Here is a 40,855-nt window from a genome sequence, read left to right as displayed (position 1 = left end):
CCCCAGCGGTGTCCGCCGCCTCCGTCGTTGTGCGGGATCAGGCGGGCGGGACGGTGCTGCCGTCGTGGAGGTCCACGACCTTCCGGTCGCCGAGCGGCCGGTCGAGCGGGACCGTGCGGGTGAACTTCTTGGCGATCAAGATGCACGCCGAGCCGGGGTTCTTCTCCACCGAGGTGACGCGTACCTCCACCACCCGGCCCGAGTCGTCGGCGGTCGCCGCGTAGCTGCTGCAGACGCCGCCCCAGAAGACCAGGGTCAGCTTCGAGTCCTCGACGGCGTACGACTCCACCTTCGCCGTCCCCGTCTCCGTGCCCGTTCCCGTCCGCGGCGTCGTGCCCGGGCCGGGAAGGCCGGAGGAGCCGGGCGAGCCGGGCAAGCCGGGTGAGCCGGGTGAGCCGGGGACCGTCTGCGAGGGGGCCGGAACCCGCCCGCGCGGACCGCTGCGCACGTACGCCGGGTCCACGGCGGGCTGCGCCAGCACCCAGGTGCCCCGCACGCCCGGCTGCGCCAGCGTGAACAGCCATGACGGGACCAGCGCCCGCCGCCCGGCCACGAACTGCGCCGACAGCCCGAACTCGGCCCCGCGCGCCTCCTGGCCCCGCGGGCCGGACGGCACGCACGGCAGCTGCCTCGGCAGCGCCGGGTCCTCGCCCGGTGCGCGCGACTTCTGGGGGATTACCGTCGGGCAGTTGCGGAGCCCCAGGTCGCCGCCGGTGCCGGAATGCCGCAGCTGCTCCAGCGACTCCTTGGCCGACACCACGGGGTAGGTGTCGCCCCGGGTCAGCGGCGCCATCATCCCGTGGGCCGCGACCACGCCGTCGTGGCCAACGGTCAGCGCCGTGAGCCACCCGTGCGTCGGCAGGCCCGCCACCTTCGGGTCCGCGGTGACCTTGCGAAGGGCGCCGGCGGACTCGCTCGCGTCGGTGCGGGCGTCCTTCAAGCCGAGCGCCGCGAGCACCGGGGCGGCCTCGCGCAGCGCCCGCTCCTCGGACACCGCGTCGCCGCCGGGGGCCAGGAAGCGCTTCTTCTGCGGGGAGGCGGCGTAGCGGGAGTACGCCCAGTCGCCGGGCGCCTGCCGGCTCACCCGCAGCGCGGGCCCGCCGCCGTCCGGAGTGCCGCCGGCCCTCCACACCCCGTGGTCGGACCTCACCGTCCCGGGCACCCCCAGGGCGCGCGCCAGCTTCTCCACCGCGGCGCGGGACACCGTGCCGGGGCGCTGTACGGCGGCGGAGGACGGACCGGCGGGGAGGGCGGCCTTGAGGGCCGGCTCGCCGACCGGGCCGTGTACCGTCCCGTCGAGCTCCAGCGGGGGCGGGGACGCGGTGGCCCCGCCGCCGTTCACGCCGCCACCCGCGGCACGGGGCGTGCCGCCCTGGGCGTCGGACGCGGCCCAATAGGCGCCGCCGCCCCCGGCGGCCAGCACGGCCGCGGCGACCACGGTGACGGCCCAGGGCGACCTTCGCCGAGGGTGCGGTGACGGGCTCTCGCTCTCCACGATGGCTCCTTCGGCTCCGCGTACCACGGGCGTACCACGGGGCACAGCAGGTGACGCCCCTGTGACTCAGGAGCGGGACGTCACTTGGACGGGCCGGAGCGCGTCGCGGTTCCGATCAGTCCCCGTATTCGGCCATGCCCTCGACGACGTGCGCGGACGCCTCGGGCACCGTGATGCCGTGCAGTTTCGAGGGGGCGACCCGTGAGACCTCCGGCGTGGCCGGGGTCTCCCAGTGCTGGGCCATCTTGCGGCAGTCGCCGAGCAGCTCGGCGAGCGTCTCAGGTTCGCCGAGCGGAGCGGCGGGCAGGGAAGGGGTCATAAGCCGACCCTAGGCATCCTGAATCACATGAGAAAGACCTACTATCGGGTAGTTTCTCCGTGTCGGCGTTCATCGGCCCAGCCGGTAGCGTTGGCAGGTCAGGTCCTCGTCCGTCCTCCGCAGGAGCAGCCCAGCCGTGCGTATCGCAGTCACCGGCTCCATCGCCACCGACCATCTGATGACCTTCCCCGGCCGATTCGCCGACCAGCTCGTCGCGGATCAGCTGCACACGGTCTCCCTCTCCTTCCTGGTCGACACCCTCGACGTGCGCCGCGGAGGCGTCGGCGCGAACATCTGCTTCGGAATGGGCCAACTGGGTGTACGGCCCGTGCTCGTCGGCGCCGCCGGCTCCGACTTCGACGACTACCGGGCGTGGCTGGACCGGCACGGCGTGGACACCGCGTCCGTGCGGATCTCCGAGGTCCTGCACACCGCGCGCTTCGTCTGCACCACCGACGCCGACCACAACCAGATCGGCTCCTTCTACACCGGTGCCATGAGCGAGGCCCGCCTCATCGAGCTGCACTCCGTCGCCGCCCGGGTCGGCGGCCTCGACCTGGTCCTCATCGGCGCCGACGACCCCGAGGCGATGCTCCGCCACACCGAGGAGTGCCGTACCCGGGGCATCCCGTGGGCCGCCGACTTCTCGCAGCAGATCGCCCGCATGAACGGCGACGAGATCCGGATACTGCTGGACGGCGCGGCCTTCCTCTTCTCCAACGAGTACGAGAAGGGCCTCATCGAGTCCAAGACCGGCTGGACGGAGGAGGAGATCCTCGGCCGTGTGGGCACCCGGGTCACCACTCTGGGGTCCCGCGGCGTGCGCATCGACCGCGTCGGCGAGGCGCCGATCGTCGTCGGCTGCGCCGAGGAGGAGGCCAAGGTCGATCCCACGGGCGTGGGCGACGCCTTCCGCGCCGGCTTCCTGTCCGGCCTGGCCTGGGGTGTCGGGCACGAGCGCGCCGCGCAGGTCGGCTGCATGCTCGCCACCCTGGTCATCGAGACCCTCGGCACCCAGGAGTACCAGCTGAGCCGGGCGCACTTCATGGACCGCTTCACCAAGGCCTACGGCGACGAGGCCGCCGACGAGGTCCGCACGCACCTGCGCTGACGTTTCCGCGCCGGTCCTCCGCGCCCCGCCGCCCTCTGGGCGGCGGGGCGCCGCGCGTGGCGGGTCAGGACAGGCGGCGCACCCAGTAGGCGACGCCTCGCGGCGCCTCGTGCGCACCGGCGTACTCCTGGCCGCGCATCTCGCACCAGGCCGGGATGTCGAGCCGGGCGGCCTCGTCGTCGGACAGGACGGAGACGATCCCGCCGACCGGCACGTCCTCGATGACCTTCGCCAGCTCGATGACCGGGATCGGGCACCGCTTGCCGAGGGAGTCCACCACCAGTTCGGGGAGGTCCCCCCGCGACGTCCCGGTCGGCCGGGCCGCCGGCTCGGGGGCGCCGAGCCGTTCGCGGACCGTCCGCACCACGCCGGGCAGGACCTCCAGGAAGCCCTCGACGTCGTCGGCCACCGCGCCCGACGGGAGCGAGACGCGCACGTTCCCCTCCGACAGCACGCCCATGGCCTTGAGGACATGGCTGGGCGTCAGGGTGCTCGATGTGCACGACGACCCGGAGGACACGGAGTAGCCCGCGCGGTCGAGTTCGTGCAGCAGGGCCTCGCCGTCGACGTAAAGGCAGGAGAACGTCACGACGTTGGGCAGCCGCAGCGAAGGGTGCCCGACCACCTCGACGTCCGCCACCAGTTCGGGCACCCGGGCGCGGATACGGTCGACCAGCGCCGACAGACGCGCCGCCTCCGCGACCGCCTCCGCGCGCACCGCGCGCAGCGAGGCGGCCGCCGCGACGATCGCCGGGAGGTTCTCGAAGCCGGGGGCGCGGCCGGACTCCCTTTCGTCCGCGGGCCCCTGGGGGGCGAAGCGGGTGCCCTTGCGCACCGCGAGCAGCCCGACCCCGGACGGCCCGCCCCACTTGTGCGCGCTCGCCGCCAGCAGTGACCAGGGGCCCTCGACCGGCCCCCAGCCCAGCGACTGCGCGGCGTCCACCAGCAGCGGCACCCCGACCGCCCGGCACAGCTCGGCCACCTCCGCCACCGGCTGCGCCGTGCCCACCTCGTGGTTGGCGGACTGCAGGCAGGCCAGCGCGGTGTCCGCCCGCAGGGCGGCGCCGAAGGCGGCGGCGTCGACCAGGCCGGTGCGGTCCACCTCCACCTCCGTCACCGTGCCGCCCTCCACCGCGTGCAGGACGGAGGAGTGCTCGACCGCCGAGACGACCGCGTGCCGGCCCACCCGCCGCCGTCCGGCCAACGTCCCGGAGACCGCCGCGTGGACCGCGCGTGTCCCCGAAGGAGTGAAAACCAGTTCGTCCGGCCGGCACTCCACGGCTTCCGCCGCGGCCTCGCGCGCCGCGTCGAGCAGCAGCCGGGCCCGGCGCCCCTCCCGGTACAGCCGGGCGGGGTCGGCCCAGCCCTCGTCGAGAGCGGCGAGAAGGGCCTGACGGGCGACGGGATGCAGCGGGGCGGCGGATGCGGCGTCGAAATAGGGCACGTCCCGCACGGTACGCCCCGGCGGCCGGGCCGGCGTCTGGGCCTGCGTCAGAAGGCCCCGGAACGGGGCGTTCCGCGGGTGCGGGAGAGCGTCCGACACCCCTTCGGGGGCCGCCCCGGCGCGTTGGCACCCCTCCCCGCGCGGCCCAAAAACGAGTCCAGTAGGGTTTGGTCCGCATAAACATCCACACCACTGCCCGCGCCAGGGCGACCGACCAGCACAGGCCGGGAATCCCGACGCGCGGGCGAGACTCTCGGGAAGGCGCTACGTGAGTCCCTACGGCTCCGACCGCTCGTCGCGGCGCCCGATGCGGCGGATTCTGCCGCAGGCGCTGGCCGCGGGCCTGGTCCTTGCGACCGCCACCGGTTGCACATACGAGGACTTCCCCCGCCTGGGCATGCCCAGCCCCGCCACGGCCGAGGCACCGCGGATCCTGTCGCTCTGGCAGGGTTCCTGGGCGGCCGCGCTCGCGGTCGGCGTGCTCGTCTGGGGGCTGATCCTCTGGAGCATCATCTTCCACCGCCGCAGCCGCACCAAGGTGGAGGTGCCGCCCCAGATCCGCTACAACATGCCGATCGAGGCGCTCTTCACCACGGTCCCGCTGGTCATCATCTCGGTGCTCTTCTACTTCACCGCGCGTGACGAGTCCAAGCTCCTGGAGACCTCCAAGCGGCCCGACCACGTCATCAACGTGGTCGGCTTCCAGTGGAGCTGGGCGTTCAACTACGTCGAGGACGTGGACGGCAACCCGTCGACGCCCGCGGCGGGCAAGGTGCCTGCGGAGCTCTCCACGATCTCGGCGAAGAAGCTGGACGCGCCCGCCGGCGCGGACGGCGTCTACGACTTCGGGACCCCTGCCTCCAAGGACCCGGACACCGGCAATCCGGGCCCGACCCTGTGGCTGCCCAAGGGCGAGACGGTCCGGTTCGTGCTCACCTCGCGTGACGTCATCCACGACTTCTGGGTGGTCCCCTTCCTGATGAAGATGGACGTCATCCCCGGCCACACCAACGTCTTCCAGGTGACCCCCAACAAGGAGGGCACCTTCATGGGCAAGTGCGCCGAGCTGTGCGGCGTGGACCACTCCCGGATGCTCTTCAACGTCAAGGTCGTCTCTCCGGCGCAGTACCAGCAGCACCTGAAGGACCTGGCGAAGAAGGGCCAGACCGGTTACGTCCCGGCAGGCATTGCCACCACCGGCAACGCCAAGAACGCGGAGACCAAGACCCAGTGAGCATTCTCAACGAACCCCACGGCGCGGCCGCGGCGCACGAAGACACGTACGAGGACGAGCTGCCGCTCCGCACGAAGCAGCCCGGCGCGGCGGTCGTGAAGTGGCTGACCACGACCGACCACAAGACGATCGGTTCGCTCTACCTCGCGACCTCGTTCTTCTTCTTCATCATCGGCGGCATCATGGCGCTCATCATGCGCGCCGAGCTCGCCCGCCCCGGCACCCAGGTGGTGTCGAACGAGCAGTTCAACCAGCTCTTCACGATGCACGGCACCGTGATGCTGCTGATGTTCGCGACGCCGCTGTTCGCCGGCTTCGCGAACTGGATCATGCCGCTGCAGATCGGCGCCCCCGACGTCGCCTTCCCGCGGCTGAACATGTTCGCCTACTGGCTCTACCTGTTCGGCTCGCTCATCGCGGTCGCCGGCTTCCTGACCCCGAACGGCGCCGCCGACTTCGGCTGGTTCGCCTACTCCCCGCTCACCGACGCGGTCCGCTCGCCGGGCATCGGCGGCGACCTGTGGATCATGGGTCTGGCCTTCTCCGGCTTCGGTACGATCCTCGGCTCGGTCAACTTCATCACCACGATCATCTGCATGCGCGCCCCCGGCATGACGATGTTCCGGATGCCGATCTTCGTCTGGAACGTGCTGCTCACCGGTGTGCTGGTGCTCTTCGCCTTCCCGGTGCTGGCCGCCGCGCTGCTCGCCCTGGAGGCGGACCGCAAGTTCGGTGCCCATGTCTTCGACGCCGCCAACGGCGGCGCCTTGCTATGGCAACACCTGTTCTGGTTCTTCGGGCACCCAGAGGTCTACATCATCGCGCTGCCGTTCTTCGGCATCATCAGTGAGGTCATTCCGGTCTTCTCCCGGAAACCGATGTTCGGTTATGTCAGCCTCATCGCGGCGACGATCTCCATCGCCGGCCTCTCGGCGACCGTGTGGGCGCACCACATGTACGTCACCGGCGGTGTGCTGCTGCCGTTCTTCTCCTTCATGACCTTCCTGATCGCGGTACCGACCGGTGTGAAGTTCTTCAACTGGATCGGCACGATGTGGAAGGGCTCACTGAGTTTCGAGACACCGATGCTATGGGCGATCGGCTTCCTGATCACCTTCGCCTTCGGTGGTCTGACCGGTGTCATCCTGGCCTCGCCGCCGCTGGACTTCCACGTCTCCGACACGTACTTCGTGGTGGCGCACTTCCACTACGTCGTCTTCGGAACCGTCGTCTTCGCGATGTTCTCCGGATTCCACTTCTGGTGGCCGAAGTTCACGGGCAAGATGCTGGACGAGCGGCTGGGCAAGATCACCTTCTGGACGCTGTTCTTCGGCTTCCACGGCACGTTCCTCGTCCAGCACTGGCTGGGCACCGAGGGCATGCCGCGCCGCTACGCGGACTACCTGGCCGCGGACGGCTTCACCACGCTGAACACCATCTCGACCATCAGCTCCTTCCTGCTGGGCCTGTCGATGCTGCCGTTCTTCTACAACGTGTGGAAGACGGCCAAGTACGGCAAGCCGGTCGAGGTCGACGACCCGTGGGGCTACGGCCGCTCCCTGGAGTGGGCGACCTCCTGCCCGCCTCCGCGGCACAACTTCCTCACGCTGCCGCGCATCCGGTCCGAATCCCCGGCGTTCGACCTCCACCACCCGGAGATCGCCGCTCAGGACCAGCTGGAGAACGTCGGCCCGGCCCCCAAGGCCGTCTCCGGCGGCGATGAGAAGGAGACCGGCAAGTGAAGTTCCAGGGCAGGCTGTTCCTGTGGCTCTCCTTCTTCTTCCTGGCCATGGCCATCCTCTACGGCCTGTGGTCCAAGGAGCCGGTGGGCACCACGGCGCTCTTCCTCTCCTTCGGCCTGGCCGTGATGATCGGGTTCTACCTGGCCTTCACCGCTCGCCGGGCGGACACCGGGGCGCAGGACCGCGAGGACGCGGATGTCTCGGACGACGCCGGCGAGCTGGGCTTCTTCAGCCCGCACAGCTGGCAGCCGCTGCTGCTGGCCTTCGGTGGTGCCACCGCCTTCCTGGGCATCATCTTCGGCTGGTGGCTGATCTACTTCGGCGCGCCCTTCATCCTCTTCGGACTGTGGGGCTGGGTCTTCGAGTACTACCGGGGCGAGAACCGCACCCAGTGAGCTCGTAGCGCACACGGGCGAGGCCCGGACACCCGAATGGGGTCCGGGCCTCGCCCGTTCGCACGCGCCCGACGCGCGCGGACGGGCTCTTATGCATACCGTGTGATCATGGGTCTCTTTTCTCCCCGCCGAATGGCGATCGCACTCGTGACAGCGGTTGTGGCAGCCCCGCTGGCCGCCTGTTCGGGTGACGGCGATCCGTTGGCCAAGGCTCCTTACGACGCCTCGGGCGACGTGGTGTGGGCCGCGGGCACGGGCACGAAGAAGGCCGATCCCCGGAAGCCGCTGCAAATCACCGTCAAGGGTGACAGCAAACGCATCACGGATGTGACGGCCACCGACGGCGCGGGCCGATTCATCCGCGGGCGGCTCTCCGAGGACGGCAGGCACTGGCAGAGCACCTCCGCACTGGGGGCGGGGGCCCACTACACCGTCCGGGTGAGTACCGAGGACAAGGACGGCCGCCAGGGCCGCAAGACGCTGGCGCTCGACACCCGCGCCCCCGACAAGCTGCTCCGGGTCACGTTCGGCCCCGAGAGCGGCACCTACGGCGTCGGACAGCCCGTCACCGCCGAACTCAGCGCCCCGGTCAAGGACATCAACGCCCGTATCGCCGTCGAGCGCAGTCTGCACGTCGACTCCGCGCCCTCGGCCGGCCAGGGCGCCTGGTACTGGGTGGACGACCGCACCCTGCACTACCGCCCGCACGCCTACTGGCCCGCACACGCCCGCATCGAGGTGCGCAGCACCCTCGACGGCCTGCACATCAAGGGCGGCATGTACGGCGGCCCGGCCAAACCCCTGACGCTGCGCACCGGCGACCGCGTGGAGGCGCTCACGGACGCCGAGACGCACACCATGACCTTCAAGCGCAACGGCCGTGTCGTGCGCACCATCCCGGTCACCACCGGCAAGCCCGGGTTCTCCACCCGCAACGGCATCAAGGTCGTGCTGGGCCAGGAGGCCAACGTACGGATGCGCAGCGAGACCGTGGGCATCGCGTCCGGCAGTTCGGACGCCTACGACCTGCCCGTGCAATGGGCCACCCGGGTGACCTGGAGCGGTGAGTACGTGCACGCCGCGCCCTGGTCGGTGGGCTCGCAGGGCGTGGCCAACGTCAGCCACGGCTGCACTGGCATGAGCACGGAGAACGCCCGCTGGTTCTACGACAACGTCCGGCGTGGGGACATCGTGGTGGTCACGCACAGCCTGGGTGAGGAGATGGCGCCGTTCGGGAACGGATTCGGCGACTGGAACCTCAGCTGGGCCGACTGGCGCAAGGGCAGCGCGGCCGGGGCGCGGGCCGGCGTCGACCCGGCCGCGGCGGACGACACGGATGACCCGCAGGCCCGCCTGCGGCCGGTGCTGTGACCGCCGCGCCGCCGCCTACACGCCGATGGACAGACGCTGCCTGAGCAGCCCCGCCAGGGCGGCGCTCAGCTCGACCGGGTCGACGGGGTGGCTCACCGCCGCGTCGGCCCGGCTCCAACTGGCCAGCCAGGCGTCCTGAGGGCGCCCGATCAGCACCAGCACCGGCGGGCAGCGGAAGATCTCGTCCTTGACCTGCCGGCACACACCCATGCCGCCCGCCGGTACGGACTCGCCGTCCAGCACACAGGCGTCGATGCCGCCGCTCTCCAGGGCGCTCAGCACCGCCGGAAGGGTCGCGCACTCCAGGTACTCCACCGGCGGCAGGTCGCTCGCGGGGCGGCGGCCGACGGCCAGACGGACCTGCTCCCGGGTGTTCCTGTCGTCGCTGTAGACCAGCACCGTCGCGGTCGTCTGCATCCGTGCCTCCTCGCCTTCGTGGAGTCGCCTGCCTGTGGCCGAACCTTACTCCTGAGCAGGGTCCTTCGAGGAGTGTTAGCTCCTTCGGGCGATCTCCACCGCCGTCCCAAGTGCCTTGACACACCGAATGGCACCCCCCGGAGTGAGCGCGAGATAAGGGACCGACATAATGTCGGTCGTGGCGACAGCAACAGCAGTAGAAACCGGGCACGCGCACCCGTCGGTCAACCGGCCGAACCTCACCAGCGTCGGAACCATCATCTGGCTGAGTTCCGAGCTGATGTTCTTCGCGGCCCTCTTCGCGATGTACTTCACCCTCCGCTCGGTGACGGGTGCCGAGTACTGGAAGGCCCACGCCGATCTCCTGAACGTTCCGTTCTCGGCGGCGAACACCACGATCCTCGTGCTCTCTTCCTTCACCTGCCAGATGGGTGTCTTCGCCGCCGAGCGCGGCGACGTGAAGAAGCTGCGCGCGTGGTTCACGGTGACCTTCATCATGGGCGCGATCTTCATCGGCGGTCAGATCTTCGAATACACCAACCTGGTCAAGGAGGACGGCCTTTCGCTCTCCTCGGACCCGTACGGTTCGGTGTTCTACCTGACCACCGGCTTCCACGGTCTGCACGTGACGGGCGGTCTCATCGCCTTCCTGCTGGTCCTGGGACGGACCTACGCGGCCAGGCGGTTCACGCACGAACAGGCCACCGCCGCCATCGTCGTCTCCTACTACTGGCACTTCGTCGATGTCGTCTGGATCGGCCTCTTCGCCACGATCTACCTGATCAAGTAAGCGGACCGCCGCGGCAGCCGCGGCCACCTGTCCGTCTCCCAGACCCATCGACGCAAGAGATCCTGACACCGGGGTAATCCGTGAAAAAGCTCTCCGCACGACGGCGCCACCCGATGGCGGCGCTTGTCGTCCTACTTCTCGCGCTCACGGCCATCGGGGGGCTGTACGCGGCGCTCGCGCCCGCGCCCAAGGCGCAGGCCGACGACAGCTCCCAGTCCCTCGCCATCGAAGAGGGCAAGAAGCTGTACTCCGTCGGTTGCTCCAGCTGCCACGGTAGGTCGGGCCAGGGAAGCAGTGACGGCCCGAGCCTGGTGGGCGTCGGCTCCGCGGCCGTGGACTTCCAGGTCGGCACCGGCCGCATGCCGGCCCAGCAGCCCGGCGCGCAGGTTCCGAGCAAGAGGAACATCTACTCGCAGAAGCAGATCGACCAGCTCGCCGCGTACATCGCCTCGCTGGGCCCCGGCCCGGCCACGCCCGGCGAGGAGCAGACCAACCCCAGCGGCGCGGACATGGCGCGGGGCGGGGAGCTGTTCCGTACCAACTGCGCGCAGTGCCACAACTACCAGGGCAAGGGTGGCGCCCTGACGAACGGCAAGTACGCCCCGTCGCTCTCGGGTGTGAGCAACAAGCACCTGTACGAGGCCATGCTCACCGGCCCGCAGAACATGCCGTCGTTCCCCAACAGCACGATGCCCGAGCAGAACAAGCGCGACATCATCGCCTACCTGAACGCCGTCAACGGCGACAAGGCGCCGAGCCCCGGCGGCATGTCGCTGGGCAGCCTCGGCCCGGTCACCGAGGGTCTGTTCGGCTGGATCTTCGGCCTCGGCGCTCTGATCGTCTGTGCGTGCTGGATCGGCGCCCACACCACCAAGGCCAAGAAGTCATGAGTCAGGACATGTCAGAAGAGAACCTGCCGGAGCGTTCGGCTCACGACCACGGCGAGGTCGGCCGCGCGGATGAGCACCCGTTCGCCGACCCGGGCCTGCCCGCGCACCTGCCGCGACGCCAGGACATCGACGAGAAGGCCGCGAAGTCCTCCGAGCGCACGGTGGCGCTGCTGTTCGCCGCCTCGATGGTCGCCACGCTCGGCTTCATCGCGAGCTTCGTCGTCATCCCCATCGACAAGATCGTCTACGTCTGGCCGCTGGGCCACGTCAGCGCGCTCAACTTCGCGCTGGGCATGACGCTGGGCGTCTCGCTCTTCGCCATCGGCGCCGGCGCGGTCCACTGGGCCCGCACCCTGATGGACGACACCGAGCGCCCGGCCGAGCGGCACCCGATCTCCGCCGACCCGGAGACCCGTGCCCAGGTGATGCGCGACTTCGGCGACGGCGCGAGGGAGAGCCAGCTCGGCCGCCGCAAGCTGATCCGCAACACCATGCTCGGCGCGCTCACCCTGGTCCCGCTGTCCGGCGTCATGCTGCTGCGCGACCTCGGCCCGCTGCCGGAGCAGAAGCTCCGGCACACCCTGTGGGCCAAGGGCAAGCTGCTGGTCAACCAGAACACGAACCAGCCGCTGCGTCCCGAGGACGTCGCCGTCGGTTCCCTGACCTTCGCCGTGCCCGAGGGGCTGGAGGAGGACCAGGAGGACTTCCAGGAGCAGATCGCCAAGGCGGCCCTGATGATCGTGCGCATCGCGCCGGACGACATCAAGGACAAGCGGGCGCGCGAGTGGGCGCACCAGGGCATCCTCGCCTACTCCAAGATCTGCACCCACGTCGGCTGCCCGATCAGCCTGTACGAGCAGCAGACGCACCACGTGCTCTGCCCCTGCCACCAGTCGACGTTCGACCTGTCCGACGGTGCGCGGGTGATCTTCGGCCCGGCGGGTCACGCCCTGCCGCAGCTGCGGATCAGCGTGAACGACGAGGGCTACCTCGAGGCGCTCGGCGACTTCGAAGAGCCCGTGGGCCCTGCCTTCTGGGAGCGTGGATGACTACCAACGAGAGCGCGAGCGGCAAGCCGCGCGGCAAGGCGCCCGCCGGTGAGCGTGTCGCCGACTGGGCCGACGGCCGGCTGGGCATCTACAGCCTGGCCAAGGCCAACATGCGGAAGATCTTCCCGGACCACTGGTCCTTCATGCTGGGCGAGATCTCCCTCTACAGCTTCATCATCGTCATCCTGACCGGTGTCTACCTGACGCTGTTCTTCCACCCGGCGATGAACGAGGTCGTCTACGACGGCTCCTACACGCCGCTGCAGGGCATCAGGATGTCCGAGGCGTACGCGTCGACGCTGCACATCAGCTTCGACGTGCGCGGCGGTCTGCTGGTCCGCCAGATCCACCACTGGGCGGCCATCGTCTTCGTGGCCGCGATGCTCGTGCACATGATGCGCGTCTTCTTCACCGGCGCCTTCCGCAAGCCGCGCGAGATCAACTGGCTCTTCGGCTTCCTGCTGCTGTTCCTCGGCATGTTCGACGGCTTCATGGGCTACTCGCTGCCGGACGACCTGCTGTCGGGTACCGGTATCCGCTTCATGGAGGGCGCGGTCCTGTCCGTGCCCATCGTCGGCACGTACCTGTCGTTCTTCCTCTTCGGCGGGGAGTTCCCAGGGCACGACATCGTGCCGCGGTTCTACACGATCCACGTGCTGCTGATCCCGGGCATCATGGCGGGCCTGCTGGTGGCCCACCTGATCCTGGTCTTCTACCACAAGCACACGCAGTTCCCCGGCCCCGGCAAGACCGAGAAGAACGTGGTCGGCATGCCGCTGCTGCCGGTCTACACCGCCAAGGCGGGCGGCTTCTTCTTCCTGGTCTTCGGCGTCATCGCGGCCATGTCCGCGCTGGTGTCCGTCAACCCGGTCTGGTCCTACGGCCCCTATCGGCCGGACCAGGTGTCGACCGACGCGCAGCCCGACTGGTACATGGGCTTCTCCGAGGGCCTGATCCGCATCATGCCGGGCTGGGAGATCAGCCTGTGGGGCCACACGCTCGTGCTGGGTGTGTTCATCCCGCTGGTGGTCTTCCCGCTGGTCCTGGGCTTCATGGGCGCCTACCCGTTCCTGGAGTCGTGGGTCACCGGTGACAAGCGCGAGCACCACCTGCTCGACCGCCCGCGCAACCGCCCGGTCCGCACCGGCATCGGCGCGGCCTGGATCAGCCTCTACCTGATCCTGCTGGTCGGTGGCGGCAACGACCTCTTCGCCACCCGCTTCCATCTGTCGATCAACGCGATCACCTGGGTGGTCCGGATCTCCTTCTTCGTCCTGCCGGTCCTGGTCTTCTTCATCACGAAGCGGATCTGCCTGGGCCTGCAGCGGCGCGACCGCGACAACGTGCTGCACGGCCGCGAGACCGGCATCATCAAGCGGCTGCCGCACGGCGAGTTCATCGAGATCCACGAGCCGCTCGAGCAGTCCAGGCTGTTCACGCTCACCTCGCACGAGCAGCCCAAGCCGCTGGACATCGGCCCGGAGACGGACGAGAACGGCGTGGAGAAGAAGGTCGGCCTCACCACGCGACTGCGCGCGAAGCTGTCGCGCGGCTACTACGGCGAGGGGACCCAGATCCCCAAGCCGTCGGCCGAGGAGTACGAGGAGATCACGAGCGGCCACGGCCACCACTGATCCCCGACGCTGTGCCACCGGGCAGGGCCCTGTTCGCCGGAGTTCATCCGGTGGACGGGGCCCTTTCCCGTTCCCCCGCGCCGATAGGCTGGGGCCGAAGGACCATCCATTGCACGTCAGACCACCCGGAGTGTGGACCATGAGCGTTGTGAACCCCGCTGGAGGCGACACCGCGGCGGATCGCTCCTGGCCCGAGATACTGGCGACGCTGCTGGCGGGGAAGGACCTGAGCAGCGCGGAGACGGCGTGGGCGATGGACCGCATCATGAGCGGCGGGGCCTCCGACGCCCAGATCGCCGGTTTCATGGTGGCCCTGCGGGCCAAGGGCGAGACCGTCGAAGAGGTCACCGGCCTCGTCGAGGCGATGTACGCGCACGCGCTGCCGCTCGACATCCCCGGGCCCGCAGTCGACATCGTGGGCACCGGCGGCGACCGGGCCAGGACCGTCAACATCTCGACGATGTCCGCCATCGTCATCGCCGGTACCGGGACCAAGGTCGTCAAGCACGGCAACCGCGCGGCCAGCAGCGCCAGCGGCGCCTCCGACGTGCTGGAGAAGCTGGGCATCAACCTGGACCTGTCGCCCGACCGCGTCGCCCGGGTGGCCGAGGAGACCGGCATCACCTTCTGCTTCGCGGCCAAGTTCCACCCCGCGATGCGCTACGTCGCCTCGGCACGGCGCGACCTGGGGATCCCGACCTCCTTCAACATGCTCGGCCCGCTGACCAACCCGGCCCGGGTCGGGGCGTCGGCGGTCGGCTGCTTCGACACCCGGATGGCCGGGCTGATCGCGGGTGTGCTGGCGCGGCGGGGCACCTCCGCGCTGGTGTTCCGCGGTGACGACGGACTGGACGAGCTGACGGTCACGGCCACCTCCCAGGTGTGGATCGTGCGGGACGGGGCCGTGGAACAGGTCTCCTTCGACCCGCGCGACGTCGGCATCGAGCTGGTCCCGGTCGAGGCGCTGCGGGGCGCCGACGCGGCCTACAACGCCGACGTGGCGCGCCGGCTGCTGGCCGGCGAGACGGGCCCGGTGCGGGACGCCGTCCTGCTCAACTCCGCTGCCGCACTGGTGGCGCTGGAGCCCGCGGAGGGCACCTTGACCGACCGCATCGCCGCCGGGATGACGCGGGCGGCGGAGTCCATCGACTCGGGCGCGGCCGCGAAGACGCTGGAGCGGTGGGCGGCGGCCACCAACTCCTAGTCGCGCGGACGTTCACACGGAAGGGCCGGGGCCGGGCGCCCCGGCCCTTCCGTGTCCCCGCCGTACCCGGGGCCGCCGGTGCGCGATGTCCGGGATGCGGACCGCGACTTGCGGCGCCGGAGGTCTGTGGCAGGATGCTGCGCAGGTCACGAGTGACAGCGACACGGCCCCGGCCCGCTGTCCGGCAACCCTCCTTCCGTGGCGGGGTGCCCCGGGTGATGACCAGGCCGCAGGCAGCGAGGTCTGCGGCAAGCGCGGTCATGAGGAGTTCTTCCATGAGCAAGCGAATGCGCTAGGGCCCGAAGGCCCCTTTCCACCCTCCCCGGGCGTGCCTTGTGTGCCGCCCGGTGTCCCGAGGGCTTTCCCGTCATCCCTGACGCCCCGTCGCTTCCCCCTGCCCACAGGAGACTTCGCCATGTCCGTGCACCCCGCTGCCACCGTCCGCGCCACTCCGCTCCCCGTCCTCGGCCGCGACGTCCTCGTCCCGCTCGTCACCGGCGGCGAGGTCGCCTACGCCGCGCTCGACTACGCCGCGAGCGCGCCCGCGCTCCAGCGGGTGTGGGACGACGTGGCCGCCTACGCGCCCTACTACGGCAGCGTGCACCGGGGCGCGGGGTACCTGTCGCAGCTGTCGACGGACCTGTTCGAGCAGAGCCGCGCGGAGGTGGCCGCGTTCCTCGGCTGCCGGGCGGACGACCAGGTGGTCTTCACCCGGTCGACCACGGACTCGCTCAACCTGCTGGCCTCCGTCGTGCCGGACGGGACCCGGGTCTTCGTCTTCGAGACCGAGCACCACGCCTCGCTGCTGCCCTGGCGGGACGGCGATGTCACCTACCTGAGCGCGCCCCGGACCCCCGCGGAGGCCGTGGCCGTGCTGGAACGGGCGCTGGCCGCGCGCGAGACGGAAGGGCCGGCGCTGGTCTGTGTGACGGGTGCGTCCAATGTGACCGGAGAGCTCTGGCCGGTCCGCGAGCTGGCGGCGGCCGCCCACGCGCACGGCGCGCGCATCGTCCTCGACGCGGCGCAGCTCGCGCCGCACCACCCGGTCGACGTGGCCGGACTCGACGTGGACTGGGTGGCCTTCTCCGGGCACAAGCTCTACGCGCCCTTCGGGTCCGGCGTCCTGGCCGGCCGCGCCGACTGGCTCCGCGAGGCCGAGCCCTACCTCGCGGGAGGCGGCGCCTCCCGGCGCGTGGCCCGCCGCGAGGACGGCGGCGTCGAGGTGGACTGGCACACCACGGAGGCCCGCCACGAGGCCGGCTCGCCCAACGTCATCGGGGTCTACGCCATCGCCTCCGCCTGCCGGGCCCTGCGCGAGGCGGGTTTCGACGGCCTCGTCGAGCGCGAGCAGGCGCTGGTCGCCCGGGTGCGCGAGGGGCTCGCCGGGATCCCGCAGGTCCGCGTGCTGTCCCTGTTCGGCGAGGACGCCCCCCGCGTCGGCGTCCTGTCCTTCGTCGTCGACGGCTGGAACAGCTCTCACTTCGCCGCCGCCCTCTCCGCCGAGTACGGCATCGGCGTCCGCGACGGACTGTTCTGCGCCCACCCGCTCGTCCGCACGCTGCTCGGCGACCACACGGAACCGGGGGACTGCGGGGGCGACACCACGCTCAACGCCGTCCGCGTCTCCTTCGGCGCGGGCACCCCCGACGAGCACGTCGACCGCTTCCTCGACGCCGTCCGTACGCTCGTCACCGACGGCGCGCGGTGGCGCTACCGCACCGAGAACGGCCGCTGCGTCCCCGCGTAGCGGCGCGCCGGGGCGAGGCCCTGCCGGCCGGAGTCCCTAGGAGTCGAGACCGATGGCGAAGGCGGCTTCGAGGTCGTGCTGGGAGTACGTGCGGAAGGCCACGTGGGTGTCGGTGGCCTCGACGCCGGGGATCTTGCTGATGCGGCCGGGGATGACGTCCGCGAGCTGGTCGTGCTGGGCGACCCGGACCATGGCGACCAGGTCGTAGGTCCCGGTGACGGAGTAGACCTCGCTGACGCTGTCGAGCGCCGCGATGGACTGCGCGATCTCGGGGATCCGGTCGACGCTGGTCTTGATGAGCACGATCGCGGTGATCACGGCTGTAGGTCTCCTTGGGTCGCCCTGGGTGCGGGCTCAAGCTTAGGCCTTGCCCGGTAGCACCCCCAGGCGCACAGGAAGCCGAAGAGGAATCCGGTGATGTGCGCCAGGTACGCCACGCCCGGGCCGGACTGCTGGGCCTGCCCGGCCAGGGACTGCAGCACGAACCAGAAGACGAGCACCATCCACGCGGGGAAGCGCAGGGGCAGGAAGAAGAGGAAGGGGAAGAGGCTGGTCACCCGTGCCCGGGGATAGAGGTAGAGGTACGCGCCGAGGACACCGGAGATGGCACCGGACGCGCCGACCAGGGCCTGGGTGGACGTGGTGTGCGCCAGGGCGTAGCCGTAGGTGGCCAGGTAGCCGCACACCACGTAGAAGAGGAGGTAGCGCAGCCGGCCCATGCGGTTCTCGACGTTGTCGCCGAAGACGTAGAAGAACAGCATGTTGCCCAGCAGGTGCACCCAACTCCCGTGCACGAAGAGCGCCGTGAGCACCGAGACGAAGGGCGACCGCCCCAAGTCGCCCGGCGGCGGGCACCCGGTGGGCATCACGACCGACGCGGCGGGCACGCGCCCGTGCCAGAGCTCCGCGGGGATGACACCCCACCGGGCGAAATACGAGGCCTGGGCGCACGCCAGCTCATGGCCGGTGCCGTACACGGGGTTGAGCCCGGAGGCCGGGCCGATCAGGAAGACCGCCACGCACAACCCGATCAGGGCGTACGTCACCACGGGTCTGCGGCGGACAGGGTTCTCGTCGTACACCGGGATGACCATGCAGCGATCATGGCGGAACGGGCGTAACGGTCACACGGCGCCTCGCCGCAGCGCCGGATCCCGCCGAGGCCGTAGGGTGACCGGAACGCAAACGCGCGACCTAGGAGCAGATCCGATGACGGTTCCACTGCCGACCTCCACGACCCGGTGGCGCTGCACCCTCTGCGGAAACCTGACCCGGTTCGACGTCACACGGTCCAGCAGGGTCGTCGAGTACGTGCACCTGGACCTCGCGGGGGAGCCCAAGGTGGAGGAGCGCGAGGTGCTGAGCGAGACCGTCGAGTCGGTGCGCTGCCGCTGGTGCAACGCCGTGGACCGGGTCGAGCTGGTGGACCGTCCCGACGCGGCGGCTGCGCAGGCCTGACCGCCGCCGGGGACAATGGAGGGGCGCGGCGCGGCCTGAGAGGTTGAGGGAGGCCGGGGAGGCGCGCCGCAGAACTGGACAGGAGTGACTGGTGGACCGGACCGGCGGTAATCCGGGCCACGGCGACGAGGCGGCCGGGCCCGCGGCTACGGCTGCCCCGGACGGCTCGGCCCCGCCCGAGGCCCTCGACCGTCCGCTGCCCGAGGGCGTGCGCCATCGCGTGGTCTCGCTGGCGGCCGACGCCTTCGGCGGGCTGACCCTGGCCGAGCTGCCCGCGGTGCTGCGCCCGTACGCCCGGTTCACCCCGAGTCGCCGCGCCAAGTTCGCGGCCACCGCCCTGGCCACCGCCCTGGAGGGCGATCCCGCGTTCCGGCACCGTGTCGCCGGTCGGCTGCGCGAGGCGGAGCCCGAGCTGTGCGACGCGCTGGACGCCGGCACCCCGCCGCCTGCCGTGGATCCGCTCGACGTGGCCGCGGCCGCCTATCTGCTGCGGCCCGCGGGCTGGGCGAAGCTGGTCGCCGCCGCGGGTGAGGAGGCGCAGCGCGTCAGCGCCGAGCGGGCCGGCGAAGAGGTGCTGCGCGAACTGCGGCAGCTGAAGGCGGAACTCGACGAGGTGCGGGGCCAGGCCCGCACCGAGGCCGTCCGCGCCCGCGCCGACCTTGACGCGGCCCGCAAGGAAGCGGAGGCGCTGCAGCGGAAACTGCGCAGCGCCGGCAGCGATGTGAAGCGCGCCGAGGCGGCACTGCGCAAGGTCGAGGCCGAGCTGGACGAGACGCGTTCGGCAGCCGCCGTGGACAAGGCGGCCGCGGACAGCGAGGCGCGCCGGCTGCGGGCCCGGCTGGCCGAGGCGGAGTCCGCGGTCGAGGCGGGCCGCCGGGCGGCGCGCGAGGGCCGCAGCGTGGAGGACATGCGGCTGCGACTGCTGCTCGACACCGTGCTGGACGCCGCGTCGGGACTGCGTCGCGAGCTGGCGCTGCCGCCGCGCGACACCCTGGGCGTGCGTCCGGCCGACACCGTGGACGCGGTGGCGCCGGGGGCGATCAGCCCGAAGGACATCGCGCGCCGCGCCCTGTCGGAGGACGACCCGGCGCTGCTGGACCAGTTGCTCGCGCTGCCCCACGCCCATCTGGTCATCGACGGCTACAACGTCACGAAGACCGGTTATCCCGCCCTGCCGTTGGAGAAGCAGCGGCTGCGGCTGCTGGGCGGCCTCGCGGTGCTGGCCGCGCAGAGCGGCGCCGAGGTCACCTGCGTCTTCGACGGCGCGGACCTGGACGCGCCGGTGCTGCTCGCCCCGCCGCGCGGGGTGCGGGTGCTGTTCAGCAAGGCCGGTGAAACGGCCGACGAGTTGATCCGGCGTCTGGTTCGCGCGGAACCTCCCGGTCGTCCGATTGTGGTGGTTTCGTCCGATCGTGAGGTCGCGGACGGGGTGGCCCGCGCCGGCGCCCGCCCGGTCGCATCCACCTTGTTGCTCAAGCGACTTGCCCGGGTGTGACCTGGAGCACACCGTGAGGCGCATGGGGCGTTTTTTTGGAACTCTGCGTCAACTCGCCATTACTACGCGTGCGATGTGTGTAAAGAAAACGCGAGTGAACGACTTTTTTCCTTCAGGGATTTGATCCGATCACAAGATGGTCACTAGGGTCAGGCCTCGAACCTCTGCGCAGTCGATCACCCAATCGGGGTGGCGGCGGAGGTCCCGCCGATCCGAAGTGGCGTGCGTACGACGGGGGACGCCGACGCTCGGGGCCGGGGAACCGTGGTTCCCGATGCACGCGGCAGGCGGCTGGAGGAAGAAGGAGCTCGCCCGAGTGGCGTCCCACCGTCGTCCCAAGCAGACCAGTCGCGCACGTGTCACTGTGCTCACCGCGACCGCCGCCGCAGCCGTGGCCCTCTCCGCCCAGGCCGCCCAGGCCGCTCCCGCCAAGCAGTCCGTCAAGAGCGTCAAGGCCAAGGTCGACGCCCTGTACGAGCAGACGGAGCAGGCGACCGAGAAGCTGAACGGCGCGACGGAGAAGCAGGACCAGCTGCAGAAGCAGGTCGAGGACATCCAGGACCAGGTCGCCCGCGAGCAGGGCGAACTCAACGACCTCCAGGACGACCTCGGCACTCTCGCCAGCGCCCAGTACCGCAGCGGCGGCATCGACCCGACGCTGCAGCTCTTCCTCTCCGCCGACCCGGACAGCTACCTCGACAAGGCGTCCACCCTCGACCAGGTGGGCACCAAGCAGGCCGAGGCGCTCCAGCAGATCGCGGAGAAGAAGCGCACCCTCAACCAGCAGAAGGCGGAGGCGGCGAGCAAGCTCTCCGAGCTCGACCAGACCCGCACCGAACTGGGCAAGAAGAAGAGGGAAGTCCAGGGCAAGCTGGCCGAGACGCAAAAGCTCCTCAACTCGCTCACCGCCGCCGAGCGCGCCTCGCTCGCCGCCGCGGACGCCCGCTCCAGCCGCAGTAACGAGCGCGTCAACCTGGGCAACGACACCCCGGCCTCCGGCCGCGCCGCCGCCGCCCTCGCGGCCGCCCAGAGCAAGCTCGGCTCGCCGTACGTCTACGGTGCCACCGGCCCGAGCTCCTTCGACTGCTCCGGCCTGACCTCCTGGGCCTACGCCCAGGCCGGTGTCGGCATACCCCGGACCTCCCAGGCCCAGGCCGGCGCCGGCACGCGCCTGTCGATGAGCCAGCTGATGCCCGGCGACCTGGTCCTCTTCTACGGCGACCTGCACCACGTCGGCCTCTACGCGGGCAACGGCATGGTCCTGCACGCGCCCCGCACCGGCACGGTCGTCCGCTACGAGTCGATCAACAACATGCCGTTCCAGTTCGGCGTCCGCATCTGATCCGCACCCGGTCCGCACCCGAGTCCGGTTGAACCTATCGGGTGATCTCGTACGGTGACGGCCGGGCGGTGACCTGCGCAAGTGGGGCGCCGCCCGGCCTCCGTACGTCCCCGGGTCTTTGAACTCCGCGTGTACGGCTGACTACTGTCGGCCGACGTGCCTTCCCATCGACGCATTCCGCAGCCCGGCCAGGGTCCCCGTACCGCACGGGTCACGGTCCTGACCGCCGCTGCCGCCACCGCCGCCGCGGTGGCGGGTGCCGCCTCCGCGCCCAGCGCGCAGGCCCGGCCCTCGGACACCGCGACCGACGTGGCCACCCGCATCGACCACCTCTACGAGCAGGCAGAGCGGGCGACCGAGCAGTTCAACGCGGCCAAGGAGCGCTCGGAGCAGCTGCGCGGCCAGGTGGAGGTCCTCCAGGACCGCGCCGCGCGCGGCCAGGAGCGGGTCAACGGGCTCCGCAACGACCTCGGCATGCTCGCCGGCGCCCAGTACCGCAGCGGGGGAGTGGATCCCACGCTCGCGCTGCTGCTCTCCCCGGACCCCGGCACCTACCTCGACCGGGCGGCGACCCTCGACCGGATCAGCAGCCGCGGCAACGCCCGGCTCGGCGAACTGCGCGACGCCCAGCGAGTGCTCGACCAGGAGCGCACCCAGGCCGCCGGCCGGCTGGTGGAGCTGGAGCAGGCCCGCACCACGCTCAACGCCCGGAAGAAGACGGTGCAGCGCAAGCTGCTGGCCGCCGCGCGCCTGGTCAACTCCCTCACCGACGAGGAGCGGTCACGGCTGGCCTCCCGCTTGGAGCAGCGCGCCTCCCGCTCCGGACGGATGATCGACATCCCCGACTTCGGGGCGTCCTCCACCCGTGCCGCCGAGGCCGTCGCGGCCGTGCGCTCCGTCGTTGGGGCCCCCTACGCCTGGGGCAGCACCGGCCCCGGCGCCTTCGACTGCTCCGGGCTCATGGTCTGGGCGTACCGGCAGGCAGGTGTCGGGCTGCCGCGCACCTCCCAGGCCCAGATGCACGCCGGGCGGCAGGTGCCGCTCAGCCAGGCCCGCCCGGGCGACCTGGTGGTCTACCGGGGCGACGCCAGCCATGTCGGCATGTACGTCGGGAGCGGCCAGGTCGTGCACGCCCCCTACCCCGGGGCGCGCGTGCGCTACGACCCGATCGGCATGATGCCGGTCGCGGCGGTGACCCGGCCCGCGTGACCCGGCCCGCGTGACCCGGCCCACGTGGCCCGATCCACGTGACCGCGGGACCGTACGATCGGCGGCGTGGCCCCCACACGTCGTCCCCTCGCCCGTCTCGCCGCCGTCGCGCTGTGCTGCGCGGCGGCGCTGGCCGGTTGCGGGCCCTCCGGTGCGCCCGGCGGCGACCGCCCGGACCGGACGGCCGTGCAGCGGCTGCTGGACCGGCGGGCGGCGGCACTGCTGGACCGGGACGAGCGGGCGTACCTCGCCGGGGTCGTGCCCTCCCGGCGGGCCGCCGAACGGCAGGTCTTCCGCAATCTGAAGGACGTGCCGCTGGCCTCCTGGTCGTACCGGGTCGTCTCGGTGGACGGCGGTGACCGGCCGGCCGCCCGCGTCGAACTGGACTACCGCGTCAAGGGATACGACAGCGCGCCCGTCGCCTCGCAGGAGTCCGTGCGGCTGGGGCAGGACGGCGACGGGCGGTGGCGCGTCGCCGCCGAGGGCGCGGACGGCGACCAGTTGTGGGAGCAGGGCCCGGTGCGGGTGGTGCGCGGCACGCACAGCCTCGTCCTCGGCACCGTCGGCACGGCCTCGCTGAAGTCGTACGCCGCCGACGCCGACCAGGCCGTCCCCGCCGTGCTGCGGGCCTGGGGGACGCGCGGCTGGAGCGGCAGGATCGTCGTCGAGGTCCCCGCGTCGCTGCGGAGCATGGGCGAACTGCTCGACGCCCCCGCCGACGCCTACGCGGGCATCGCCGCGGTCACCACGGGCGAGGCCGGCGGCCCCGCCTCGCACGCACCCGGCGGCCGCGTCATCGTCAACCCCGAGGCATTCGGGCAGTTGTCCGCCTTCGGCCGCCGCGTCGTGCTCACCCATGAGGCCACCCATGTGGCGACCCGCTCCGCCACGGCCCCCGGCACGCCGCTCTGGCTCTCCGAGGGCTTCGCCGACTGGGTCGCGTACCGCGGCTCCGGCCGCACCGCACCGGCCATCGCCCCCGAACTCGCCCGCGACGTCGCCGCGGGCCGCGTGCCCCGGGCGCTCCCCACCGACGCGGCCTTCGGCACGCGGGCCGCCGGGCTCGCACAGGCCTACGAAGGCGCTTGGCTGGCCTGCCGCTTCATCGCGGACGAATGGGGCGACGCCCGGCTCGTCGCCCTGTACCGTGCCGGTGCCGACACACGCCGTGTGCTGGGGATCGGCACGGACGAGCTCACCGCGCGCTGGCGCGCCTACGTCGAGCGGGAGTTGGGATGACCGAGGACTTCACGCCGGCCGAGACCGAGCGCGGCAGGGCGCTGCGCCGGGCCCAACTGCCGTTCCTCCTGGGCGGCCGCCTCGCCGGGCTCGCCCTCCTGCTCGTCCTCGGCCTCACCCCGGCGGGGGCCGCGCTGACCGGGGTGTTCGGCGGCGCGTGGGGGCTGCGCGTCCTGGCGGGCGGACTCCTCCTCGTCCTGCTCCAACAGGCCGTCACGCTGCCCTTCTCCGCACGGGTACGGGTCGTGCGCCGCCGATACGGCCTGGTGACCCAGGGCTGGGGCGGCTGGGCGGCCGACGTCCTGCGCGGCCTCCTGGTCTCCGTGCCGATCGTCCTCGCCGCCCTGTACGGCTTCTACGGGCTCGGCTGGGCCTGGGCCGCCCTCGGCGCGGCCTGCGCGGCCGTGGCGCTGTCCTGGCTCGCCCCCGTCGTCCTCGAACCGCTCTTCAACCGCTTCCGGCCGCTGGACCCGGGAGCCCTGCGGGACGCGCTGCTGGCCCTGGCCGAACGCGACGGCATCCCGGTGCGCGACGTCCTGGTCGCGGACGCCTCGCGGCGCACGACGGCCCTCAACGCGTACGTCTCCGGCTTCGGCCGGACCCGGCGCATCGTCGCCTACGACACCCTTCTGACGACCGCCCCGGCCGGCGAGGTGGCACTCGTCGTCGCCCACGAACTCGGCCACGTCAAGCACCGCGACGTACTGCGCGGCACCCTCATCGGCGCGCTCGGCGCGGCCGCGGGCGTCTGCGTCCTGGCGGCCTTCCTCTCCGCCGCCTCCCCCTTCGCCGCCGACGACCCGCGCGGTCTCTTCCTGCTCGCGGCGGCGGCGGCCGTCGGCTCCGCCTTGGCGGGTCCCCTCGGCTGCGCCGTCAGCCGCCGCGCGGAGCGCCGCGCGGACCGCCACGCCCTTGAACTCACCGGCGACCCCGCCGAGTTCATCGCCATGCAACGCCGCCTCACCGTCGCCAACGTCTCCGACCCCGACCCCCCGCGCGCCCTCCACCTCCTCTTCGGCACCCACCCCACCCCCGTCCAGCGCATCGCCGGCGCCCGCTCGTTCGCCACGGCCTCCACCCCCTGACCCGCGCCCCGCGTGATGTGGGCGGGCCCGCCACGCCGCACTTGCGGCGTCAGTGGCGCTGTACTCCGTGGGCGCGCGCGGGCTGCCGGGCCGCGCTGGGCACCTCGTCCGGCGTCCCGCGGCCTCGGGGGTACGGGGCGGCGCCCCCCCGCGCTGAGCAGCGGGGCCAGGCGCGGCGCGCTGCGTACTGACATGCCTCGGGCCGTGCGTATGACGGACTTGCGTGCCGTCACGTTCCCCAGGGCCTTGCGGCGTGCGCGGGAATCGCGTGCCGGTGTCCAGGCGGTGCCCCTCCGGGCGCGGACCGCTCTGTTGCGCCGCTGCGCCCGCATCGGGCGGAGCGGCTGGTTGCCCGCTCAGGCCCCGTCGGGCGCTGCGTTCGGCGGCGCGCGGTCTTGGGGCGCGCGGCGGCGGCCCCGTGTCAGGCGTGCGCGGTCACCACGTGAGGAGCCGGCCGCCGTCGGGCTCCGGTTCCGCCGCGGAGGGGGGAGAGCCGGCGTCGGCCGGGGTGGCGGGGAACGGGCCGGGGTCGCGGGCCGTGGCGGTCCACAGGCGGCGGCAGGCGATGAGGGAGGCGGCGACGAGCAGGCCGTTGCGGAGCACGAGGAGCGTGATGCCCACAGGGGTGCTGCCGACGACGTCGCCGAAGCGAATCGGGAACTCGTAGAGGGTGACGGCGGTGGCCGCCAGCACGAGCCCCGCGGGCAGGGCCATGACGCTCGCGCGCAGCGTGAGGCAGACGGCGGCCATGCCGATCAGCCAGATCATGTACTGGGGGCTGATGACCCGGCTGGTCGTGGTGAACAGCAGGACGGCGGTGAAGGCCGCGTCGAAGGGCGTCGCCGCGCCGAAGGCGCGGGCCCGCACCCGCCACAGCAGCAGCCATGCGAAGGCGGCGACGGTGAGCGTGAGCGCGATGTCGCTGACCAGGCCGACGTACGGGCCGAGGAACTCCACGGAGCCGTAGTTGAGCAGCACCTGGCCCTGCCAGCCGTGGTGCCGGGCGAAGTGGAAGACCAGGGAGCCCAGCGACTCGATCTCGGTGCCGCGCTCGCCCTGGAACCGCAGGAAGGCGAAGGCCCCGGGCATCCACAGCCAGAACCCCAGCGCGAGGACGCCCGCCGAGGCCACCGCCGCCGCCCACACCCGCCGGTCCCGCACGCCGGTCAGCAGCAGGACCGGCCAGACCTTGAGCATCGCGGCGAACGCGATGAGGGCGCCGGCGACCCTGGGCCGCCGCACGGTCGCCAGCAGCGCGGCCACGGCCACGGCGGTGACCATCACGTCGTAGCGCGCGTAGGCGGTCGGTCCCAGCAGTGGCACACCGATCACCCACACGTAGACGCCTGCCTGCCGGCGTCCCTCGCCGCGCGAGCCGCGCAGCAGCAGGGCGAACGTGACGGCGTCGGCCGCGCAGGCGAGCCAGAAGAACGCGGTGGTGTAGTCGAGGAACGGCAGCAGCCCGGGGGAGAGCACGGCCAGCGCGGCGGCCGGCGGGTACTGCCAGGTGACGTCGTGGAGCGGGAAGGTGCCGGACCGCAGCACCTCGTACCATCCGTGGTAGATCGCCGAGACGTCGCTGGTGACGTCGAGCGGCGACACGCTGAACACCTTGAACACGCACAGGAGCAGCACGATCCGGGTGATCACCCAGGCGAGGATGGGTCCCACCCGGGACCTCCCGCCGCTACTGCCTGCCATGTCCACCTCGTCGTATCGCTTCTGCAGTGATGATGCACGATGCCGGTCGCACCTGTGGACGGGCCCCGGTACAAAAGGACGCATCCGCCGCCACGGTCGGTTGCCGGGGCCCGCAACCGCTACGCTCGGCGCCGTATGGACAAGACCTTGATCGTCACGAACGACTTCCCGCCCCGCCCCGGCGGCATCCAGGCCTTCGTGCACAGCATGGCGCTGCGCCTGGACCCCGGGCGGGTGGTGGTGTACGCCTCCACGTGGCGCGACGGCTCCGAGGTCGCCCGCTTTGACGCCGAGCAGCCCTTCCCCGTGGTCCGCGATCGTACGTCGATGCTGCTGCCGACCCCGCGGGTGACCGGCCGGGCCGTCGGGCTGCTGCGGGAACACGGCTGCACCTCGGTGTGGTTCGGGGCGGCGGCCCCGCTGGGCCTGATGGCGCCCGCGCTGCGGAAGGCCGGGGCCCGGCGGATCGTGGCGACCACCCACGGCCACGAGGCGGGGTGGGCGCAGTTGCCCGGCAGCCGCCGGCTGCTGCGCCGGATCGGTGACGCCACCGACGCGATCACCTATCTGGGTGAGTACACCCGGTCGAGGATCGCTCCCGCGCTCACCCCGGCCGCCGCGGCGCGCATGGTGCAGCTGCCGCCGGGTGTCGACGAGAAGACCTTCCACCCGGCTTCCGGCGGCGAGAAGGTCCGGGCCCGGCTCGGGCTCGCCGGCCGGCCGGTGGTGGTCTGCGTCTCCCGCCTGGTGCCGCGCAAGGGCCAGGACACCCTGATCCTCGCGCTGCCGCGGATACTGGCCGTCCAGCCGGACGCGGTGCTGCTGGTCGTCGGCGGCGGGCCCTACGCGAACGAGCTGAAGCGGCTCGCGGCGCAGACCGGGGTGACCGACTCGGTCGTCTTCACCGGGGCGGTGCCCTGGGAGGAACTGCCCGCGCACTTCGGCGCGGGCGACGTCTTCGCCATGCCGTGCCGCACCCGGCGCGGCGGGCTGGACGTCGAAGGGCTCGGCATCGTCTACCTGGAGGCGTCCGCGACCGGGCTGCCGGTCGTGGCCGGCGACTCCGGCGGCGCGCCGGACGCGGTGCTGGACGGCGAGACCGGCCGGGTGGTGCGCGGCGGCGTGCCGGAGGACGCGGCCGACCGCATCCTGGCCCTGCTCGGCGACGCCGAACTCCGGCACCGGATGGGCGAGCGCGGACGCAAGTGGGTCGAGGACGCCTGGCGCTGGGACCTGCTCGCCGACCGGCTGAAGGCCCTCCTGTAGCAGGGCCCGGGCCGCGGAACGCCGATGGCCGCCGTCCGCGCGAGGCGTAAGGCGGCCACCGTGAGCGGCCATGAGGGGCCGTCAGCCGGAACTCCCCGAAAGAGGACCCGACTTCACTTGGCGTAGATCGCGGCGATCTCGTCCGCGAACTCCCGCAGCACCACATTGCGCTTGAGCTTCAGCGACGGCGTCACGTGGCCGGACTCCTCGGTGAACTGGGTCGCCAGGATGCGGAACTTCTTCACCGCCTCCGCCTTGGACACCGCGGCGTTGCCGTCGTCGATCGCCGACTGCACCTCGGCCAGCAGCTCCGGGTCCTCGCGCAGTTCCGCGACCGTGCGGCCCGCCTTGCCGTGCTGCTCGGCCCAGCGGGGCAGGAACTCCTCGTCCAGGGTCAGCAGCGCCCCGATGAAGGGCTTGCCGTCGCCGACCACCATGCACTCCGCGATCAGCGCGTGGGCGCGGATGCGGTCCTCGATCACCGCCGGGGCGACGTTCTTGCCGCCCGCCGTGACGATGATCTCCTTCTTGCGGCCGGTGATGCTGATGTAGCCGTCCTCGTCCAGCGAGCCGATGTCACCGGTGTGGAACCAGCCGTCGGTGACGGCCTCGGCCGTCGCGGCCTCGTTGTTCCAGTAGCCGCTGAACAGGTGCTCGCCGTGGAGCAGCACCTCGCCGTCGTCGGCGATGCGCACGGTGGAGCCGGGCAGCGGCTGGCCGACGGTGCCGATCTTCGTACGGTCCCAGGGGTTGAAGGCCGTGGCCGCGCAGGACTCGGTCAGGCCGTAGCCCTCCAGGACGGTGAAGCCGATGCCCCGGTAGAAGTGGCCGAGCCGCTCGCCGAGCGGCGCGCCGCCGGAGATGGAGTACTCGGCGCGGCCGCCGAGCACGGCGCGCAGCTTGCTGTAGACCAGCCGGTCGAAGACCTTGTGCTTGAACCGCAGGCCCAGCGAGGGCCCGTTCGCCGAGTCCAGCGCGCGGCTGTACTCGATCGCGACGTCGGACGCCTTGTCGAAGATCTTGCCCTTGCCGCCCGCCTGCGCCTGCGCGCGCGCCGAGTTGTACACCTTCTCGAACACGCGCGGCACGCCCAGCAGCATCGTCGGCCGGAACGAGGACAGTTCGCCGGTGAGGTTCTTGATGTCGCTGACGTGCCCGAGCTTGATCGGGGCCATCACGCTGGCCACCTCGACCAGCCGGCCGAAGACGTGGGCCAGCGGCAGGAAGAGCAGGACCGAGGAGTCGCCGGTCCGGAACAGCGGCTTGAGCCGCTCCACCACGTTGCCGCACTCGGCGAAGAAGGCGCGGTGGCTGAGCACGCACCCCTTGGGCCGGCCGGTGGTGCCCGAGGTGTAGACGATCGTGGCGGGGGAGTCGGCCTTGGCGTACGCGCCGCGCTCGTCGACCGTCGCCTCGGAGATGTCGGTCCCGGTCGCGGTCAGCGTCTCCACGGCGCCGCCCTCGATGCGCCACACGTGCTTGAGGTGCGGCAGGCGCTCCCGGACGGACTCCACCGTCTTCTCGTGCGCCTCGCTCTCCACGATCGCGGTGACGGCGCCGGAGTCGGAGAGGATCCACTCGACCTGCTCGGCCGAGGAGGTCTCGTACACCGGGACGGTGACCGCGCCCGCGCTCCAGATGGCGAAGTCGAACAGGGTCCACTCGTACCGGGTGCGGGAGATCAGCGCGACCCGGTCGCCGGGCTGCACGCCCGAGGCGATCAGGCCCTTGGCGACGGCGCGGACCTCGGCGAGGAAGGCGGTCGCGGTGACGTCCGCCCAGTCCCCGGTGGCGGTCTTGCGGGCGATGACCGCAACGTCGGGATGCTGAGCGGCGTTGCGGCGGATGAGATCCGTCAGATTGCCGTCCGCGGGGACCTCGTACAGAGCCGGAAGGCTGAACTCGCGCAAAACTGCTGCTCCTCATCGGCGCCGGCGGCGGTGCTGGCTGCGTCCACTGCGGGGTTGCGCAGCGGAGCGGACTGCCCGGACGTTACCCACCGGTAAAGCTTCAGCGGTAGGGGGTGCCGTGTAGATGTTTTGTGTGTCACACCCTCGTCACGCACGCACCGGCCGCTGCGGCGCAGCGCGTATCCACTGATGGGAAGCCTAGTCGAGGCCCCGCGTGACCCGCAGGTAACAAGCGTCCCGGTACTCCCTGCCGCCGGCCGGCCCCGGCGTCCTAGAGTGATCGTCATGCGTGTGCATGTCGTCAGCGATGTCCACGGCGCCGCCGAGGCGCTCGCCAGGGCCGGGGACGGGGCCGACGCCCTCGTCTGCCTCGGCGACCTCATCCTCTTCCTGGACTACGCGGACCACTCGCGCGGCATCTTCCCCGACCTGTTCGGCACCGAGAACGCCTCCCGCATGGTCTCCCTGCGCACCGCCCTGCGCTGGGACGAGGCCCGGGCCCTGGACCGCGAGCTGTGGGACGGCCTCGGCACCGACCGGCGTACCGCCATCGAGACCGCCGTGCGCCGCCAGTACGCCGAACTGTTCGCCGCCTTCCCCACGCCGACGTACGCCACCTACGGGAACGTCGACATCCCCGCCCTGTGGCCGGAGTACGCCGGGCCCGGCACGACCGTGCTGGACGGCGCGACCGCCGAGATCGGCGGCCTGGTCTTCGGATTCGTCGGCGGCGGCCTGCGCACGGCCTACCGCACCCCGTACGAGATCGACGACGAGACCTACGCCGCCAAGGTGGCCGCGCTCGGCGAGGTCGATGTGCTCTGCTCGCACATCCCGCCCGCCGTGCCCGAGCTCTGCTACGACACCGTGGCCCGCCGCTTCGAGCGCGGCAGCGAGGCCCTGCTCGAGGCGATCCGCAGCACCCGGCCCAAGTACGCCCTTTTCGGGCACGTCCACCAGCCGCTGGTGCCCCGGATGCGGATCGGCACGACCGAATGCGTGAACGTCGGCCACTTCAACTCCAGGAGAACGCCGTGGGCGCTGCAATGGTGACCGCCCCGGAGGTCTGCGGGCGCCCGACCAGGCGGTAGCCTTCACCGGCAGACACACGACAGCAGGCTCAGGCAGCGACGTCCCGGAGGGGCCACGGCGATGGCGGAACACACGAGGTCCAGCATCACGATCGACGCGGCCCCGGCCGATGTCATGGGTGTCATCTCCGACTTCGCCCGCTACCCCGAGTGGACCGGGGAGGTGAAGGAGGCCGAGATCCTCGCCGCCGACACCCAGGGCCGCGCCGAGCAGGTCCGCCTCCTCCTCGACGCCGGTGCGATCAAGGACGACCACACCCTCGCCTACACCTGGGTCGGCACCAGCGAAGTGCACTGGACGCTGGTCAAGTCCCAGATGCTGCGCACCCTGGACGGCGCCTACATCCTCGCCCCGGTCGAGGACGGCAAGCGCACCGAGGTCACCTACCAGCTGACCGTCGACGTCAAGATCCCCATGCTCGGCATGATCAAGCGCAAGGCCGAGAAGGTCATCATCGACCGGGCGCTGGCCGGCCTGAAGAAGCGCGTCGAGTCCCAGGGCTGATGCGAACGGTCCTGGTCACCGGCGCGGGCGGCGCGGGCCGCACCACCGTCGCGGCCGCCACCGCCGTGACCGCGGCCGCCCCCGGGCGCCGGGTCCTGGTGCTGTCCGCGGACCGCGGCGGGGCGCTGGAACGAGTTCTCGGCACCGCCACCGCCCCGGACGGACCCGCCCCGAATCCCCTGCCCGTCCCCGTGCCCTCGGTGCCGGGGCTGTGGGCCGGCCGGATCGACCCGGCCGCCGCCTTCCGGGCCGACGCCATGGAACTCCAGGGCCGGCTCGGCGCGCTCCTCGATCTGCTCGGCGCCGCGCCGCTGGACGCCGAGGAACTCACCGAACTCCCCGGCGCCGAACCGCTCGCCCTGCTGCGCGCCCTGCGCGACACGGCGGACGGCTGGGACCTGGTCGTGGTCGATCTGCCGCCGGTGCGTGCCGCCCTGGCCACGCTCGCCCTGCCGGAGCAACTGCGCCGCTACCTCGCCCGGCTGCTGCCCGAGCAGCGCCAGGCCGCCCGCGCCCTGCGCCCGATGCTCGCCCAGCTCGCCGGCGTGCCCGCGCCCGGCCCCTGGGCCTACGAGGCCGCCGCCCGCGCCGACCGCGAACTGGGCGCCGCCCAGGCCGTGGTGGAGGACGCGGCGACGACCGTACGGCTGGTGGTCGAGCCCGGCGCGCACGCCGCGGAGGCGGTGCGCCACGCCCGGGCCGGACTGGCCCTGTACGGCCACCGGCTGGAGGCCGTCGTGGCCAACCGGCTGCTGCCCGAGCACTCGCCCGACCCGTGGCTCGCCGAACTCTCGGGCCACCAGCGCAAGGAACTGCGCGCCCTGCGTGCCGAGATCACGGGCACCGGGTCCGCACTGCACGAACTGCCGCACCTGGGACGGGAACCGCGCGGGCCCGAGGACTTGGCGCGGCTGGCGGCCGAGCCGCCCGCCCCGGCCGCCGAGGGCCCCGCCGCGCCGCCCTGGACCACCGAGGACCGGCTCGCCGCCGAGGGCCACTTCCTGTGGCGGCTGCCGCTGCCCGGCGCGGCACGGCACACCGTGGACCTCGTCCGCCGCGGCGACGAACTCGTCGTGGACGCCGAGGGCCACCGGCGCATCCTGCCGCTGCCCTCCGCGCTGCGCCGCTGCACCGTGGCGGGGGCCGCCCTGCGTGACGGCGCGCTGCAGGTCCGGTTCGTTCCCGATCCGGGGCTCTGGCCCCGGTGACGGCGATGGCCCCCTGAACGCACCGGCCTCGTTCGGGTAACGTCGTAGGCACCAGCCGGAGCGCCCTACGGAGCCCACCATGAGCGAATCCACGGACCGTAACGACCGCCCCGAGGCCGATCACGACGCCTGGGCCAAGGCGAGCGCGGAGGACATCGCCGCCGAGAAGGCCCGCCGCCGGCAGCAGTCCGGACAGGAGCCGGGCAGCGCCGCGGAGGAGCTGCGACGGCTCGCCGAGGCCGTGGCCGAGCGGATCTCCCTGCTGCGCAGCCCCGCGGCCGAGATGGCCGCCCAGGGCATCATCGCCCAGGTGAAGCAGGTCGTGGAGCCCGTCGTCGAACGAAACCCCGAGGTGTTCGACCACCTCGCCGCGGCCGGCGCCGAGCTGCTGGCCGCCTACCGGGCCGCCGTCAGCGGCCAGGAACGGCGCTGGACCTCCGGCGGCGCCGGACCGTCCAGCGAACGCATTGACCTGGACTGAACGCGAACTGAACAAACGGCGGAACGGGGTGCACCCCGCCCTCCGGTACGGTTGGACGCAGCGGGGATCGACCGAATACTGAGGGACACATGGGACTCACCATCGGCGTCGACATCGGCGGCACGAAGATCGCGGCCGGCGTGGTCGACGAGGAAGGCTCGATTCTCGAAATCGTCAAGGTGCCTACTCCGCCGACCTCCGAAGGCGTCGTCGACGCCATCGCCGCCGCCGTCCACGACGTCAGCACGGGCCACACGGTCGAGGCCGTGGGCATCGGCGCCGCCGGCTATGTCGACGACAAGCGGGCCACCGTGCTCTTCGCCCCCAACATCCGGTGGCGGCACGAGCCGCTGAAGGACAAGGTCGAGCAGCGCGTCGGCCTTCCCGTCGTGGTGGAGAACGACGCCAACGCCGCCGCGTGGGGCGAATATCGCTTCGGCGCCGGCCAGGGCCACGACGACGTCATCTGCATCACGCTCGGCACCGGCCTCGGTGGCGGCATCATCATCGGCAACAAGCTGCGCCGCGGCCGCTTCGGCGTGGCCGGCGAGTTCGGCCACATCCGCATGGTGCCGGACGGCCTGCTGTGCGGCTGCGGCAGCCAGGGCTGCTGGGAGCAGTACGCCTCCGGCCGCGCCCTGGTGCGCTACGCCAAGCAGCGCGCCGTCGCACAGCCCGAGAACGCGGCACTGCTGCTCTCGCTCGGCGACGGCACGCCCGAGGGCATCCAGGGCCAGCACATCAGCAAGGCCGCGCGCGGCGGCGACAAGGTGGCGGTCGACTCGTTCCGCGAACTCGCCCGCTGGGCGGGTGCGGGACTCGCGGACCTCGCCTCGCTCTTCGACCCCTCCGCCTTCATCGTCGGCGGCGGTGTCTCGGACGAGGGCGAACTCGTCCTCGACCCCATCCGCAAGTCCTTCCGCCGCTGGCTGGTCGGCGGTCAGCTGCGGCCGCACGCCCAGGTCCTGGCCGCCCAACTCGGCGGCAAGGCCGGTCTGGTCGGCGCCGCCGACCTGGCCCGCCAGGGCTAGCGCGAACACCCATCGCGTGCTGGTGCCCCCGTACTCCGCTCCCGCGGAGTACGGGGGCACCGTCGTAGGGGCCGGGTAGGGTGACGGCGTGAGCGAGGTCCCGCAGCCGGATCTGCCGGCGTCCCGCACGTTGCCGGACGGCTCCGCCGTCATCCGCGTCCTGAGCTACAACGTCCGCTCGATGAGGGACGACCGGGCCGCCCTCGCCCGGGTCGTCCGGGCCTGCGCACCCGACATCGCGCTGATCCAGGAGGCCCCCCGCTTCTTCCGCTGGCGCAAGGCGGCCGCCCGGCTCGCCCGTGACTCGGGGATGGTGACCGTCACCGGCGGGGCGACCGCCGCCGGCCCGCTCGTGCTGTCCTCGCTGCGGGTGCGTGTGGAGCGCACCGAGGACGTCCTGCTGCCGCGCACCCCCGGACTGCACCAGCGCGGCTTCGCGACCGCCGTGGTCCGTGTCGGCGGCGCGCGGCTGTCCGTGCTGAGCTGTCATCTGTCGTTGCAGGCCGATGAGCGTTACGAGCAGAGCGGCATGCTGCTGGACCGCCTCGCCGCGATGGGGGAGACCCACGCGGTGGCCGGCGGCGACCTGAACGACCGCCCGCACGGCCGCACTTTCCGCCGGCTCGCCGGCGAACTGCAGGACGCGTGGGCGGTCCGGCCCTGGGGCGGCGAGTACACCTCCACGCCCGGCGACCCCCATCAGCGCATCGACGCCGTCTTCGCCACGTCCGGCATCGAGGTCCTCGGCTGCGGTGTCCCGGACGCGCTGCCCGGCATCACCGGGAACGACCTGAGGGCGGCCACGGACCATCTTCCGGTCCTGGCCGCCCTCAAGGTGCCGTCGGGTTCGTGACCGCGGTCAGACGACCGCGCCACCGCCCGGCAGGTCGTCGTCCTCGTCGCCGCCCGGCCGCATCCGCGTGACCAGGGTGGCGAATCCGCCGAGGAAGCCGCCGATGCCGACCGTGACGGCCCACCACGGCATCTCCTCCTGGAAGAGGATGAACGCGAAGATCAGCAGCGGGCCGCCCAGCGCGGCCAGCCAGGCGAACTTCGTGGTGACGTCGGCCTTCGGCAGCGGCGGCGGCTCCGGCGGCACGAAGTGGCCCTCGTCGTCGTCCTCGTCGAGTTCGTAGTCGCGGGGACCGGAGAGCACGGGGTGGATGACGATCGAGGTCGTCCCGGGCGTCGTCGGCACCACGCCGGGGCCGGGCGTCGCGGAGCCCTCGGGGACGTCCTCGGCCTCCGGCCAGGACGCCGTGCCGGGCTCCGGAGCGGCGTCGTACCCCGCCACGATCTGCGCCCAGGCATCGGCTTCGTCGACCGGCTTGGGCTCGGGCTCGCCGCCCTCGGGCAGCGGACGGCGGTCGTCCTCGTGCTCAGCCACGTGCGGCGTCCTCCTTCTCGTTGCTCTCGTCGTCACCCGCGGCCGGCCCGGTGCCGGTGAGCCGGCGCACGAACGCGTCGGACTGCTCGAAGATCGTCTCGGCGTCGTGGTCGAGGGTGGCGACGTGGTAGCTGCGTTCCAGCACCGTCTCCGTCACGTCCGTCGACGACACGCGGCTGAGCACGAGCGCCGAGTTGGACGGATGGACGACGTGGTCGACCCGGCTGCGCAGGAGCAGCAGCGGCTGGGTCACCTGGGGCAGCTCGCGCCGCACCAGGGTCCACAAGCGGCTCAGGGAGTGCACCGCGTGCAGCGGGGTGCGGTCGTAGCCCACCTCCGAGGAGCCCTCCTTGGCGATGTCGCTGGCGATACCGGGCACCGAGGGCACGAAGTGCCTCAGCACCGGCACGGCCTTGAGTTGATGGCTGTCGGCCTTGACCGAGGGGTTCACGAGGGCGATGCCGCTGACCGCCGCGCCGTGCTGGGCGGCCAGGCGCAGGGTCAGCGCGCCGCCCATGGACATTCCGAAGACAAACACGCGGTCACAGCGTCCGGACAGCGCCCGGAATTCCCGGTCCACCTCGGCGTACCAGTCCTGCCAGCCGGTGACCTGCATGTCCTGCCAGCGCGTGCCGTGCCCGGGCAGCAGGGGTGCCGACACGCTCAGACCGCGCTCGGCCAGGTACTCGCCCCACGGCCGCATGGACTGCGGGGTGCCGGTGAAGCCGTGGCACAGCAGGACGCCGATGTCGCCGCCGTCGTGGCGATAGGGCTCGGCCCCGGGCATGAGCGGCACCCTGGTCTCCTGTTCGGTGGAATGCGCGGAAAGCGATACCTCACAGTACGCGGACGGCCGACACCGGGGGAGAGCCCTGCCCGATCTGGCGTTAAGGTCTTCCCGTCAGACACAGGAGGTCATCGGTTGTTGTACGGCGTGATGAAGATCGCGATCGGCCACCCCCTGCGAGCCGCCTTCCGGCCGTGGGTGGAGGGCATGGAGAACATCCCCAAGCACGGTCCCGCGATACTGGCGAGCAACCATCTGTCCTTCTCCGACTCCTTCTTCCTGCCCGCCGTGCTCGACCGCAAGGTCACCTTCATCGCCAAGGCCGAGTACTTCACCACGCCGGGCGTCAAGGGCAAGCTCACCGCGGCCTTCTTCAAGGGCGTCGGCCAGCTGCCGGTGGACCGCTCCGGCGCGCGCGGCGCCGGCGAGGCGGCCATCCGCAGCGGGATAAAGGTCATCGAGTCCGGCGAGCTCTTCGGCATCTACCCCGAGGGCACCCGCTCGCCCGACGGCCGCCTGTACCGCGGCAAGCCCGGTGGCCTGGCCCGGATCGCGCTCGCCACGGGCGCCCCGGTGATCCCGGTCGCCATGATCGACACCGAGAAGATCCAGCCGCCCGGCAAGGTCGTGCCCAAGCTCATGCGCCCCGGCATCCGGATCGGCAAGCCGCTGGACTTCAGCCGCTACCAGGGCATGGAGCAGGACCGTTTCATCCTGCGCTCGGTCACCGACGAGGTGATGTACGAGATCATGAAGCTCTCCGGCCAGGAGTACGTGGACGTCTACGCCTCCGCCGCCAAGCGCCAGATCGCCGAGGCGGCGAAGAAGCAGCAGGCAGAATCCGGGGCGTAGCCCCGGCCAGGGGGAACGGGGGAGGCCCATGGCCAGGGACACGCCCGCCGGGGCGCGTGGTGCGCATGTCGGTGGAGCAGCCGCTGTGGCGCGCGCTGACGGGCTACCGGGTGCTCACCGCCGGCTACGCCGTCGCGCTGTTCGTCGTCGGCTACGAGGGCCACGCCCGGCCGGTGCTGGGCATGGCCTTCATGGCGCTGCTCGTGGTGTGGACGCTGGCCACGCTCGGCAAGGTGAGCTCGCCCCAGCGGTGCACCCGGGGCTTCCTCTTCGTGGACCTCGGCATCGCGCTCACCGGCATCCTCCTCACCCCGGTCGTCGAGCTGCACCAGCGCATCGTCGACGGCGGACCCACGCTCCCGTCGATATGGACGGCGGGCTCGGTCCTCGCCTACGCCATCAAGGGCGGCTGGCGCTGGGCGGCGGCCGCCTCCTGCCTGGTCGGCGGCGCCAACATGGTCGAACGCGGGGCGCTCGCCCGGGACACCGTGCACAACGTGCTGCTGGTGGCCATCGCCAGCATCGCGATCGGCTATGTCGTCGAGGTCGCCCGCGCCAGCGAGCGCACCCTCGCCCGCGCCCTGCAGATCGAGGCGGCCACCCGTGAGCGGGAGCGGCTGGCCCGCGACATCCACGACAACGTGCTCCAGGTGCTCGCCATGGTGCAGCGGCGCGGTACGGAGATCGGCGGCGAGGCCGAGGCACTGGGCCGGATGGCCGGTGAACAGGAGGCCGCGCTGCGCGCCCTGGTCACCGTCGGCGCCGCGGCGCTGGCCGGGGTTCCCGTACCGCGGGAAGGCGAACCGGATCCGGACGCCCCCCGCGATCTGCGCGTCCTGCTCACCCCCTACGGCGGTGCCCGCGTCACCGTGGCCGTCCCCGGCACCCCCGTCCTGCTGCCCGGGCACGCGGCCCCCGAACTCGCCGCCGCGGTGGGCGCGGCCCTGGAGAACGTGCGCAAGCACGCGGGGGAGCGGGCGCACGCCTGGATCCTCGTCGAGGACGCGCCCGACGCCGTCCTGGTCAGTGTCCGCGACGACGGGCCCGGCATCCCCGAGGGGCGGCTCGCGGACGCCCGGGCGGAGGGGCGGCTCGGCGTCGCCCAGTCCATCCAGGGGCGGCTGCGCGACCTCGGCGGCACGGCGGAGCTGGTGTCGGTGCCCGGCCAGGGGACAGAAGTCGAGTTGAGGCTCGGCAAATGAGAGAGGAGATTGGGGTCATGGCCGTAAAGGTGATGGTGGTGGACGACCACCCCATGTGGCGAGAGGCGGTCGCACGCGACCTCACCGAGGCCGGATACGTCGTGGTGGCCACGGCCGGCGACGGCCCCGAGGCGGTGCGCCGCGCCAAGGCCGCCCTCCCGGAAGTGCTGGTCCTCGACCTCAATCTGCCGGGCCTGTCCGGGGTGCAGGTCTGCAAGGACGCCATCGCGGAGAACCCCGCCCTGCGGGTGCTGGTCCTGTCGGCGAGCGGTGAGCACGCGGACGTCCTGGAGGCCGTGAAGTCCGGTGCCACCGGCTATCTGCTGAAGTCCGCCGGCCGGGACGAACTCCTCGACGCCGTCCGCCGCACCGCCGTCGGCGACCCCGTCTTCACTCCGGGCCTCGCGGGCCTCGTCCTCGGCGAGTACCGGCGGCTGGCCTCGGACCCCGCGCCCGCGGCGTCCGACCGGCCCGAGACACCGCGGCTCACCGATCGCGAGACCGAGGTACTGCGCCTGGTGGCAAAGGGGCTGAGCTACAAGCAGATCGCCGAACGCCTCGTCATCTCGCACCGCACCGTGCAGAACCACGTGCAGAACACCCTCGGCAAGCTCCAGTTGCACAACCGCGTCGAGCTGGTCCGCTACGCCATCGAGCGCGGGCTCGACGAGGAGTAGCGGGGTAGCGGGGCAACCCCCGGCGCGCTTCCCGCATTGGTCCGCCTGCCGCACTCGGACGAGTGAATCCGGGGCTCCAACCTGCCCGCGCGCCAAGGGATTTCACCGAACGGCCCATCCCACATGTGACACCGGTCACGCTAGCGTCGTTGGCGCAGGCAAATGGTGCGAACGGGAAGGGGAAGGATCATGCGAGTTGGCGTGCTGACCGGCGGCGGTGACTGCCCCGGGCTCAACGCGGTCATCCGTGCCATCGTGCGCAAGGGTGTCCAGGAGTACGCGTACGACTTCGTCGGTTTCAGGGACGGCTGGCGCGGGCCGCTGGAAGGGGACACCGTCCCTCTCGACATCCCGGCCGTCCGGGGCATCCTGCCGCGCGGCGGCACGATCCTCGGCTCCTCGCGCACGAATCCGCTCAAGACGGAGAACGGCGTGCGCCGGGTCAAGGAGAACCTGGCCAAGTACGAGGTGGACGCGCTCGTCGCGATCGGCGGCGAGGACACGCTCGGTGTGGCGACCACCCTGTCCGACGAATACGGGGTCCCCTGCGTCGGCGTACCGAAGACCATTGACAACGACCTCGCCGCCACCGACTACACCTTCGGCTTCGACACGGCCGTCAACATCGCCACCGAGGCCATCGACCGCCTCCACACCACCGCCGAGTCGCACATGCGGGTCCTGGTGGTCGAGGTCATGGGCCGGCACGCGGGCTGGATCGCCCTCCACTCGGGCCTGGCCGGCGGTGCCAACGTCATCCTGGTGCCCGAGCAGCGCTTCGACGTGGACCAGGTCTGCGCCTGGGTGGAGAGCCGCTTCAAGATCCGCTACGCGCCGATCGTGGTGATCGCCGAGGGCGCCATGCCCAAGGACGGCGACGTGGTGCTGAAGGACGGGAGCCTGGACTCCTTCGGTCACGTCCGCCTCTCCGGCGTCGGCGAGTGGCTGGCCAAGGAGATCGAGAGCCGCACGGGCAAGGAGGCCCGTACCACGGTGCTCGGCCACGTCCAGCGCGGCGGCACCCCCAGTGCCTTCGACCGCTGGCTGGCCACCCGCTTCGGCCTGCACGCCATCGACGCGGTCCGCGACCGGGACTTCGGGAAGATGGTCGCCCTGCGCGGCACGGACATCGTCCGGGTCCCGCTGGCGGAGGCGACCAAGCAGCTCAAGACGGTCGACCCGAAGCTCTACGCCGAGGCCGGCGTCTTCTTCGGGTAAACACCTCGTTTCCCGGGCGTCTCCTGGGCTTTCCCCGCTTGCCATGGGCGATCACGCGGCCGTACATTCCCTCCACCCGGCTTGTCCGGCCGCTTCGTTTATCCCCCTTGAGCACATGAGGAGCGCCCGGCATGACGGGTGTACTGGCGGTCGCAGGCGGCACCGCATCCGGCAAGTCCACGCTTGCCGAGGCCCTGTCGCTGACGTGTCCCGAGACCATCGCACTGATCCATTTGGACGATCACTACGTGCCCGCGCACGACCCGCGCAGGGGCGTGTGGACGGTCAGCGCCGGCGGGCACGCCGTCCTGGACTGGAACCACCCCGGCTCCATCGACGAGACCGCCGTCGGTGAAGCCGTCGACGCCGCGCGGCTGCGCCCCGGGGTGCGCCTGGTCGTCGTCGAGGGGCTGTTCGCGCTCACCTTGCCGGCCGTCCTCACGCGGGCGGCCTGGCGGGTGTACGTGGACGCCCCCGACGACGTCCGCCTGGCGCGCAAGATCCTGCGGAAGATCGAGGTCCAGCGGCAGGACCCGCGACTGTCGCTGCGCAACTACCTGCAGAGCGGCCGGGACCGCCACGCCGCCCATGTGGCGCCCTCCCGGGCCCGGGCCGACCTGGTGGTCGACGGCACCGCCGACGGCCCCGAGATGCTGGCCGCCGTGCTGGTCCTGGTCGGCCCCGCCCTGGCGCCGGCCCCCGAGCCCGTTGCCCCCCCCCCCCCCCCCCCCCCCCCCCCCCCCCCCCCCCCCCCCCCCCCCCCGGCCCCCCCCCCCCCCCCCCCCCCCCCCCCCCCCCCCCCCCCCCCCCCACCCCCCCCCCCCCCCCCCCCCCCCCCCCCCCCCCCCCCCCCCCCCCCCCCCCCCCCC

Annotated in this window: 38 protein-coding genes, 1 pseudogene and 1 riboswitch; of the genes and pseudogenes, 29 read left to right on the top strand and 10 right to left on the bottom strand. The window is 72.1% G+C overall.

The genetic code is table 11. The features are described 5' to 3' along the window. Positions 1–37: 37 nt before the first annotated feature. Entirely contained in the window at positions 38–1,495 is a 1,458-nt protein-coding gene (locus tag ACFWVC_RS28010) for a hypothetical protein (RefSeq protein WP_384292391.1), read from the bottom strand. Positions 1,496–1,610: 115 nt separating this feature from the next. Beyond that, a complete protein-coding gene (locus tag ACFWVC_RS28005) occupies positions 1,611–1,814 on the bottom strand; it encodes a hypothetical protein (RefSeq protein WP_384292387.1) in 204 nt (67 codons plus the stop codon). Positions 1,815–1,950: 136 nt separating this feature from the next. Here ACFWVC_RS28005 and ACFWVC_RS28000 point away from each other — a divergent pair, with 136 nt between their 5' ends. Further along, on the top strand, positions 1,951–2,925 hold the full coding sequence (locus ACFWVC_RS28000; protein WP_384292382.1) for a carbohydrate kinase family protein: 975 nt from the start codon (positions 1,951–1,953) through the stop codon (positions 2,923–2,925). A 64-nt stretch (positions 2,926–2,989) separates the two neighbouring features. Here ACFWVC_RS28000 and ACFWVC_RS27995 read toward each other — a convergent pair whose 3' ends face one another. Continuing rightward, positions 2,990–4,369 (bottom strand): cysteine desulfurase/sulfurtransferase TusA family protein, encoded by a 1,380-nt coding sequence (locus ACFWVC_RS27995; RefSeq protein WP_384292378.1) that lies wholly within the window; start codon positions 4,367–4,369, stop codon positions 2,990–2,992. Between the two features lie 268 nt (positions 4,370–4,637). On the opposite strand from ACFWVC_RS27995, the gene coxB reads away from it, so the two are divergent. From coxB to ACFWVC_RS27975, 4 genes are all read left to right on the top strand, one after another. Further along, positions 4,638–5,603: a cytochrome c oxidase subunit II gene (coxB, locus tag ACFWVC_RS27990; RefSeq protein WP_384292374.1), complete on the top strand. Its 966-nt coding sequence runs from the start codon at positions 4,638–4,640 to the stop codon at positions 5,601–5,603. Next, a complete protein-coding gene (ctaD, locus tag ACFWVC_RS27985; protein ID WP_384292370.1) occupies positions 5,600–7,345 on the top strand; it encodes a cytochrome c oxidase subunit I in 1,746 nt (581 codons plus the stop codon). The genes coxB and ctaD overlap by 4 nt, the downstream gene beginning before the upstream one ends. Continuing rightward, positions 7,342–7,740: a cytochrome c oxidase subunit 4 gene (locus ACFWVC_RS27980; RefSeq protein ID WP_384292366.1), complete on the top strand. Its 399-nt coding sequence runs from the start codon at positions 7,342–7,344 to the stop codon at positions 7,738–7,740. Before ctaD ends, ACFWVC_RS27980 begins: the two co-directional genes overlap by 4 nt. A 108-nt stretch (positions 7,741–7,848) precedes the next feature. Beyond that, positions 7,849–9,111, top strand: a complete 1,263-nt coding sequence (locus ACFWVC_RS27975) for an Ig-like domain-containing protein (protein WP_384292363.1) — start codon at positions 7,849–7,851, stop codon at positions 9,109–9,111. A gap of 15 nt (positions 9,112–9,126) precedes the next feature. Here the strand turns inward: ACFWVC_RS27975 and ACFWVC_RS27970 are convergent, their stop codons facing one another. Further along, positions 9,127–9,528, bottom strand: coding sequence for a hypothetical protein (locus ACFWVC_RS27970; RefSeq protein ID WP_384292358.1), 402 nt, complete (start codon positions 9,526–9,528; stop codon positions 9,127–9,129). A 169-nt stretch (positions 9,529–9,697) separates the two neighbouring features. On the opposite strand from ACFWVC_RS27970, the gene ACFWVC_RS27965 reads away from it, so the two are divergent. The 6 genes from ACFWVC_RS27965 (at position 9,698) to ACFWVC_RS27940 (ending at position 16,842) form a co-directional block, all read left to right on the top strand. Then, a complete protein-coding gene (locus ACFWVC_RS27965; RefSeq protein WP_319662130.1) occupies positions 9,698–10,318 on the top strand; it encodes a heme-copper oxidase subunit III in 621 nt (206 codons plus the stop codon). Positions 10,319–10,398: 80 nt separating this feature from the next. After that, entirely contained in the window at positions 10,399–11,208 is an 810-nt protein-coding gene (locus ACFWVC_RS27960; protein WP_384292351.1) for a c-type cytochrome, read from the top strand. 8 nt (positions 11,209–11,216) lie between these two features. Next, positions 11,217–12,257, top strand: a complete 1,041-nt coding sequence (locus ACFWVC_RS27955) for a Rieske 2Fe-2S domain-containing protein (protein WP_384292347.1) — start codon at positions 11,217–11,219, stop codon at positions 12,255–12,257. Continuing rightward, positions 12,254–13,891: a cytochrome bc complex cytochrome b subunit gene (locus ACFWVC_RS27950; RefSeq protein WP_384292342.1), complete on the top strand. Its 1,638-nt coding sequence runs from the start codon at positions 12,254–12,256 to the stop codon at positions 13,889–13,891. Before ACFWVC_RS27955 ends, ACFWVC_RS27950 begins: the two co-directional genes overlap by 4 nt. 139 nt (positions 13,892–14,030) lie before the next feature. Beyond that, complete coding sequence (gene trpD, locus ACFWVC_RS27945; RefSeq protein ID WP_384292337.1) at positions 14,031–15,095, top strand: anthranilate phosphoribosyltransferase; 1,065 nt, start codon at positions 14,031–14,033, stop codon at positions 15,093–15,095. 144 nt (positions 15,096–15,239) lie between these two features. Continuing rightward, a riboswitch (SAM riboswitch) is annotated at positions 15,240–15,356 on the top strand. Positions 15,357–15,510: 154 nt separating this feature from the next. After that, on the top strand, positions 15,511–16,842 hold the full coding sequence (locus ACFWVC_RS27940) for an aminotransferase class V-fold PLP-dependent enzyme (RefSeq protein ID WP_384292332.1): 1,332 nt from the start codon (positions 15,511–15,513) through the stop codon (positions 16,840–16,842). Positions 16,843–16,878: 36 nt separating this feature from the next. On the opposite strand, the gene ACFWVC_RS27935 is transcribed toward ACFWVC_RS27940, so the two are convergent. Beyond that, positions 16,879–17,160 carry an Lrp/AsnC ligand binding domain-containing protein gene (locus tag ACFWVC_RS27935; RefSeq protein ID WP_319662123.1) on the bottom strand — a complete coding sequence of 94 codons (282 nt, stop codon included), beginning with the start codon at positions 17,158–17,160 and terminating at the stop codon, positions 16,879–16,881. Next, complete coding sequence (locus ACFWVC_RS27930) at positions 17,157–17,936, bottom strand: rhomboid family intramembrane serine protease (RefSeq protein ID WP_384292326.1); 780 nt, start codon at positions 17,934–17,936, stop codon at positions 17,157–17,159. The genes ACFWVC_RS27935 and ACFWVC_RS27930 overlap by 4 nt, the downstream gene beginning before the upstream one ends. Positions 17,937–18,051: 115 nt before the next feature. Between ACFWVC_RS27930 and ACFWVC_RS27925 the strand changes: the two genes are divergently transcribed. The 6 genes from ACFWVC_RS27925 to ACFWVC_RS27900 all read left to right on the top strand — a co-directional run bounded on the left by ACFWVC_RS27925 (position 18,052) and on the right by ACFWVC_RS27900 (position 24,670). After that, positions 18,052–18,300: a hypothetical protein gene (locus ACFWVC_RS27925; protein WP_384292321.1), complete on the top strand. Its 249-nt coding sequence runs from the start codon at positions 18,052–18,054 to the stop codon at positions 18,298–18,300. A gap of 91 nt (positions 18,301–18,391) precedes the next feature. Then, positions 18,392–19,795 (top strand): NYN domain-containing protein, encoded by a 1,404-nt coding sequence (locus tag ACFWVC_RS27920; RefSeq protein ID WP_384292316.1) that lies wholly within the window; start codon positions 18,392–18,394, stop codon positions 19,793–19,795. Positions 19,796–20,111: 316 nt separating this feature from the next. After that, on the top strand, positions 20,112–21,137 hold the full coding sequence (locus ACFWVC_RS27915) for an NlpC/P60 family protein (RefSeq protein WP_384292313.1): 1,026 nt from the start codon (positions 20,112–20,114) through the stop codon (positions 21,135–21,137). Between the two features lie 156 nt (positions 21,138–21,293). Continuing rightward, positions 21,294–22,346: an NlpC/P60 family protein gene (locus ACFWVC_RS27910; protein WP_384292306.1), complete on the top strand. Its 1,053-nt coding sequence runs from the start codon at positions 21,294–21,296 to the stop codon at positions 22,344–22,346. Between the two features lie 66 nt (positions 22,347–22,412). Continuing rightward, positions 22,413–23,585 (top strand): hypothetical protein, encoded by a 1,173-nt coding sequence (locus ACFWVC_RS27905; protein WP_384292301.1) that lies wholly within the window; start codon positions 22,413–22,415, stop codon positions 23,583–23,585. After that, positions 23,582–24,670 (top strand): M48 family metalloprotease, encoded by a 1,089-nt coding sequence (locus ACFWVC_RS27900; protein ID WP_384292298.1) that lies wholly within the window; start codon positions 23,582–23,584, stop codon positions 24,668–24,670. The genes ACFWVC_RS27905 and ACFWVC_RS27900 overlap by 4 nt, the downstream gene beginning before the upstream one ends. A 435-nt stretch (positions 24,671–25,105) precedes the next feature. Here ACFWVC_RS27900 and ACFWVC_RS27895 read toward each other — a convergent pair whose 3' ends face one another. Then, entirely contained in the window at positions 25,106–26,371 is a 1,266-nt protein-coding gene (locus ACFWVC_RS27895) for a glycosyltransferase 87 family protein (RefSeq protein WP_384292296.1), read from the bottom strand. A gap of 135 nt (positions 26,372–26,506) precedes the next feature. Between ACFWVC_RS27895 and ACFWVC_RS27890 the strand changes: the two genes are divergently transcribed. Continuing rightward, complete coding sequence (locus ACFWVC_RS27890) at positions 26,507–27,637, top strand: glycosyltransferase family 4 protein (protein ID WP_384292292.1); 1,131 nt, start codon at positions 26,507–26,509, stop codon at positions 27,635–27,637. A 113-nt stretch (positions 27,638–27,750) separates the two neighbouring features. Here ACFWVC_RS27890 and ACFWVC_RS27885 read toward each other — a convergent pair whose 3' ends face one another. Next, positions 27,751–29,547: an AMP-dependent synthetase/ligase gene (locus tag ACFWVC_RS27885; RefSeq protein WP_384292288.1), complete on the bottom strand. Its 1,797-nt coding sequence runs from the start codon at positions 29,545–29,547 to the stop codon at positions 27,751–27,753. 285 nt (positions 29,548–29,832) lie between these two features. Between ACFWVC_RS27885 and ACFWVC_RS27880 the strand changes: the two genes are divergently transcribed. The 6 genes from ACFWVC_RS27880 (at position 29,833) to ACFWVC_RS27855 (ending at position 34,716) form a co-directional block, all read left to right on the top strand. After that, entirely contained in the window at positions 29,833–30,600 is a 768-nt protein-coding gene (locus tag ACFWVC_RS27880) for a metallophosphoesterase (protein WP_384292283.1), read from the top strand. Between the two features lie 99 nt (positions 30,601–30,699). After that, positions 30,700–31,143, top strand: a complete 444-nt coding sequence (locus tag ACFWVC_RS27875; RefSeq protein WP_384292280.1) for an SRPBCC family protein — start codon at positions 30,700–30,702, stop codon at positions 31,141–31,143. Further along, positions 31,143–32,351, top strand: coding sequence for an ArsA family ATPase (locus tag ACFWVC_RS27870; RefSeq protein WP_384292276.1), 1,209 nt, complete (start codon positions 31,143–31,145; stop codon positions 32,349–32,351). Before ACFWVC_RS27875 ends, ACFWVC_RS27870 begins: the two co-directional genes overlap by 1 nt. Before the next feature lie 79 nt (positions 32,352–32,430). Then, positions 32,431–32,832 (top strand): DUF5304 family protein, encoded by a 402-nt coding sequence (locus tag ACFWVC_RS27865; RefSeq protein ID WP_384292273.1) that lies wholly within the window; start codon positions 32,431–32,433, stop codon positions 32,830–32,832. Between the two features lie 89 nt (positions 32,833–32,921). Further along, positions 32,922–33,863, top strand: coding sequence for an ROK family glucokinase (locus tag ACFWVC_RS27860; protein ID WP_384292269.1), 942 nt, complete (start codon positions 32,922–32,924; stop codon positions 33,861–33,863). Positions 33,864–33,951: 88 nt separating this feature from the next. Beyond that, positions 33,952–34,716: an endonuclease/exonuclease/phosphatase family protein gene (locus ACFWVC_RS27855; protein WP_384292266.1), complete on the top strand. Its 765-nt coding sequence runs from the start codon at positions 33,952–33,954 to the stop codon at positions 34,714–34,716. 6 nt (positions 34,717–34,722) lie between these two features. On the opposite strand, the gene ACFWVC_RS27850 is transcribed toward ACFWVC_RS27855, so the two are convergent. Further along, a complete protein-coding gene (locus ACFWVC_RS27850) occupies positions 34,723–35,250 on the bottom strand; it encodes a hypothetical protein (protein WP_384292261.1) in 528 nt (175 codons plus the stop codon). Continuing rightward, a complete protein-coding gene (locus tag ACFWVC_RS27845; RefSeq protein WP_384292257.1) occupies positions 35,243–36,046 on the bottom strand; it encodes an alpha/beta hydrolase in 804 nt (267 codons plus the stop codon). Before ACFWVC_RS27845 ends, ACFWVC_RS27850 begins: the two co-directional genes overlap by 8 nt. A gap of 126 nt (positions 36,047–36,172) precedes the next feature. Between ACFWVC_RS27845 and ACFWVC_RS27840 the strand changes: the two genes are divergently transcribed. The 5 genes and pseudogenes from ACFWVC_RS27840 to ACFWVC_RS27820 form a co-directional block, all read left to right on the top strand. Further along, positions 36,173–36,889 carry a lysophospholipid acyltransferase family protein gene (locus tag ACFWVC_RS27840; protein ID WP_384292252.1) on the top strand — a complete coding sequence of 239 codons (717 nt, stop codon included), beginning with the start codon at positions 36,173–36,175 and terminating at the stop codon, positions 36,887–36,889. Positions 36,890–36,954: 65 nt separating this feature from the next. Further along, on the top strand, positions 36,955–38,091 hold the full coding sequence (gene macS / locus ACFWVC_RS27835; protein ID WP_384292247.1) for a MacS family sensor histidine kinase: 1,137 nt from the start codon (positions 36,955–36,957) through the stop codon (positions 38,089–38,091). A gap of 17 nt (positions 38,092–38,108) precedes the next feature. Beyond that, positions 38,109–38,768: a response regulator gene (locus ACFWVC_RS27830; protein ID WP_384292241.1), complete on the top strand. Its 660-nt coding sequence runs from the start codon at positions 38,109–38,111 to the stop codon at positions 38,766–38,768. Positions 38,769–38,957: 189 nt separating this feature from the next. Then, positions 38,958–39,986 (top strand): 6-phosphofructokinase, encoded by a 1,029-nt coding sequence (locus tag ACFWVC_RS27825; RefSeq protein WP_384292236.1) that lies wholly within the window; start codon positions 38,958–38,960, stop codon positions 39,984–39,986. 131 nt (positions 39,987–40,117) lie between these two features. Next, positions 40,118–40,603 (top strand): annotated as a pseudogene (locus ACFWVC_RS27820) (uridine kinase); the annotation flags it as partial. Between the last annotated feature and the right edge of the window lie 252 nt (positions 40,604–40,855).

The organism is Streptomyces sp. NPDC058691 (assembly GCF_042714775.1).
Classification (GTDB): Bacteria; Actinomycetota; Actinomycetes; order Streptomycetales; family Streptomycetaceae; genus Actinacidiphila.
The sequence above is the reverse complement of the archived record's forward strand: the minus strand, read 5'-3'. Positions and strand labels throughout refer to the sequence as shown.

Coding starts and splice junctions, on each gene's coding strand:
- ACFWVC_RS28005 (WP_384292387.1), bottom strand. CDS start 1,814: ATGACCCCTTCCCTGCCCGCCGCTCCGCTCGGCGAACCTGAGACGCTC.
- ACFWVC_RS27975 (WP_384292363.1), top strand. CDS start 7,849: ATGGGTCTCTTTTCTCCCCGCCGAATGGCGATCGCACTCGTGACAGCG.
- ACFWVC_RS27970 (WP_384292358.1), bottom strand. CDS start 9,528: ATGCAGACGACCGCGACGGTGCTGGTCTACAGCGACGACAGGAACACC.
- ACFWVC_RS27965 (WP_319662130.1), top strand. CDS start 9,698: ATGTCGGTCGTGGCGACAGCAACAGCAGTAGAAACCGGGCACGCGCAC.
- ACFWVC_RS27955 (WP_384292347.1), top strand. CDS start 11,217: ATGTCAGAAGAGAACCTGCCGGAGCGTTCGGCTCACGACCACGGCGAG.
- ACFWVC_RS27950 (WP_384292342.1), top strand. CDS start 12,254: ATGACTACCAACGAGAGCGCGAGCGGCAAGCCGCGCGGCAAGGCGCCC.
- trpD (WP_384292337.1), top strand. CDS start 14,031: ATGAGCGTTGTGAACCCCGCTGGAGGCGACACCGCGGCGGATCGCTCC.
- ACFWVC_RS27940 (WP_384292332.1), top strand. CDS start 15,511: ATGTCCGTGCACCCCGCTGCCACCGTCCGCGCCACTCCGCTCCCCGTC.
- ACFWVC_RS27930 (WP_384292326.1), bottom strand. CDS start 17,936: ATGGTCATCCCGGTGTACGACGAGAACCCTGTCCGCCGCAGACCCGTG.
- ACFWVC_RS27925 (WP_384292321.1), top strand. CDS start 18,052: ATGACGGTTCCACTGCCGACCTCCACGACCCGGTGGCGCTGCACCCTC.
- ACFWVC_RS27900 (WP_384292298.1), top strand. CDS start 23,582: ATGACCGAGGACTTCACGCCGGCCGAGACCGAGCGCGGCAGGGCGCTG.
- ACFWVC_RS27895 (WP_384292296.1), bottom strand. CDS start 26,371: ATGGCAGGCAGTAGCGGCGGGAGGTCCCGGGTGGGACCCATCCTCGCC.
- ACFWVC_RS27890 (WP_384292292.1), top strand. CDS start 26,507: ATGGACAAGACCTTGATCGTCACGAACGACTTCCCGCCCCGCCCCGGC.
- ACFWVC_RS27880 (WP_384292283.1), top strand. CDS start 29,833: ATGCGTGTGCATGTCGTCAGCGATGTCCACGGCGCCGCCGAGGCGCTC.
- ACFWVC_RS27875 (WP_384292280.1), top strand. CDS start 30,700: ATGGCGGAACACACGAGGTCCAGCATCACGATCGACGCGGCCCCGGCC.
- ACFWVC_RS27870 (WP_384292276.1), top strand. CDS start 31,143: ATGCGAACGGTCCTGGTCACCGGCGCGGGCGGCGCGGGCCGCACCACC.
- ACFWVC_RS27865 (WP_384292273.1), top strand. CDS start 32,431: ATGAGCGAATCCACGGACCGTAACGACCGCCCCGAGGCCGATCACGAC.
- ACFWVC_RS27860 (WP_384292269.1), top strand. CDS start 32,922: ATGGGACTCACCATCGGCGTCGACATCGGCGGCACGAAGATCGCGGCC.
- macS (WP_384292247.1), top strand. CDS start 36,955: ATGTCGGTGGAGCAGCCGCTGTGGCGCGCGCTGACGGGCTACCGGGTG.
- ACFWVC_RS27830 (WP_384292241.1), top strand. CDS start 38,109: ATGGCCGTAAAGGTGATGGTGGTGGACGACCACCCCATGTGGCGAGAG.
- ACFWVC_RS27825 (WP_384292236.1), top strand. CDS start 38,958: ATGCGAGTTGGCGTGCTGACCGGCGGCGGTGACTGCCCCGGGCTCAAC.